Source organism: bacterium, assembly GCA_014360495.1.
Lineage (GTDB): Bacteria > Armatimonadota > JACIXR01 > JACIXR01 > JACIXR01 > JACIXR01.
On the sequence record JACIXR010000001.1, the window covers coordinates 57,672 to 115,342 of the forward strand.

Sequence of the window (57,671 nt, forward strand, 5' to 3'; positions counted from 1 at the left end):
CATCAAACCGTCGCTCGTTCCACCATCCCAACGGGCTCGGTTGATTTGCGCTTTTGAGAGATTGGCGCAGAGGGAAGTGGGGAGTATTTTTGAGGAGCTGGGATTCGTGATTTGCAGAGAAAGGAGATGCCGAAATCCCGAGCATCCCTTTGAATTCGTGAATTCAGCGGAGCTGACCCTTGAGCAAGTGAGGAGAGCTTCTCCCGACCGCTTTGAGCTTGATAGCGTCGTCTTTGATATCCTTGGGCTCACGGATGAGGAGCGATTGGAGGTTTATCGAGCGGTTGCCGACCTCGTCAAATCCCGCCTCACAAAAGCAAGGAGCGTGTGAAAGTAAAAATATGAAATATAGTTCAGACCCTCTGCGAAATGTGAATGAGAGAAGCGACAGCGGTTGCTTAGGGTGTTTGATAAGTTATTTCGGACTTTATTTAATCCTGTGCATTATAGCATGTATAGTAGCTTTGTTCAGCTGGTTGGTTGAGAATTTTGGGGTTGGAGGAGTCTTGATATTTGCAATATTTCTCATAGCCTTTGTTTGGCTTATCCTTTGGGCGCGAGAGACAGCCGAAGAGAGCAGGGCTCGCAAAACCGCTCATAAAATATACGAAGATATGAGAGCAAACGCGCGCTCCGCTTCTGCAATATCTACTTCTCCAGAAAAGCGTTATTATCAGATTCTTGGTCTTAGCCCTGGAGCTTCTCCAGAGGAAGTTAAAGAAGCCTTTAGAAAATTGGCGAAACACTACCACCCTGACCTCGCCCAAACACCCGAGGAAAGAACACAGAGGGAGGAACAGTTTAAAAAAATAAACGAAGCTTATGAATATTTAAAAAGAAGGCCTATTAGCGAAAGCGAGAGAAGTTTTCCGCAGGATGAACCCCTTTTAGAAATGATATTTATTATATGTTTGGGTAGCCGACTATCCGATGTGGTCTATATCCGGCGAATGAGTGTTAGAATTCTTTCCGAAATTTGGTTAATCCCCGAACTTGAAAGGAAAATGAACTCAAGGATTCAACCCTGGTGGTCTACTTATATTTATTCAGTAGATTGTCTAATATCGGCTTTAAGCGATAAGGATAAAAGTGTCAGGAAAGCGGCACTAAAGTCGCTAAAGAATTTGACAGGCTATAATTTCGGACAAAATCCATCACTTTGGAGAGTTTGGTACAACCAAAAATTAAGAGTTTAAAAAGATTTGGAGGTGTAAGGATTGTTTAGTTCATCGGATATGGATTGTCTTTTTAAGGAATATACAGATTTAAAGAACAGAGAAACAAAGCTCAAATTAGCTATAGGCTTATTATCCCTTCTACTTCTTGGCACTATTGGTGTATTTTCTTCATGTTTAGTAGTTGAAAGAAGAATAGTTCACCAGAAGGAAGCGGAAATAAGACGGCTTTCAGCCTTGGAGAGCAAAGTGGAGGAAATCCAAGGCGAAAAGGAAAAGGCAAGTTCAGAGGCAAGGGATTTGCTGACCGAGGGCAAAGAGGTAGTAGATGATTTAATCCGTTTTTCTAAAATGCAGGGAGATCTTATTCAAATGCAGGAAAATCTCGTTATTAAACTCTATAAGCTTTCCAATCCTTCATATTGGTTAAATACGGAGCCATCCCAGATCAATTCCGAAATAGACCAGATTAAATCGATAGAATCGCAAATCTATACTGAAAGAAAAAAGATAAACTCTGCAGTAAATAAGATAAATGAGAAACTCAAAAAATGGTATGGAGAATTAAAGAACTTTTAGCGACAAACAAGAAAAAAGGGATAGCTGCCCTTCTATAATTTCCCCACTTATGTCCCAGCTCAGCAGAAAGTTTGGCATCCTTTGAAGTCTCAATCATCGGGGGAGAGTGCTTTTCTTTGTTTCATCTTAACTAAATAAAATTTTTTGCTTGCCTTTCTCCCCTTACTTGCTATTATTTTTTGAGAAATTTTGTTTAAATTATCAATAAAGGAGGTTATTGTTATGGAGACGCTGTTGAAGAGTAAGAGACCGCCGGTTATCCCGCTTCTGGGAGCGCCCGGCGTCCAGCTCTCTCGCACTACTCTCAGGGAAAATCTCTCCAATCCGGAAGTCCAGTTCAAAACACTCGCCCTCCTCTTTGAGAGATTTCAGCCCGATGGCATGTTCCCTATGATGGACCTCACTGTGGAAGCGGAAGCACTCGGCTTGAAAATTGAATTCCCGGAAAATGCCAATCCCTCCGTGAGAGAACATCCTGTCAGAGATAAGGAATCGTTTGAAGCCCTCAAGAGAAAGTCCCAGCCGATGAGCGGACGAATGCCCGTCTTCGTTGAAGTCGTGAGAAAGATGAAGCAAAATTTCCCCATCTTGGTCGGTGGATATGTCATCGGTCCCTTCACGCTCGCTGGGGAGCTCGCCGGCGTTGAGAATTTCCTTGAAATGCTCATCATAGACCCTAGCTTCGCTAAGGAAATCCTCTCCTTCGCAACTGATTTCGTCACTCGCTACGCTGAGGAGCTCTTCTCCGCTGGGGCGGATGTCGTGGCAATTTTAGACCCAACCTCTGTTACTTTGTCTCCTAAGTACTTCAATGAATTCTCCGCTCCCTATGTGAGGGAGATGGTGGAGAGGTTGGGGAAACCGCTTATCCTGCATATTTGCGGGAACACGAATCATCTCTTGGAGGCTATGGTTGAGACTGGGGCGGTGGGGTTGAGTTTGGATAGTATGGTGGATTTAAGGGAGGCGGCGGAGAGGGTGCCGAAGAATGTCGTTTTGATTGGGAATTTGGACCCCGTCAATGTTTTCCTCAGGGCTACACCGGAGATTGTTGAGAGAAGGACGAGGGAGTTGGTGGAACGGATGATGGGGGTGGAGAATTTCATCTTGAGTTCGGGATGCGATATTCCGATAGAAGCTCCGCTGGAGAATATCTCCGCCTTTATGAGGGCGGGTAGGGAAATAGCGTGATGATGTTGCGAGGCTTCCCTTTGGGAAGCCTCGCAATGACATCCTCCCTTTGTCATTGCGAGCGGTAGCGAAGCAATCTCGCTTTTAGTTTTTCATGAGATTGCCATGGGCTCCCTTTGTGAGCCCTCGCAATGACAGGAGGGCGGAGATTGCCACGGGCTTATTTATGGGAGGCTTAGGATGAGATGGTTTTTTTATCTCTCGGGTTTTTCCGCGCCTATTCGTAGGATGGAGAGAAAGGCTTCTTGGGGAACCTCTACCCTCCCTATCTTCTTCAATCTCTTCTTCCCCTCCTTCTGCTTCTCCAAGAGTTTCTTCTTCCTCGTGACATCCCCTCCATAACACTTCGCCAAGACATCCTTCCTCAGCGGTTTTATGCTCTGAGAGGCTATAACTCTTGAACCTATCGCCGCCTGTATCCTTACCTCAAAAAGCTGGCGCGGTATCGTCTCCCTCAACTTATCAACTAAAAGCCTTGCCTTCCTATAAGCCTTCTCCCTATGGGCGATAAACGACAAGGCGTCAACGGGAACGCCGTTAAGGAGAATATCCACCTTCACCAAATCCTCTTCTTTGTATCCCTTGAGTTCGTAATCCAGCGAGGCGAACCCCCTTGAGCGGGATTTCAGCTGGTCAAAGAAATCAAATATCACTTCGCTTAGAGGCATATGGTAGCGAAGGACGACTCTATTGGGTAGGGGATAATCCATCTCCAAGAGCTCGCCTCTCCTATCCTGACAGAGCTCCATAACACCGCCGATGTAATCGGCGGGAACGATTATCGTCGTCTCAACGAAGGGCTCCTCTATAGCTTCTATCACTTGGGGTGGAGGGAATTTGGCGGGATTATCTATCTCCAAAATCTCGCCCTTAGTGGTTCTCACCCTGTATTTCACGGAGGGAGCGGTGGCGACTATATCCAAATTGAACTCCCGCTCGAGCCGCTCCTGTATTATCTGCATATGGAAGAGACCCAAAAATCCGCAGTGGAAACCCATTCCCAAGGCGGGGGAGCTTTCTTCCTCAAAGGTGAGGGCAGCGTCGTTGAGCCTCAGCTTTTCCAGAGCGTCTCGCAAATCGTCGTAATCCGTTCCCTCGCCGGGATAGATTCCGCAGAAGACCATTGGCTTGGCGGGACGGAAGCCGGGAACGGGCTCCTTAGCGGGACGCTCAGCCTCCGTGACCGTATCGCCTGTTTGGGCGCAGCGGACATTCCTTATACCCGCGGCGAAATAGCCCACCTCTCCAGCTGAGAGCTCTTCAACTTCCTTCATTCGGGGCGTGAAGACGCCAACCTGCATCACCTCAAAGACCTCGTCTTCCTCTCTTCCCATCATCTTTATCTTCATTCCCTTTCTCAATTTCCCATCAAATAGGCGGACATAGACGATGACTCCCAAGTAGGGGTCGAAGTGGGAATCAAATATGAGGGCGCGGAGGGGAGCGGATGGGTCGCCTTTGGGAGGAGGGATCCTCTCTATTATGGCGTTCAGGACTTCCTCAACACCCCATCCCTCCTTAGCGGAGCAGAGGATGGCGTCGGAGGTATCAATGGCGAGCATTTCCTCTATTTCTCCCTTAACTCTTTCGGGGTCGGCTTGAGCCAAATCCATCTTATTGAGGACAGGGATAATCACGAGGTTGTGGTTGAGGGCGACATTTGTGTGGGCTACGGTCTGCGCCTCCACTCCCTGAGTGGCGTCAACAACGAGGAGGGCGCCCTCGCAGGCGGCGAGGCTCCTTGAAACTTCGTAGGAGAAATCAACATGTCCGGGGGTGTCAATTAGGTTGAGGATGTAGCCTTTATAGTGGATGCGGACGGGAGTGAGTTTGATAGTGACGCCGTGTTCTTTTTCCAGTTCCATATCATCAAGGAACTGCTCCACCCTTGTGCCGGGCGGTATGACGCCTGTGAGCTCAAGGATTCTATCGGCGAGGGTGGATTTGCCGTGGTCAATATGGGCAATAATAGAGAAATTTCTGATTCTCTCAAGCATCAAGCATATATTTTAACAAAATTCACCCTTTTTGCAAAGAAGAGGATAATTCCTAAAATATTGACTTCTCTATTTTATTCTCTTAGAAACGAGATTGCCACGGCTCCCCTACGGGAAGCCCTCACAATGAGAAAGTAATTTTCTCCAAAAGGCAAATTTAAGTTTCTCCCCTTCAACCATTATAATTTCCTTTAGGATGAGCGAAGGAGCTATTGCGGTTTATATTCATATTCCTTTTTGCATCAGAAAATGTTTTTATTGTGATTTCTATTCTCTCAAGTATGAAGAGGGGAGGGTGAGGGCATTCGCCCTCGCCCTCCTCAAAGAAATCCAATCCTACAAAAATATAAAAGCGAAAACCCTCTACTTAGGAGGAGGAACGCCTACCACTCTCCCAATCCACCTACTCAAAGAGATAATCTCATCTGCAAAAGAGAATTTCTCCCTCTCGCCGGACGCCGAAATCAGTGTTGAAGCTAACCCTGAAACTATTGATGAGGAAAAGCTCAAAGCCTTAAGGGAATTGGGGGTTAATAGGATAAGCATCGGAGTCCAGTCCTTTGATGATGACCTCCTCCGCTTCCTCGGACGAGTTCACAACGCTGATAAAGCGAGAAAGGCGCTTGAAAAGGCGCGTGAAGCGGGATTTGAAAACATAAACATAGACCTCCTTTTCGCCATCCCCGGACAAACCCTCCAGAACTGGAAAGAGACCCTTGAAGAGGCTCTTTTTTTCAAGCCAACCCATATTTCCTGCTATTCCCTCACCATTGAGGAGGGGACGAAGCTATTCAAAGATTTAAAGAGAGGGAAAATCTCGTCCGTGGAGGACGAGATTTCCGCTAAGATGTTTGAGCTTGGGGACGAAATTCTCACCTCCAATGGATATATTCATTACGAGATTTCAAATTATTCCCTTCCCGGCTTTGAGTGTCAGCACAATCTCTCCTATTGGCGGGATGAACCATATTTGGGGCTCGGTCCCTCAGCTGTTTCCTTTCTCCCTCCCTATAGGCTGAGAAATCACTCCTTGAGTGGATATCTAAGAGGGAAAAAGCGGATTTTGGAGGAGATAGTGGAGGAAGAGGAGCGGGAGAAGGAGAGGATAATTTTGGGTCTTCGCTTGAAGGAGGGGGTTGAGAAGGAGAGATTGAAGAGAGGGGATAAGGTTGAGGAGATGATTAGGGAGGGATTTATGGAGGAGGAAAATGGGAGAATTCGGTTAACGCTCAAGGGAATGTTGGTTTATAATAGCATAGTGGCTGATTTGCTTTGAAAGGAGAAGAAATCGGTAATGAAGATAAGCCGATTAGAATTGTTTATGGCGCTCTTCGCGATAATGTCATCAGTGGTTGAAGCAGGGGCTATGGATAAGCCGTTGTTAACCATTGCCCACTGCAGCGACCCTCACATCGCTCCAGATAAAGAAGAATACCATAGACATTTCTCTGCGGTTATTGATTATATCAATAAATCAAAGGTGGACCTCGTAGTCATCACGGGCGATTTAGTTGAGAGCCCCAAGGAAGAGAGCTTCCTTCTCTTCAAAGAATATATCAAAAGATTTAAGCCGTTGGTTTTATATTTGCCGGGTAATCACGATATAGGGAACAAGCCGAGCTTGGAAGGGAAAGTTACAAGGGAATCGCTTTTCTTTTATAAAAAGGTTATGGGGGAGGACCATTGGCATTACAACAAGAACGGGGTTCATCTCATAGGGATAGATAGCGTGATATTAAATAGCGATTACCCGGAGGAGGAGACGCAGAGGACTTGGCTTGTGAAGACTCTGAGGGAGATACCTCCTGGCGAGAAGATACTTATCTTCGCACATTATCCCTTGTTTCGCGATGAGCCGGAGGAGGTTCCAGCAAAGGGAAATTATTGGACAATTGACCCACCGGCAAGGGATGTGATTCTCTATTTGTTGTTAAGATACAGGGTTGCGGGTTATTTTTGTGGTCATTTGCATATCCCTATGAGCAAGGAAGCGAAGGGAATTAAATTCACTATTGCGCCGGCGATTTCTTTCAGCATTTCCGAAAATAAGGAGGACATCGGATTCAATATAATTAAAGTATTTCCCGACGAAATCCTTGTTGAGACTATTAGAATCAAGGATATGATGGAAAAATGATTTTAGGAGGTGCCAGAATGACGATGTTTTATGAAAGCAAAGGTAAATCCTTTGCGAGGTCCAAGTTCATTCTCTTGTGCTTATTGCTTTTCGCTTTGACCGGTTTCTCCCTTGATTTGAAGGGTCCGATTGTGCAGAATGTCACGCCTTATTCAGCCACAATCTCTTGGTGGACAGATGAAGAAGATAGTGGGAGGATTATCTATTCGGATGGGAAGCAAACATTAGAGGCTCAATCTCGGCGTGGAACATTTCAGAAGGTCAGATTGACAAATCTAAAACCATCCACTCTCTATACATATCGTTTGGAGGGGAACGGCTATAGCGCAGGACCATTTTCCTTCCGCACCGCTCCTTTGGGATTCAAACGCTTCCGATTTGTTGTTTACGGCGATACGAGAACGCAGGACGATGTTCATAGGGTGGTTTTGAGAGCGATAGTGAAGCACAAACCCGAGCTAGCCCTAAACACCGGCGACCTCGTTGCGGATGGGAGGGTATTGGAGCTGTGGAAGAATTTCTACTCCATCTCCACAATCTTGGCTTCCTCGGTCCCGCTCTACACCGTTTTGGGAAATCACGAGAAGAATTCTCGCTTTTACTTCCGCTTCCTTTCCCTTCCGGGAAACGAGAGATACTATTCATTTAACTGGGGAGATTGCCATTTCGTAGCCCTTGATAGCAATGAGCCCTATCTAAGCGACAAAGCCCAGTTGAAATGGCTTGAAGAGGATTTGGAAAGAAATAAAAATGCCCGATTTATAATCGTATTCTTCCATCACCCCGCCCATACTCTTGTTAAAGATAGAACAAGTTTTGCGGAAAAAGTTAGACAGACTCTCTGCCCGATTCTGGAGAGATATAGGGTGAGCGTGGTATTCAATGGACATGACCACAACTATCAGCATTTCCTCATAAACGGAATTCATCATATAGTAACGGGAGGCGGAGGAGCGCCGCTTTACGATATATCCTCCCCCGATAAATACACGATAAAAGCGGAGAAAACCCATAACTATCTAATCTGCGATGTTGAGGAGGATAGAATAGTATTGCGGGCTTATAGACTTGATGGCTCCTTGCTGGATGAGACGGTTATCAAGCCGAGAATCAAGGTCGGTCCGCCTTTCATTGAGAAGTTTCCCCAAATACAATTTTGGAAAAGACCGAAGGTCGTCAGTAAGCCTAAATAGGTGAAGGGATTCACTTTTAAAAAAGCTTGTGAGTATTTGGACAATCTGTCCCGTCTGGGAATCAGGATGGGGTTGGAGAATATCGGGAGGTTGATGGAGCTCTTGGGTCATCCGGAGAGGGCTTTCAAGGCTATTCATATAGGTGGGACCGTAGGGAAAGGCTCAACTGCCCATCTCGTTGCCTCAATTTTGAAGGAGGCGGGTTTTAAAACGGGACTTTTCACCTCTCCTCATATCTACGATGTTCGGGAGAGATTCAGGATAAATGGCGAGATGATTGGGATGAGGGAGTTCACCTCCCTTATTTGGGAGATAAAAAATAATATTGAGGTTATTGGGGATTTCCATCCTACTCAATTTGAGGTGCATACCGCTTTGGCTTTCCTCTGGTTCGCCCAAAGGGGATGCGATTTCGGGGTGATTGAAGTGGGGTTAGGCGGGAGGCTGGATGCGACAAATGTGCTCTCGCCCGCTCTTACAATCATAACAGATATCGGGATTGACCACACAGACCTTCTTGGCTCAACGATTGAGGAGATAGCGAGGGAGAAGGGAGGGATAATAAAGGAGGGGGTTCCGCTTCTCACATCGGCTGAGGGGAAGGCGTTGGAGGTTTTGAGGGGGATTTGCGAGGAGAGGGGAGCGAGAATTTTCCCCTTGGGAGGGGAGATATTTTGGGAGGAGAAGGACGGGCTCACGGTTCGTTCTCCTTGGGGAGAAATAAGGCGGATAAGGAGCGGGTTGAAGGGTAGGCATCAGAAAAAAAACATAGCGCTTGCCGTTTCCGCTGGGCTTTATCTGGGTTGTCCCGAATGGGCGATTAGGGAAGGGGTGAGAAAGACGAGGATTAAAGGGAGATTTGAGATAGTGGGAAGGAATCCTAAGATAGTATTGGATGGTGCCCACAATCCTCCCTCTATGAAGGCGTTAAGGGAGGCGATAGATAAATATTTTCCCAAAAGGGAAATCGTATTGGTTATGGGGATGTTGAGAGATAAGCCGATTGAGGATACGATGAGGGAAATAGTTCCCTATGCTCGGATGGTTTTTATTACCCCTCCACCCTCTGAGCGTTCAGCTGATCTAAAGGATTTGGTGATGATAGCGAGGCAATTCAACGAGAATGTGGTAGGTGTTGAGGATAATGTTGAGGCTTTGAAAATGGCTATTGATAGGGCAAAGGAGGGGGATGTTGTGGTTGTCACGGGCTCATTTTACCTCCTTGGGGCGTTGGGGAATATAAGGAGATTATTGAAGAACTGAACGATTAGAGAGAATTTTTTAAAATGCGCGCCCGCCGAAGGTGGGCGCGGCAATTTCTCATTTGTGGGGTCAAAAAAGAGACGGCTTCGTCGCTTCGCTCCTCGCAATGACAGACAGGTTCAGGCTCCCAATAAGATGTGTCATTGCGATGGCTCCCGTAGGGAGCCCGTGGCAATCTCTATAGGTTTGCTTCCCTTTGTATTTTGAATAATCCAAAAGTTGATTAAAATATGGTATTTGGTTATTCTTAAATAAAAGGAGGTAATGCGAAATGCCATTCGTTGAGAAGGAGATAGAGATTCATGCTCCCTTTGAGAAGGTCTTCCAAATAGCGAAGAATGTGGAGGAGTATTCTCAATTTATGCCCAGCATAAAGTCCGTTCGTGTCTTGGAGGAGGAAGGAAACAGGAGGATAACGGAGTGGATAGGGAGGGTTGAAGAGCTTGGCAGAACTATCACTTGGAAAGAGGAGGATGTTTGGGATCAGGAGCGTGGTGAATGCCGATTCAGGAGCTTGGAGGGAGATTTCAACAAGTATGAGGGGATATGGCTTTTCCAAAAGAAGGGAGATACGACTCTTGTTTCCCTTAGAATAGAATACGAGATGCATATACCTTTAATCGGTGCTCTCTTACAGGGCTTGATAAGGCGGAAGGTTGAGGAGAGCGCTAGCGATATGCTGGAAGGTTTGAAGGAGAGGTGCGAGCTTGAGGAAGTATGATGTGATAATCGTTGGGGCGGGACCAGCGGGGATATTCTCCGCATTTGAGATAAGCAGGGGGAACAGCTTCAAGGTTCTTGTAATTGAGAAGGGGGAAGACATAAGCAAGCGTGTTTGCCCTGCCATAGAGAGAGGGGATTGCTTACGATGTAAGCCCTGCAATCTATTGAGCGGATGGGGAGGGGCGGGTGCTTTTTCTGATGGTAAGCTGACGCTATCGCCTGATGTCGGCGGTTGGCTGAGCGAGGTTATCGGTGAAAGGGAGCTCAGCGAGGTCATAAATTATGTTGATGATATATTCCTTCAATTTGGTGCTCCCAGTCAGGTTTATGGAGCGGATGAGGCGGTTTTGAGGGAGTGGCAGAGGAAAGCTAACCTTGCGGAGATGAAGCTTCTCCCCAACAAGATAAGGCATATAGGGACGGAAAAGGCGAGGGAAATCCTAAGGGATATGAGAGGGGCACTGAAATCAGTTGAGGTTGCGACGGGGGAAACAGTGAGGAGGTTAATTGTGGAGAATGGGGAAGTGAAGGGAGTGGAGACGGAGAAGGGAGAGGTTTTCTATGCTCCCTATGTGATAGTTGCGCCAGGGAGGGTTGGCGCTGAATGGCTTGTGGAGGAATGCAAGAGATTGGGTATTCCCTTGAAATCCAATCCGGTTGATGTTGGGGTGAGGGTTGAGGTGCCAGCGGTGGTGATGGAGCCTTTGACTTCAACTCTATATGAGCCGAAGCTAATCTTTTATTCAAAGAGGTTTGATGATAAGGTAAGGACATTCTGCGTCTGCCCCAATGGCGAGGTGGTGAGGGAGTATAATAATGGGGTTTCAATAGTCAATGGGCATTCCTACGCGGATAGACCCACGGAGAACACTAACTTTGCCATTTTGGTTTCCACTTCCTTCACCGAGCCCTTCAAGGACCCTATTGCCTATGGCAAGTATATAGCCTCTTTGGCGAATCTCCTTTCTGGAGGGATAATGGTGCAGAGGTTGGGCGATTTGGAGGCGGGGAGGCGTTCAACATTTAGGAGGCTTGAAAAGGGATTGGTGAGCCCAACTTTGAAGGATGCGGTTCCGGGAGACCTTTCATTCGTTCTGCCATATAGGTATATATCGGATATTATGGAGATGCTTTTCGCTTTGGATAGGTTGATTCCCGGGGTGGCGTCGCGCCATACGCTATTATATGGAGTGGAAGTGAAGTTTTACTCCTCAAGGATAGCGGTATCGTCTGTGATGGAGACGCCGATAAGGAATTTATTTGCTGTTGGTGATGGGGCGGGGATAACGAGGAGTTTGGTGCAAGCATCAGCTTCTGGTGTGATAGCGGGTAGGGAGGTATTGAGGAGGTTGAGGGCTGGGTCAGTTGTTGCAAGAGAAGGAGAGCCTTAAAGAGGATTAAGATTTTAAGGGGTTGCGAGGGCTCTACTTAGAGGGGCGCGTGGCAATCTCTATGAGAGATTGCTTCGTCGCTACGCTCCTCTATGACAAAATGGAGAAATTCTTGGAAATAAAAAATTTTTCTTGACGAACTTGAATTTTGGGTTATTATAATAATAATAGAAGGGACAAGGGCGTCCCGCGTCGCGGGACGCCCTTTTTCTTTTGATTTTCAAAAATTCCATCAAAGGAGGGATTTGCTTATGCCTTGGTATAACGAGAATTTCCACTCAACCACGGGCACTGCCCTGCGGGCAAGAGACCAAGCTCCCCTAAGCGGGATGTGCCCCATCTGCATCAAGGAGTGCCCTGTCCTCTGTGAGATCAGCAAGTCCGCCTTCCGAGGTAGGGAGGTCCTCTATCCCAGCCCTGAATACTTTGGGGATAGCACCGCCGCATCTAACAAGGATTATTACCTTGACTGGTCTCATCTCCAAATTATGGTAGATGTGAGAGGTGCGAAAGGGATAGAGCCTGACCCCGACAAAGCCATCTTCCCCAATGTGGATGTCTCAACGGTTGTCGGTGGCGTGCCTCATAAAGTGCCCGTCCTTATTGCAGCTCTTGGCTCAACTGCTGTCGCTAAGAGGAATTGGGACAGCCTCGCTATCGGAGCCGCTATCTCTGGCGTAATCCAGACCGTAGGAGAGAATGTTTGCGGTATGGACCCCGAGTCAAAGTATGAGAACGGCAAGGTTGTAGATTCCCCTGATATGAGGTACAGGGTGGAGACATATAGGAAGTTCTGGGATGGCAAGCACGGCGATATAGTAGTGCAGACGAATGTTGAGGATATTAGAGCGGGAGTTGACCTATATGTCATAAAGGAGCTCGGGGTGAACATAATTGAGAGGAAATGGGGGCAGGGTGCGAAGGCGATTGGAGGAGAGGTTAGGCTTTACAGCTTAGAGGATGCGCTTAGGTTGAAGAGGAGAGGCTATGTCGTCATTCCAGACCCCGAAGACAAGGGCGTGCAGGAAGCGTTTAAAATGGGCGTCTTCAAGACATTTGAACGCCACAGCAGAGTGGGAATGCCCGAAGAGCGCTCATTCGTTGAGGATATTGAATGGTTGCGCCAACAGGGAGCGAAGAAGGTATTTCTGAAGACGGGTGCCTACAATCCTGCCGTCGTTGCCTTCACTCTCAAGTGCGCCTCAATGGCTAAGATTGACCTCGTGACCTTTGATGGCGGTGGAGGCGGGACGGGAATGAGCCCAGTTCCAATGATGCAGGAATGCTCCACACCCACTCTCTATCTCATTGCTCAAGTGCTTGAGGGATTGCAAATCCTGAAGAAGAAGGGCAAATATGTTCCCGACATAGCCTTCGCTGGTGGATTCGTGAACGAGACGCAGATATTCAAGGCTATCGCTTTGAGCAATTTCGGAGATGGTCCCTTCATAAAGGCTATATCTATGGCTCGCGCACCCATTACCGCCGCTATGAAGGCGACCTACTTCGCTGAAGCATTGAAGGATGGCAAGGTGCCTACGAGCTTCATTCAGCAGTACGGTTCCTCGCCTGAGACTTGGTTCATCACCTATGAAGAGCTGAAGGAGAAGTATGGCGATGCTGTTGGGAAGGAGATACCTTGGGGAGCTGTAGGTGTATACACCTATTTCTCCGAGAGGTTGAAGGTAGGGCTTCAGCAGTTGCTTGCGGGATGCAGGAAGTTCAGGTTGGATTTGATAGACCGCAGTGACCTTGCATCCTTGACCGAGCGGGCGAGGGATGTGTTGGGCATACCGATGTGCCACGAATACGATAGGGAGGCATTTGAGGCTATATTAGATTTTTAGGGGAGGGGAAAATTTCGGTGGCTCTCCGACGGAGAGCCACCGCTTCTCAAATGCAAAAAATATTGCGAGCCCCCCTTACGGGGGGCTCGCATCTATGGGTCTAGGTTTTAAGTGCCAATTCCTTCCAAGGACATAAATTTTTATATGAGCCATTTTGCCCTTTTCGTTATTTTAAATCCACCCTTATACTATCATTTTATCTTCATTTTTTCAAAAACTTTACCCATGCCAGCAATCCCCATTTTTAAGAGTGAATTGTTTTCCAATTCTTTTTCTTAGAAACAGGATTCCACAGGCTCTCTGCCGAAGGCTTATTTCTGCTTTACCCTAGCCCGATAATTTATCTTAACCTCTCCATTTGCCGGAACCTTCACTTTGAACTCTATCGTCTGGAAATCCTTTTTCTCATAGGGATGACTTGACTTCAATATCTGCCAATCTCCCGTCAATTTCTCCACATCTATTATCTCCACATCCTCCTCTTTATGGTTTCTCAGGGAGATTTCCATCTCGTATTCAAAAACACCATCGGCGATTTGAATGTAATCCACTCGCTTTCTCTCCCCTTTCAAATCAAAGGCATCGCCAAGGTAGAGCCTAAATTTCTCATCCTTGGGGGTGTGGTCAATTTGGTCTTCGCCTACAAATTGCAATGAGCCGTCTTGGTCAGCTTTGTAAACCCTAACGATTCCCTTGGGAAGGGGAATCCCCAGATTGTTATCCTTTGTGTTCTCTATTTCAATCTTCACTTGAATCTTCTCCCGGCTGGCATATTCTGGTGATGGGGATATCCACCAAAATGCCTGATAGGATGGCATCTCAAACAGAAAAATCTTTTTCACTTTTATCTGCGGCGCCTCAATGAAGCTTATCTGTTTAGTCTCGTTTTCCTTCAATGTGGTGGGATAGCGCAGAGTATAGAGATGATATTCAAACAATGGTTTCTCCGTGAAGCCTATTCCTCTTGCTGATAACCCCGCCATTTTGGGAGCCTCTTCTCTATAAAGAGGGGAAGGAGTTATCCTTCTCACATCACCAGCTATGAGCTTGAGCTTTGCGTTTTCGTATGTAGTCCCGCTTGTGTTAGTCACGGTCACCCAGCCATTGAAATCCGCTCTATCGTCAGTTTGATTGATTACCGCGACATAGTCCGCCCTCCAACTCAAGCCCTCTGTGATATAGGAAAGCTCAACTGTATGTTTTCCCTCTTTCTCGCAGATTATGTCCCAGACGAGCTCGGGCTTGGAGATGAGCCCTTCGGGAAGGGAGGGGAGCTCAACTTGTCCGGAGGGATTGAGGACGATTCCATCCTTCGTTTGGATGACCGTTCCTCCAGTAGTTGATAGCAGTGTCCCCTCAATGAGCTTTTCCTTTCCATCATGGAATTGACGCACTCTTATTTGCTTCCCGATATACTTGGATAGGAGCTTTTGGGGATTTATGAGGTCGTATTCATAGTTCTGCTCTTTGATGACTACAGCTTCTGGAGCGGTGAGGGATTTGAAATGGACTGTTGCTGGGTCTATGAGTGCGGGTATATCGCTAACCTTGACGATGCTTTCCCCCTTCTTCAACTCCATAACCCTCACATCCTTCACCAAGCCGAAGTTTTGATTGTAAACCGTCAACTCCAACTCCCTTGTAAAAGCGAGGATAGTGAGAAGGGGCAAAAGGAAAACAAAAAATCTTCTCATAAAACATCTCCTCCTTTTTATCTTAGATTTTTTGGTGAGGGGAAAAGTTTCTCTCCGTAGATATGAGGATTTTTATTTTCTTCTAAAAAGAACCTCCAGCTCTCCATTGAGATGGAGGGCAAGGGGGTTGGGATGATGATTGCAGATTATAACGGTTTGTTTCGGGTCATTTCCTCTTGGTTTGGTATATTGGTAGCTTATCTTATCAGGAGGGGAGGGGTCGTTCGGGCAATGGAGAAGGGTAGGGGTTTTCAGATAGAGCGGAAGGAGCTGGGATAGATTATCGGGGTAATCACCGGTGCCCTCTTTGTATCTTTCCAACGCTTTTCCCAATTCCTTGAGGTTTGCTTTGCATTTCTGGAGTTTAACTGCCTGCTCCAACTTCCTTTGGAAACGCTTGTCACCTGCCATCTTCAGGACGAACATAGTGTAAAGGAGGGCTATGAAGAGGATGAGGATAGCTGCTACCGAGCAGGAGAAGTTAATCAACCGCCAGGTAGGGCGCCTATCCCTTTTGAAGGACATTGAAAAAGACCTTAATTAGTGAAGCTTGTAACGGGAGCTTGAATTCTCCCCTTTCTCCTGACGAAAGCATCCGAGCGGAAAGAGCTGACGGGAATAATGGGTGCTTTTCCGAGGAGCCCACCGAAATCCACCCATTCCCCAGCCTTCTTTCCTATTACGGGGATTATCCTCACTCCCACGGTTTTGTTATTCATCATTCCGATAGCCATTTCATCGGCGATTATGCCGGCGATTGTCTCAACCGGTGTATCGCCGGGAATGGCTACCATATCCAAGCCAACGGAGCAAACGGCTGTCATAGCTTGCAATTTCTCTAAACTCAAGCTTCCCCTCTCTGCTGCCCTCGCCATTCCCGCGTCCTCAGACAATGGAATGAAGGTGCCCGACATCCCTCCAACGGAGGAGGAGGCGAAGAGCCCTCCCTTCTTCACTGCATCGGTGAGGAGGGCGATGGCGGCAAGGGAGCCAGGGGCTCCGCATTCCTCCAAGCCCATTGCTTGGAGGATATCCGCTATGCTATCCCCTTCCTCGGGTGTAGGGGCGAGGGAGAGGTCAACTATCCCGAAGGGAACGCCCAATTTGGCGGATATCTCCCTTCCCACCAGCTCTCCCACTCTCGTTATCTTGAAAGCGGTTCTCTTGATTTCCTCCGTGAGCTCGTTGAAGCTGGCGTCCTTCAATCTGGAGAGGGCGGACCTAACCGTTCCCGGTCCAGATATAGCGACATTTATCGCCGATTCTCCCTCCCCAACTCCGTGGAATCCACCAGCCATAAAGGGATTGTCCTCGGGGGCATTGCAGTAGATTACGAGCTTGGCACAGGCGACAGAATCTCGCTCGGCGGATAGCTCGGCGGTTTCCTTAAGCTTCTCCGCCATCAGAAGGATAGCCTCCATATTCAAACCGCTTTTCGTGGAGGCTACATTCACGGAGGAGCAGACCCTTTCCAATTTGGCGAGAGCCTTTGGGATGCTGTTCATCAAAGCGATGTCGCAGGGCGTGCATCCCTTATGCACGAGGGCGCCGAAGCCGCCTATGTAATCAATCCCCAAATCCTTGCCTGCTCTATCAAGAGCTTCAGCTATGGGGAAAAGGTCATCTTCCTCATTAGCTCGAGCTATGAGGGCGATTGGCGTGACAGTTATCCGTGTATTGGCGATGGGGATATCGTATTTGCTTGACACTTCCTCTACAGTGGCTTTCAAATTTTTCGCTTTTCCCGTTATTTTCTTGTAGATATTCTCCGCGAGCGCCTCAATGGAATCCCCCTTTACATCCAAAAGACTTATCCCCATCGTTACTGTGCGGATATCCAGATGTTCCATCCGAATCATTCGGATGGTTTCCAATATTTCCTGTGGTGAAATGGGCATCCTTTGTCTCTCCTATCTAAATTCTATGCATATAATTGAAGATGTTCTCGTGTTGAACGATGGCTTGAAGCCCCATCTCCTTCGCTTTAGCTTCAATCTCCCCCCTCAGGGTTGAGAGGTCTACATCGGCTTGGGAGATATCCACCAGCATTATCATCGCAAATAGGTCCTGCATAATCGTTTGGCTGATATCAAGGATGTTGACATTATGCTTAGCGAGGATTGAGGAGATATTTGCGACGATTCCGACCCTGTCCTTACCTATTACCGTTACGACCGCTCTTTCCATTGTTATAGGTCCTTTAAATGGAGGGGATTGCCGAATTTATCAAGGGAGAAGACCTCGTGGAAGGGCTTCCTCGGTCTTTGAGCTGGCTTCTCCGCTGGTACCCCAAGGGGTGTTAGGGCGATGACCTTCAGATTAGCGGGAATTTCCAGAACCTCTTTTACCGCGTCTTCATCAAATGCGCCTATCCAACAAGTCCCATAACCAAGAGCTGTTGCGGCGAGGACGAGATTCTGCATAGCAATGGCTACATCAACCATATACCACTTTTCGCTCACCTCGGGGAGACCGATTCCGCAGATGATACAATCCGCATCAGCCATCCAGGTCTGCCCGTGGCAGGCACGGCTCAAAGCAAGCTTCCTATCAGGCTCCCTTACAACTACGAAGTGCCAAGGCTGCCGATTCGCTGCCGAGGGAGCCGACCTTGCCGCTTCCAATATCTTTGCCAAGTCCTCCCAAGGTATCTCTTTTTTCTCGTACTTCCTTATGCTCCTTCTCTGGAAGAAGATGTCAAGACTGTTGCTCACTTTGCTCTCCTCCTTCTTTTAGAGTTTGTTGAACGAAATTCATTTGGAGATTCGCCAGCAGTTCCTTGAAGCTCTTTATCTCCTCCCAACCCAACTTTCCCTCCAGCTTCTGCACTAAAATATCAATGCAGTCTATCGCTACCCTCGCTTGTTCCATATCCTTTTCGGGCTTGTTTGTTATAGGGTTAACTACTAAACCCATCCAGCGCCAAGCGTTTTCGGAGAGCGTTATAATAAAAGCTTTCAAAATCTCCCAAATGTTGGGAAGCTGGACTTCTTTTTCCTCTGCCATATCATCTGCACCTCTTGAATAGATTTTCTGCATTGTAAAGTGAGCATTCCTTTATATATTCTAATGGAAGATTGAGAAGAGAGGCAAGTTTCTCAGCGATATGTATAAGAAAAGCAGGCTCGTTCGTTTTCCCTCTATGAGGTTGAGGGGCGAGGTAGGGGGAATCGGTCTCCAAAAGTAACCTATCCACGGGGAGATATTTCAGCGTATCCAGCATTGAGGAGCGAGGATAGGTGATATTTCCCGCTACCCCGATATAATAACCCCTATCAATAGCTTCTATAAGCTCTCCTTTCGTTCCCTCAAAGCAGTGAAGGACGACTTTCAAATCGGGAAATTCCTTCAAGATGGAGAGCACTTCCTTAACTGCTCCACGGGAGTGGACAATGACTGGTAGGGATTTGCGTTTTGCGAGGTCAAGGTGAAAGATAAAGGATTCCACCTGTTTATTGCGAGGGGAGAGGAAGCGATAGAAATCCAAGCCGGTTTCCCCGATGGCGCGGACCTCTTCAGATTCGCTAAGGGATTCAATTCTTTTAAAATCTATTTCCCTGAGGTGAGCGGTATCGTGGGGATGGATTCCCACTGCTACGGGGAAGCGGTAGTGATTCATTTGGAGGGCTTTTTGGCTTGAGGGGATATCATAGCCGACGATGACGAGCCAGCGCACGCCGGCATCAAATGCTCTTTTAATGACCTCCTGTTCTATTCCTTTAAAGTCGGGATGTGAGAGGTGGCAGTGCGTATCAACCATCAGGATTAAGTATGAAGTAAGGAAATTTAAATGTCAATTAGAATTATGTGATGCAATGAAAAGATTAGGCAAAGAGATGTCGCGGTTTGGAGAGAAGGCTTTCGTCATAAGCGACCCATGTGGAAAGAGGAGAAAAGGACAATAAAAGAACCCAAAATCCATTAAGGTCCCTTAATTTGATTTGAAGTATCCGCAGACTACCCCTATCTTCATAATCTTACTTGCTCTTTCTCTTTCGGCGCCGATATTGGGTTTTGACTCCCTCATTGGGTTATCAAGGAAGGAAAATGTGGGAAGAAGGCATAGGATTGGAATGACGGTATTTTTACCGAAATATGTTATTGACAAATAGCGGTATTGCATATAATATATAATTTTGAAGAGGGCGAATAGCTCAGAGGGAGAGCGCTTGCTTCACAAGCAAGAGGTCGTAGGTTCAAGTCCTACTTCGCCCACCATTAAGCGGGCGTAGCTCAGTGGTAGAGCGTCAGCTCCCCGGGCTGAAGGTCGCGGGTCCGAATCCCGTCGCCCGCTCCAAGATGGCGGCGTAGCCAAGAGGTAAGGCAGCGGTCTGCAAAACCGCTAAGCCCCGGTTCGATTCCGGGCGCCGCCTCCAAAAGGGCGGGTGGTGGAACAGGTAGACACCGCGGACTTAAAATCCGCTGCCTCCCCGAGGCGTGTGGGTTCGAGTCCCACCCCGCCCACCAATCAAGAAATTCCCCCCTGTTTTAAAAAGTGAACTTGATGCTCAAGGATAATTAACCTCCCTATCTCTTTCTCTTCAGCCAATCCTTGACGGTTTTATAGTAGTAATAGTTAAGAAGAAAAGACACGGGTAAGCGACGGGAAAAGGAAATGGTGCGTCTGAGGAGGGGCAAGAAATTGCACATCTCCTTATAAGCCCACTCCAAACCTGCCTCCAATTCCTCCGGCGTCATATTCTTTGGGTAAAACACGCAGTGGTTTCCCGTGTATTTTGACCAATCCTTAGAAAATATCCTTCCCTCTTTTTCCATCCTCTCGTATAGAGCTGTTCCTGGCAATGGGGTTAGGATGGAAAATTGGGGAAGGTCTATTTTTTCGCGGTAGACGAAATCCACAGTCCGCTTGAATACATCTTTATCGTCGCTATCAAAACCGAAGATGAAGGCGCCAATTATCGCTATTCCCGCATCGTGTAATCTCCTTATAGCGCTTCTATATTCCTCAACGATATTGTGCTTCTTCCCCGCTTCCCTTAAAGCATCTTCAGAGATGCTCTCAAATCCGATGAACAATCCCCTGCATCCAGAACGAACAGCTAAACGCAGAAGCTCCTCATCCTTGGTCATATTTATTGAGCCTTGGGAGAGCCAGATTTTCCTTAAGGGAATGAGAGCTTTGAAGAGCTCCTTTGCATAATTTGGGTTTCCGAGGATATTATCATCAACGAATATAATGATTTTCCCTTCTAATTGTTCCACTTCCTTTACCACTTCTTCAACTGGACGTGTGCGATAAGTTCTTCCGAAAAAGCGAGTAACGGAGCAAAATTCGCAGTTATAGGGGCAACCTCGTGTGGTTTGGACAGTATAAAACACCGCGTATTTTTTGGGGTCTAAGAGGTCTCTTCGTGGAAAAGGGATACCCTGAAGGGAAGGGAATCCCTCACAACGATAGAACTTTTGGAGGTTTCCTTTTTTGGCATCTTCCAATAGCCTCGTCCAATAGCATTCCGCCTCGCCTATGCAAACAGCATCTGCATATTGGGCGCATTCCTCCGGCATCATTGAAGGATGTGCTCCTCCCATCACAACTTTAACACCCCTCTTTTTGAATTCCTTCGCTATTTCAAAGGCTCTTATAGCGGAGGCTGTATTGAAGCTTATCCCCACTAAGTCGGCGGGATATTCAAAATCTATATCCTCAATGGCTTCGTCAGTAAGCTTTATATCAATATCAGGCGGGGTCAATCCTGCTACCTGCAAAAGACCCAGGGGAGGAAAGAGGGATTTCCTTTCCTTTAATTCTTTCCTCTCATAATAATTTGGGTCAGGATGAACGAGGTAAAGCCTCATATTAAAAATTATACCACTTTAGGCAATGGTTTTTCTATTTTTGTATAATTCCATGGATTATTGGGTCTTGTTGAGAATTGGGCTTCCTGAAATGCCAAAAGCTTTGTTTGCCGCTTCTACTCCGAGAAGAGTTTGCCACGGCTTCCCTTCGGGAAGCCTCGCAATGACGAAGACAACGCTTAATCATTCATAAAAGTCAACTATCCGTAGCTTCTCACCGCAGAAGGCGCATCTGTTTCCCTTAAGATGTTTTTCCCTTACCCCCATCCCAAATCTAATTATCACCGCTTTTTTACAATTCGGGCAGAAAGTCGTTTCTCCCTCCTCATATAGGACATTCCCAGTGTAAACATAATCAAGCTTCTCCATAGCCAACTCCCTTGCGTGGATGAGGGTTGAAATTGGGGTAGGAGGGAGGGTCATACGAAAAGCAGGGAAATAGCGAGTAAAGTGGAGAGGAATTGACTTATCAATGCTGTAGAGCCAATCAATGAGGGCATTGAAATCCTCATCCTTATCGTTCAGGGTAGGAATGATGAGATTGGTAACTTCCACATGAACGCCGTTTTTCACAGCCATTTCTACTGTGCGGAGGACGGGAGCAAGCTTCCCCTTGGGTATTTTCCTATAAAATTCCTCGTTCATCGCCTTCACATCCACATTCATTGCATCTATATAGGGAAGAAGCTCAAGAAGAGGTTCCTCATTTATATAGCCGTTTGTAACGAGGACATTTTTTAAGCCTTCTTCTTTCGCTAAAATTGCGCAATCTCTAACGAATTCATACCAAATTAGAGGTTCATTGTAAGTATAGGCGATGCCGATATTCCTCTGTTCACTTTTAGCTATGGAGACGATTTCCTCTGGTGAGAAATACCGGGTGGGCGCTCTTTGTTGGGAAATCTGCCAGTTTTGGCAATTATCGCAGGAGAAATTACAGCCGAAGGTTCCAAGCGAGAGAATGTATGTGCCGGGGTAGAAATGGTAAAGGGGCTTTTTCTCTATTGGGTCAAGGGCGATGGAGGTCACTTCCCCATATACGAGGGAATAAAGTTTGCCGTCAATGTTTTGACGAGCTTTGCAGATTCCTATCTTGCCCTTATCCAAAAGGCAATTATGAGGGCAGAGGTGGCATTGGATTTTGCCCTCTCCCTTTTCTTCCCAAAATAGCGCTTCTTTCATTGGGGTTTCACCCGCTTTCCAATTTTGTGTTCCTCTCCTTGCAAGAGCCTTTCAACATTTGGTTTATGCCTGACGATTACAAGGATGGAGATGGCTATTGAAAGGAGGAAGAAGGGGAGAGGGGATTTATATATAGCCATTATTATGGGGAATAGGAAGGCAGCTGTGAGGGAGGCAAGGGAGACATAGCGGGTTAGGAGAACGACTATGAGCCAGGTTAAGAAAAGAATAAAAGCGACGGTTGGGGCGATACCGATGACTACTCCAAGTCCTGTTGCTACACCTCTTCCTCCGCGCAAGCCAACGAAGGGGGAGAAGATGTGTCCGAGGATTGATAGTATGCCAGCGAGAACTATAAAGATAGGAGGGAAATGGAGATTCCTCGCGATGAGGACGGGAATCAATCCCTTGGAGGCATCAAGGAAAAGAACCAAGATTCCCCAAGATGGTCCAGCCACTCTGATAACATTCGTTGTTCCTATGTTTCCGCTTCCCAACTTCCTGATATCTATGCCCAAGCGATATTTGCAGATGAGAAACCCAAAGGGAATGGAACCGAAAAGAAAGGAGAATAGGCAAAGGAAAAATTCTTTCATCTCATTTTCTCCTTTAATTTCATGGGAACCTTCTTCTTTTTTCGCAAGAGCAACTTTATAGGCGAACCCACAAGCGGGAATCTTACTCGCAAGCAATTTTCCAGATAGCGGAGATAGGATGCATCAGCTATGTCGGGAACGTTAACATAAAGACTCAAAGTTGGCGGTTTAACGCCGGCGTTCTCCACTTGATAAAGCTTGAGATACTTTCTACCTTCCGTAGCAGGGTGTTTCTCTACGGCTTCCTTCAGGATAGAAGCGACTTCCTCAATGGGAAGCTGGGTTGTGAAGTTTTGGTAAACCTCAAGGGACTTATTGAGCAAATCGTAGATACCTTCTTCTTTCAAGGCGGAGGTGAATACGACGGGGGCGTAATCCAAAAAAGGCATTTCCGTTCGCACCAATTTTATGAACTCCCTCTGTACCTTTTTATTGTGTCCTTCTCTTATTAAATCCCATTTATTGGCAACGATTATGCAGGCTTTATAAGCGTCCTGAATGTAGCCCGCAACCCTTTTATCCGCCCTCCTTACCCCGTAGGAGGCGTCCAAAACGAGGAAGGCGAGGTCCGTCCTTTGAATTGCCTTAAGGGAGCGAACGAGGGCGAAGTACTCCACCAAACTTTGGAGTTTGCTTTTCCTCTTTATTCCCGCTGTGTCTATGAGAAGGAAATCCCTTTCCATCCATTGGAAAGGGGTATCAATGGTATCCCTGGTAGTTCCCGGTGTCTTGTCAACTATCACTCTTTCCTCTTGTAAGATGGCATTTAAAAGGCTGGATTTTCCCACATTTGGGGCTCCCACTATCGCTATTTTTATCTGGTCTTCTCTGGGTAAGGGAGGGGTTTCCTCGGGAAGATAGGAGATTATCTTATCCAGGAGCTCACCTATTCCTTCCCCCTTCAAGGCGGAGATGTAGACTATATCCTGTCCCCCTAAGCTGTTCAAGTCCGCTTCCGTTATTTTCCAGCGCTTTCTTTTGACATCGCATTTATTCGCGACGATTATAACTGGTTTATTTTGCTTCCTCAATTTCTCAGCTATTTCCTCTTCGGAGACCGTGAGACCATCAACGACATCAACGACGAAGAGGATTACATCCGCTTCCTTTATCGCTTGTTCAACCTGTTTCATCACCTGCTCGGTCACGGAGTCAAGGAAAGGAGGAAACATACCGCCGGTATCTATGAGGGAGAAGAGGTTTCCCTGCCATTCACAAAGGGCATAAACTCTATCGCGTGTGACTCCTGGCTCACCCTCCACTATCGCCATTCTCCTGCCCACCAATCTATTGAAGAGGGTGGACTTTCCGACATTTACTCTTCCAACGATAGCAACAACACCATATTTCATCATTATAAAGGATAACGACGACGAGTAAAGAAGTCAATCTTGAGGGTTATCGGTGGGGGACTCTTCTCTGGCGGAGTAGCCTTCTCTTTTCAATATCCAATCCACTGCGTCTAAAAGGTCAAGGGCGAGTTTGTCATATTGGTAGGGGGAATTGAGGAAAAGGTGTAATTGTTCCTTGCCTCTACCCGTCAATACGAAGATGGAAAAGCAACCGGCTCTCTTCCCCGCCTCTATGTCGGATAGGGCATCGCCTATCATATATGATTTCCTCAAATCTATATCCCATTCCTCGGATGCCTTGAGGAGTAGACCCGGATTAGGTTTTCTGCAGGGGCAACCATCATTCGGCTTATGAGGGCAATAATAGATAGCATCTATTCTCCCGCCTTCCTTCTCTATTTCCTCCTTCATTCTTTGATTAATGTCGTCCACCGTTTCCTTCTTTACTATTCCCCTCCCCACCGAGGATTGGTTGGAGACAATGATTATGAGAAAATTGCTTTTTGCGAGCTTTGATAGAGCGAGCTTTGCAAAAGGATAAAAGATGAATTCATCCCAACTTTTCACATAATCGGGGCGATTGAGATTTATCACTCCATCCCTGTCAAGGAAGACCGCCCTCTTAGGCATTTCTTAGTTTTTTGTAAAATTCTATCGTTTCCTTTAAACCAGAATCGAAATCGTATTGAGGGCGCCAGCCGAGTTCCTTTTCCGCAAGGGAGCAATCCAAGGCTATATGCTTCACTTCTCCTTTTCTCTCCTCCGCGTAAATGGGTTCAATCTCTTCATCCAGAGCATCCTTTATCTTCCTGAAGACTTCGTTAACTGAAGTCCTCTGACCCGTTCCGATATTGAAGACCCCAACTGTCTCCGTCTTAAGGGCTATTATGTTCGCTGAGACAACATCCTTTATATAGACGAAATCCCTTGTCTGCTTGCCATCGCCGAAGATGATTGGTCTTTCCCCCTTCACCATCTTATCTGTGAAGATGGCGACGACTCCCGCCTCTCCCAGTGGATTTTGTCTTGGACCGTAAACATTGGCATAGCGGAGGGAAATATAGGGGAGGGAGAAATTTTGATGGAATACATAGAGATAATGTTCAATTGAGAGCTTGGCGGCGCCATAGGGGGATAGGGGAAGGGCGGGATGCTTTTCATCGGCGGGTATATAAAGGGGTTCGCCGTAGATGGCTCCACCCGTTGAGGCGAAGATGAACTTCTTGACTCCGTAATCAAGGGAGAGCTTTAGAAGGTTCAAGCTGCCCATGATATTGACATCTGCATCAAAGATGAAATCCTTGAGGGATTTGCGGACATCTATTTGGGCGGCGTGGTGATTGACGATTTCGGGCTTTTCTTTCTCAAAGATTTCCCTCAAGCCCTCCAAATCTCTTATATCCAGCTTGTAGAATTTAGCTTTTGGGTTGATGTTCTCCTCAAATCCTGTGGAGAGGTCATCCACGATTATTACGGAATGACCGAGTTCAATATAAGCATCGGCTATATGAGAAGCAATAAAACCTGCTCCGCCTGTTATAAGGATTTTCATAGAAAGAAATAATAAAGTGAAAGGGGGTTAAAGGCAAGAATTTTTTGCGGGGAGCGGCTTAAAGCCGCTCCCCGCAAACCGTCATAAGTTGTTTTCGTAAGCGGTTAGGACGAGGTCTCCACCTGCGGTTTTGGCGCGAATCTTTCTAATCGGCAGCCATTTCGCGTGTCCATCGGCGAAGAGGATGTTCGCTCCGCCAGTGTGGCGTGCCATGGCATCCTCGTCCTTCCCAAGGGCTCTAAGCGCGTCGTCTAAGGAAGCAAAGTTGTGTCCGCAGGGACCGTAGGGGCAGAGGTTGCCAGGATTTTGAGCGAAGACGATGGGAGCAACTGTGCCATCGCCAAGCGTTGCCGCGTGCCCGGGGGGTCCGCCACCGAAAATGCCTCTTGTGGAATCAGCTACCAATACGGTGTTGGGGACATCGCGCATAGCGGTCAGCTTTCCCGCCAAGCCATTGCAGGCGTACATAGTGCCTCCTCCAGCACATCTTATGCTTCCAAGAATGCCAATTGCAGCGCCATAGCTGATGAAGTTGCCCTGAGCAGGCATTCCGGGAAGGAGCTCTGTGCAGGAAGGACCGCCTCCACACTGCCCTCCTGGGTTAGTGAACCATGTCCAGGGGTTTGCAGCGGAGGGGCAGTGGAGGATAGAAGCGTTCTTGGTGTAGGGATAAATCGCAGCCCACCATTGTTTAGCGCCTGGGAGTATACAGCCTGGCATCGCAAGGGGGAGCGTCTCATCCCAGTCTTGGGCGTACATCAACATAGCTGTGCCCATCTGCTTCAAGTTAGAGAGACAGTTGGACTTACGAGCTTGTTCTCTAGCGCGACTGAAGACGGGGAATAGAATTGCCGCCAGGATCGCTATGATAGCGATCACGACGAGCAATTCTATCAAGGTGAAACCACGGCGCTTTACCATCTTTTTCACCTCCTTTCCTATTAAATTAGTTTAATCAATAATAACTATAACTTGCAAGCCGATTTTTTGTCAATAGTTTTTTAAAAACTTTTAATAAATTATTTTAAGAATTGCATTTTTTGACGCACGAAGGCTGGGAAGTTAAAATTTTTATTGCTATGAACGCCTTCTCGCTTATAGCGAAATCCCTTATCCTCATGGGAGGTTTCCTCCTCCTATCGGGCGTTATCATCCTCCTTCTCTCCACAACTGGCTGGAAATGGAAGCTCCTCCCGGGCGACATCTTTATTCAAAAGGATAACTTTACCTTTTTCTTCCCTATCACCACTTGCATTCTCCTCAGCGTTTTCCTAACTGCTCTCTTTTTCCTACTATCATTTCTCTTCAGGAGATGAATGAAAGTATCGGAGTTTATCTATGAATTGCCGCCCCATCTCATTGCCCAAGAAGGCATTGAACCGAGGGATTCCTCCCGCCTCCTTGTTTTAAATAGAAAAACAGGAGAGATAATCCATTTACCCGCTTTCAGGGAAATCGTCAATCTATTAAATCCCGGGGATTTGCTCGTCTTAAACGATACAGAGGTCATTCCAGCTAAGTTAAAGGGACGGAAAGACACGGGTGGAAAAGTAGAGGTCTTGATTTTAGAGGAAGACGAAAATAACATGTTTTCCGTTCTCCTTCGTCCAAGCAGGAGAATAGGTGTTGGCAGGAGAATAATTTTCTCTACTCCAAAAGGAGAGGAAATCTTCTGCGAGGTTGTTGGAAGGGAAAGGGGAATTTGGAAGCTTAAATTTCCCGAGGGCGTTTCTCCCTTCTCTCTTGGCGAGCTTCCCTTGCCACCCTATATTAAGAAACCATTGGAAGACCCTTCACGCTATCAAACCGTTTACGCAAAAAGAAAAGGTTCCCTTGCTGCTCCCACAGCTGGTCTCCATTTCACGCCTTCTCTCTTGGATGCTTTGAAGGAAAAGGGGGTGGAGATAGTTTACATAACTCTCAAGGTAGGTTTGGGGACCTTCAAACCCATTCGCACGGAGAATGTGGAGGAACATAAGATGGAGGAGGAGGAATTTGAGATAAGCGTAGAGTCAGCGGAGAAAATTAATAAAGCGAAAGAGGAAGGGCGGAGGGTAATAGCTGTAGGAACCACCGTTGTGCGGACTTTGGAAAGCGCCGAGGAAAATGGAAAGGTGATAGCGGGAAGACAGACCACTTCCCTTTTCATTTATCCAGGATATAAGTTCAAGATAATAGATGCTTTAATAACGAATTTTCATCTTCCTGCTTCAACGCCTCTTCTTCTGACCTGTGCCTTCGCTGGCAAGGAGCTAATTTTCAAGGCGTATGAGGAGGCTAAGAGGCTGGGATATAGATTTTTGAGTTTGGGCGATGCGATGTTCATAATTTAGGGCTTATTATGTTGACGAGAAGGTAAAATGAGTATAATTTTTAATTAAAAACTTATAAAAAGGTGATACCAAATGCGTAGTTTGAAGGATTGGTTTGATTATGTGGAGAAGCAAGCGAAGGAATTGGAGAAAAAGATAAAGAAGGAGGCGGAAGGCAAGGATACTTCTCAGCCTTCCCATCCGGAGAAGAAGGAAGGAAAGGGGATTGTATTTGACGAGATTTATATAGGTGGAAAAGAGGGTCCAAAGGGTGGAGGGGTGAGTTTCACATTGCCTGAGAAAGTGGAGCTAAAGGGGGTAGGGGAGGAAAAGGTGATTAAAGGTTATAAAAGGGCGAGGAAGGAAAGCAGAGAAGAGTTTCTTCAAAGGCTGCTTGACCCCGTTTTAACCTTGCGGGATGTTGCGCGCCTGCTCAATGTCTGTCCTATGACGGTTCGGAGGTACACGAATAAGGGACTATTGCCTTCTTTTAGAACTGCGGGAAATCAGAGAAGATTTCGTCTGTCGGATGTTCTGCGATTTATGGAAGAGAGAGGACTGCTGAAAGGAGGGGAGGAAAAATAAGGGGAATCTTCGCGAGAATTAGAGAAATCTTAAGAGGTGGAAGACCGAATGCTAAGCTTTTGAGCGAGGTTGAAGAGCTTTTATTGACCGCTGATGTAGGTGTTAAGATGACGGAGCAACTGCTTCCCTTGGTGCAGAATGGGGATTTTAGCGCTTTGAAGAGCAAAATAATAGAGATTCTCTCCCCTGCTTCTCCCTTGAGGGTTTTCCCCGAACCACCTACTGTTTATCTCTTCCTCGGAGTCAATGGGACGGGGAAAACGACCACGATTGCCAAGCTTGCCTATAGGTTAAAGAAGGAAGGGAAGGAATCTTTATTAGTAGCGGGGGATACTTTTAGAGCGGCGGCAGCAGAGCAGTTGGAGGAATGGGGAAGAAGGATTGGGGTGGATGTGATAAAGCAAAAGGAGGGCGCGGACCCCGCTGCGGTAGTTTTTGATGCGATTTCCGCTGGAAAGGCAAGGGGGATTCCCTTCATCTTAATAGATACAGCGGGACGCCTTCACACGAAGAACCATCTACTTGAGGAAATGAAGAAAATAAACAGGGTGATAGAGAGACAACTGGGGAGAAAGCCCGATGAGAGTTTATTAGTTCTTGATGCCACAATTGGACAGAACGCGATTCAGCAGGCAAGGGCTTTCTTGGAAGCCTGTGATGTGACGGGAATAGTTCTCTGTAAATATGATGGAACGGCGAAGGGGGGAGCGATTATACCCATTAAGCAAGAATTGGGAATTCCGATAAAACTTCTCGGAGTGGGAGAGAAGTTGGAGGATTTGGTGGATTTCGACCCCGTCGCCTTCACAGAAGCCTTATTCAGTTAGGGAAAAAGGGATAGTTTCCCTAACAGCTTTCAAAACATCCTCAACTTCTATTTTCTTCATACAGGTCAATTCGGGACAGGAGGTTCTTCTCCTATCCCATAAGCAGGGGCGGCAATCCAAATTGGCAAAAACGGGACGAAATCTCTCATCTTTGGGAAGCACTTCCTCCTCGTCGGAGGGACCAAACAAGGCGACGAGGGGTTTTCCACGAGCAACCGCTAAATGCATCGCGGATGAATCAAGGCAAATGAGGAGTGAACTCCTTTCTATCAATGCGGCGAGCTTGAAGATGTCGGGGGGAAAGGCAAAATGGATTCCGGGCATCTTCATCTCTTCCTCCATCTCTCTATCGTCAGGTCCAAGGGAAACAAGGATTTCGTAGCCTTCTTCCTTCAAAATTCTCATTAATTCCTTCCATTTGTTATTTTCCCACCTTCTATCAATTCCCCTTTTGATGCTCATCTTCCCGATTCCTGGGTGAATCAGAATAAACCCATTTTTAAAGCCTGCTTCAGAGAGAAACTTGTCCGCCCATTCCTTCGCTTCCTCCGGGATTTCAAGGCTGGGCAAGGAGGGCGACTCCTCTATCCCCAAAGCCTTCGCCAATCTGAAATGAACGAAAGCCATGTAATCGTTCCTCGTTCCATCGGCATTTTTCGTGTTGAGGAAGGACAACTTGCTTTGTTTATAGCCAATCCTCTCGCTTGCCCCGCTTAAAAAGAGCATGAGGGGAATAAAAGGTGATGTCCCTGATGCCAGAGCGATATCGGGCTTCAAATATCTTATATAGGATAAGAAACGAAGAAGCTCGCTCCAACTTAATCTCCCCTTAACATCCAAGGGGATTATTTCGTCCGCTTCTCCTTTTAAAACGGAGATGCTTCGTGGTTCTCCCACAACTGCTAAATAGGCATAGGGAAATCTCTTCCTCAAAGCCCTCAAGGTGGGAAGGAAGAGGATTTCATCGCCTATCCCTCCAAAATTCATAGCTAAAACACTTCTCACTTCTCTTGGCTTCCCAACGATTAAGGAAGCGGCGAGCCAGAATAGCATTTGTGGTTGAGGGCGATACCAAATCGTGTCAACTAAGCCGTGAAATAATGGGGCTATGCAAGCGGAGATGGCGCCTATGAGCAAAATCGCTGTGCTTGTATCTTCTCCTGAGATGCGTTTAATCCCCCGGGAGAAAAGGACATAAAGCATAGCGAGAAAGACAATTAATCCCAGGATTCCATTCTCTATCGCAACTTGCAGGAAGATGTTATAGGAGGCAAGGGAATTGAAGCGGGGACGCATATAGAAGGCATAGACTCTCCGGAATGTATCGTTTCCCGGACCAATGCCTATCAGCCAATTATCCTTGAACATCTGCAGGGATGACTGCCAAATCGTGAACCTCGTAACATTTGAGGTATGCCCCCAGATTGAGAAAATCGTTTTTATCCTTCCCTTGAGGGTTGGGGAAGCTATGACGATGAGGGAGGAAAACATGACAAATAAGACGAGAAGGAGAGCGATGGCGAGGCGCGCTTTTGTCTTTCCCTTTTGCCAAGCGAGACGAAGAAAGAGAAGGAAGAATACGAGGATGGAAGCGAAAAAGCCGATGTAGGCGCCCCTTGAATATGTCCAGAGCAACGCTAGAAGAGAGGAGACAAAGGATAGGGCGAGAAGTGGTCTTCTCCAGTCGCGCCTAATTATGAGAAGGCTTAGACAAAGAGGAATCACGCCTATCAAGTATCCGCCCAAAAGATTGGGATTCCTCAATGTGGAATAAACCCTCACGACATTACCCCCCATTGCCTCTACATCTTCCCAAAGGGCGAGGGGAGCAACCCCGATAATCTCTTGCCATACTCCGTAGAGGGAGACGATTAAGGCTGAGAGGGAGACGATGAAAACAGCCCTTTCCTTTCTCCCTCTTGTGTCGAAATTTGAAAGAAAGAGGAAATAGGCGGTGAGATAGACGAGGAGCTTAGCGAATCCCTTTAGGGAGGGTGTGAAGAATGGAGATAGACCTGTGGAAAGGAGGGAGATGCCAAGCCAGAGGAGAAAGAGGAAGGAGAAGAGGTCCATTTTGGGGGTCCATTCCTCTCTTTTGGTGAGTCCTTTAGCTATCCATAGGATGAGGGAGAGGAAGGTAAGGAGGGCGATTTTGCCCGAGGAGATGAAGGGCATGAGGAAGAGGAGGAGAAGGAGGGAAAGCTGGAGGAGAGGGTCAATCCATCCCGCTACAAAAGATGTTCTGGCGTAGGGCTGAAGATATTTCCTCAGTAAGCCGCCAGATTTTTTTAGGGCATTGTAGATGAAACTCTTCTCCCAAAGGGAGAGGCTTTCCATTTAAAGCACCCTAATTCCCGCTACTTGCCCTTTAACATCTATCATTCTTCCTTCTAAATCTATGGGGGTTCCCACTTTCAATTTTGTTCCCACTATAATGCCATCGCTCCTCACATATCCCTGTGCTTGGAGGACGAAGAGGATATCCACGGTATAAGGCTCGGATGGGCTGGGAATGAGCTTGTATCCACCGTTTCCCGTTGGGACGACGGCTTGGCGGGGAGTGAATTTCACATCCTTCACAACGACCCAATCAAAAGGTTGATTTTTAACTTTTATAAAGAGCTTTTCCCCTGGCTTCACGCAGTTCAAATCCGTCAAGGGGAAAGCTTTCACTATTGCATCTATCTCTATCTTCCTCAATTGCCCCTCGGCAGATACAAGGGGATGCTTTCCCGCTTTCTGCAAAAAGACGAAAACGAGGAAAGCGACGATTAAAATCAACGCCAAAAGGTCTATTGGATTGATGAATTTTCTTCTCATCTTTTGACCTCCTTTTGAAAATCAATTATAAGATTTTTTGGAAAATAGTCCAAATCGGTGGTTCAATTTTAGAACATTTGAGACTCCTAAGGAGAATTTTCCATATTGCTTTACTATAAACTCCAAAGGGGAATCGTTCTTTGCCGCTTCCACTCCTATTAATTCCGATATCTTTTTAAATTCATCTTCACATAATCATTTAGAAGAGTTAAAATAGAGAAAAATCTTCAAGGGGGTATATGAATGAGAAGATTGTTTCCGCTTTTGTTCTTTCTTGCTGTGGCTTTCTCACAGCCGAAATATTCCGCCTGGCTGATGGAAAAGCCAGCCACGATAGATGGGGATTTGTCGGAATATCTGGATAAGCCCTTTATCTTCCTTGTCCAAGGTTCAATCCCCAATTACCTGTGGAGGGGTCCTCAAGATGCGGGAGCCAAGATTTGGCTTTCTTGGGACAAGGATTTCCTTTATGTTTCCGGGGAGGTCTTGGATGATATACTTGCTCAAAACGCCGAACCTTGGCAGGAAAGCCTGCAAATTTATCTCGCTCCCTCTCTTGAGCTCACCTATTCCGCTATTGAGAAGAAGCTTTACACATTTAAAGACCGAACTTTTCTCCCCGAGAGCCCACCCTTCGCTGTCAAATCCCTCAACGGTTCCTATCAGTTTGAAATCTCCATTCCCTGGAGCCTATTGGAGCTGACGCCAGCTGAGGGGCTTTCCTTCAAGTTCAATGCAGTGCTCAATGATACTGACATCTCTGGATATAGAGGGTATATCGCCTGGTCTGAGGGGTGGAAGGAGGGAATGGGAATAGCAAGGGAAGGGGCTCAGTTTGGTGATGTAATCCTGGCAGCTCAGCCTGCTCCGCCCTACCAAACCGCTATCATTTTCGCGCCCACACCCATCTTCATAGGCGATGAAGAGATGGACATCCCCCTTTGGTTGCTTAGCAGTTCGGATGTTAGAGGGAGGTTAGAATTCGTCTTTAAGAAGGATAGCGAGATACTGCTTGAAAAAGACCAGGATATAGAAGTTAAGGCGGGTTTCAATCCTCTGTTCGTCCATTGGGATGGGAGAGGGAAGCCGGAGGGGACATACATAGCAACCGCTAAGCTGGAGACTGCAGAAGGGGTGATGGAGGTTAGCACACAGGTAAATAAGTATGATTTAGAGAAGGAAATCTCTACTTTGGAAAAGGAAGTTGATAGGATGGGGAAGGCTTTGGAGGAGGCGAGGAAGGTAAGAAGTTGGCAGGACGCTGTTATGGTTTTGCAGGGTTCAGCATGGCAATCTCATGCTTTGGATTTTATTTCTGTTTTGAAGAGGAAAGTGGAGGAAACGAAGAATCCCGACCCGGATGCGGTTATATTAGCGAGAATTTTCCTTTGGGAAAGCAGGGATTACATCCCTACATTTGAGGCAAGTTCTGCTTTAATAAGGCGGGATTATGCATCCCCAGCCATGCTTAAGTTTCCAACCCTTCGCCTTCCTTCTTCCCAGGAACTCTCTTATCTATGGGAATTTGAGAAATGGCAGACAGGTGGCTCTTTTGAAAGATTGACTTTAGTTTACGCTAATTTGCCGATAGCTTCCATATCCCTTTGGACTCATCCAGATTCCTCTCTGCTGGGAGGGCGAAGGGACGAGATTTTAGCGAGATGGAGGGAGAATTTACAGATACCGGAGGAAATTTCAGGGAATGGCTGGCAGGGCTGGGCGACTGCTTCGGGAGAGGTTTTGGCTCAGGCAGGAAACAACCTATGGCTAGCACAAGCGCTGAGCAAGGATGTCGCCATTTACCTCATAAATTCCGCAATTGCTTCCCAGCAAATCGGGAGAATAGAGGACCTTATGCCTCCTCTGCAACCCAATATACTCGTTGAGGACATATCCAAAGCCATAGGCTTCAATTTTCCAGAAGCAGGCTTCTATGCAAGCAAGGACGATAAGGAATCCCTTGCCCTTGCTCAATCCCTCGTTCAGAAGTTGGGAGGGAAATTGATAAGATTAGAGGAGGTTAATCGTTATAAGGATGTAGTGATCGTCGGGCTGCCCGCTCTACGGCAATTGATAGGGAACTTCAAGATGCCGGCTCCGGATAAGGAAGCTTATATCCTCTCACGCTACATCTGGGGCAAGAATGTGCTCATATTGGTGGGGAAGGAGAAGGGAAGCACGACGCCCGCGGTTGAAGTTTTGCAGGATATGGTTGATTATCTAAGGGACAAGAAGATGTTGGTTGGGGATGTCCAAGCTTTCACGAATCTCTCTACAGGAAAGCTTTCTCCCCAGCAAATCGTCCTTACCGCTATGGGTTCCCTTAGCGATTTCATCGCCATCTCCGATAAAGGGACAAGGGTGGGAGCGAAGCAAGCAATTTGGGATGTTAGCGAGAGGGGATGGAAGATAACGGTAATCCCTGGGGAGACATTTTCTATTTCCTCTGGAGAAATTGTGAGTTTAGGAGCGATTGAGAGCATAAAGGCAAGCGAGGATGTGAGGGAGCTCGTTTTGGCTATACATGAGGCGGGTGGAATGGCAATTGGTGGTAATGTTGAGGGAGTGGAATTTGATGCTTATTTAATGGGCAAGGCAAAGATGGGGAAGCCTATTGTTGCGGGAACCTATGGGGAGTATTCCTCTCCTCTGAGGACGATTGTGTTCAGCGATTGCGAGGGGATTTACGATATTTTAACGTCAATAAAGAGGGGAGATTGTATTGCTTTTTCTCCAACGGAGAAATTCGGAGAGGAGAGATTGAAGAGATTAATAGATATTCTGTTAGATGAGAGGAGATTTTTAGTGGGTAGGTTTAGCGAAAGGGCAAGGAGCAAAGCCCTTGCCCTTTCGCCCTGAAATTGAGGCTATAAAACAGACTTTATAGCCTCTATTGCCTGCTCCGTCGTCATATTGCGGATGTCAACACCAACATGCTTGTTCTTGTCGAAGTTAGTTGCTTCAAAGGCCTCCCTGAACAACTTCCTCTGCATATCGGGGTCGCAACCCGCGACGACGAGCTTCTCAACATCGTCCATACCCTTCAGGAAAACTTCCCAGAAGACATCGCCGTCGGAGGCGCAAAGCTGAGGATGAAGAGCAACGAAATCCACCAGCTTCTGACGCCTTAATGTATTGAGAACCTCAAAGATGTTCATTTGCTGGAACGAAGGGCAGGTGCCTTGACAAACGCAGAGGATAACGCCTTTCTTTGCCATTTAAATCACCTCCTTTCTATTTTTCCGTATCGCCGTAGTAGGAGATAGCCTCTTGCGGGCATATCTTCTGGCATCCTCGGCAGAACTCCACGCAGGCGAGGGGATTCACAACTTCTGGCTTATCCCCATCGGTGCTGAAAACTCCGTGAGGGCAGAAGTTGGCACAGGCGAAACAACCTATGCACTTCTCGTAGTCAATCACGGGAAACCAAGTTTGCGCCATTTAGCTATTCACCTCCTATCAGTGAAGATATTTCCTTCAATCGTTGAGAGACGATTTCCTCGGCTAAATTCAAAAGGTGTGGAATCTTTTCGCTGCTGAGAGAATAGGAGATTCTATTTCCGACTCGTTTTGATTTTACAAGACCTTGAGCTCTGAGGACGGAGAGATGTTGAGAGATAAGAGCTTGGGGAAGATTGAGGGCTCTTACGATTTCACAAACGCAGAGTTCGCTTTTTAAGAGAAGATAAAGGAGCTTTAGTCTAATTGGGTGGGAGAAAGCTGATAGCATATCCGCCATTGAGGGCAAGAGCTTTTCCGCCGGTATTCCTTTACTCGTGGCTCTCAGCAAAGCCCATCACCTCCTCTCTTGGGAAATATTTGTCCTTTAATTTAAGGGCGATGTTCACGAGATTTATTAAAACGGGAACCTCTATAAGTGGTCCGATAACGGTGGCGAAGGCGGTTGGAGATTGTATGCCGAATAGTGCTACCGCTACGGCGATTGCCAATTCAAAGTCGTTGCTGGCAGCACTGAAAGATACAGCGGTTGTTAGGTCATAGGGATTGCCTAATTTCCTAGCAATGAAGAAAGTTACAAAAAACATAAGAACAAAGTAAAGGGAAAAGGGAATGGCAACTCTCAAAACATCAAGTGGGAGTTCCACGATTTTTTCTCCCTTTAGGGAAAACATAACAAATATAGTGAACAGCAAAGCTATGGGTGTAATTGGGGAGATTTTAGGAATGAAAAACGTGTGATACCATTCTTTTGATTTAATCTTCATCAATATCAAGCGGGTAAGGAAACCCGCGACCAGGGGGATACCCAGATATATGAGGACGGTCTTGGCAACTTCAACAAGGGAGATGTTGACGAGGGTACCTTTAAAGCCGAAGAGAGGTGGAAACTTTGTGAGGAATAAATATGCATATACTGAATAGAAGAGGCTTTGGAATAGGGCGTTGAAAGCGACTAAGCCTGCGGCTAATTCTGGATTCCCTCCTGCTAAATCATTCCAAACAAGCACCATCGCGATGCAACGAGCAAGTCCTACCAAAATCACTCCTAACATCATTTCGGGCTTATCAGGGAGCAAGAGAATCGCCAAGAAGAACATCAAAAAAGGTCCAACAACCCAGTTTTGGATGAGGGAAAGGGCAAGGAGTTTATAGTTTTTGAAAATCTTTGGCAATTCCTCATATTTCACTTTTGCTAAGGGTGGATACATCATCAATATTAAGCCGATAGCTATTGGGATGTTTGTGGTTCCAATTTGGAATCTGCCCCAGAAATCGGCAATGCTGGGGAGAAAATAGCCAATTGCAACGCCTACGAACATAAGAGCGAATATCCAAAAAGTTAAATACCTATCCAAGAGTCCTAATTTTCTTACATCTGCCTTCATAATTCTTATTATCCTCCCTTCAGAATATTCAATTATTCTAATAATAACATATATTTTCCTATTCGGCAACTTTTTAAAAAGAGGAATTGCCATTAACAAGCAATTAGTGGTATAATGGATTTAGAATTCCCATCTTCTCATAAAGGGGTGATTTATTTATGCCTACTAAATTCGTCTTCGTTACAGGAGGGGTCGTCTCCTCCATCGGAAAAGGAATCACCTGCGCCTCCTTGGGCAGGCTCCTGAAAGCGAGGGGCTTCAAGGTAGCCCTCCTCAAGATAGACCCCTACATAAATGTAGATGCAGGAACGATGAATCCTTTCCAGCATGGAGAGGTCTTCGTGACGAAGGACGGCGCGGAAACCGATTTGGACCTCGGGCATTACGAACGTTTCACGGGAATTGATATGACACGCTCCTCAAATCTCACCACGGGTGGAATCTATGAGGCGGTTATAAGAAAGGAGAGAAGGGGAGATTATTTGGGGGCTTGCGTGCAGGTTATACCTCATATAACGGATGAGATAAAATCAAGAATTTGGGGAGTTGCCAGGGAAACGGGAGCGGATATCGTTATCGTGGAGATAGGTGGGACGGTGGGAGATATAGAGGGTCAGCATTTCCTTGAAGCGATAAGACAGATGCGTCATGATGCGGGACCGGAGAATGTCGTCTACATCCATGTTACGCTGATAGCTTATGTGGGACCTTGGGGTGAGGTTAAAACAAAACCGACCCAACACAGCGTTATTAGATTGAGAGAGATGGGAATCCAACCGGATATACTGGTTTGTCGTTCAAAGTTACCCCTTACACCAGAGATGAAAAAGAAGCTTTCCCTTTACTGTAGCGTGGATGAGGAGGCGGTGATTACGGGGTTGGATACAACTACCATTTATGAAATCCCTCTGAGATTGGAGAAAGAGGGATTGGCGAGGGAGGTGTTGAAGAGGCTTCATCTACCAGAGGTTGAGCCAGATTTAAAGGAATGGGAGGAGGTAGTGGAGAAGCTCTTATCCCCTGAAAGGGAAGTTAAGATAGCTCTTGTAGGCAAATACACGCATCTCAAAGATGCATATATCAGTATAGTTGAGGCTTTGGTGCACGGGGGAGCGGCGAACAAGGCAAGGGTGAAAATAGAGTGGGTTGAATCATCGGTTTTGGAGGAGGAAGACCCCCAGCATTATCTATTTGATGTTGGAGGGATATTAGTTGCGGGAGGATTCGGAGTGCGTGGAGTAGAGGGGAAGATAAGGGCTATTCAATATGCAAGGGAGAGGAAGGTTCCATTTCTTGGACTTTGCCTCGGGATGCAATGCGCTGTGATAGAGTTTGCGAGGAATGTCTGTGGTTTGAAGGAGGCGAATTCGTCAGAGTTCAATCCCGATACACCCTATCCCGTGATTGACCTCCTTCCCGAGCAAAGAGGGGTATCGGAGAAAGGTGGAACGATGCGTCTGGGTGCCTATCCCTGCAAGCTTGTTAAAGGAACCCTCGCCCAAAGGTGTTATGGGCAGGACCTAATCTGGGAGAGACATCGTCATAGATACGAGCTGAACAACGAGTATAGGGAAATCCTTCAGGAAAAAGGGATGGTCATCTCCGGACTCTCCCCTGATGACAATCTTGTGGAGATAATAGAGCTTCCCCAGGAAGTTCATCCCTTCTTTATCGCCACCCAATTCCATCCCGAATTTCAATCTCGTCCTACCGCTCCCCATCCTTTATTTGTTGCCTTCGTGAGAGAGGCAATTGCAAAGAACAGCACGCCACTTATCGGGATGAAGGAGAAAGTGGGAGAGGGTTAATGAGTTGTTGCTACGAGATAATCCTCTCCATCTTCCTGATGGCGGGAGTGGGGTATCTTTTGAAAGCTATCCGCTTTTGGGGACCAGCGGAGGGCATGGTTTTCAGCAAGACCGTTCTTTATGTTACCCTTCCCTGTTTCATCCTCCTTGCCTTAGCAGGGGCGAAGTTGACAAAGGAGGCTTTTATCGTCCCTATTATCTTCATTTTCTCCTCCCTGCTCCTTGGAGCAGTAGGGTACATTATCGCTCGCCTGCTCTCACTTCCTTCTTCTTCAACAGGCACATTTATCCTTGCTGTATCCTTCGCTAACACCGGTTTTCTCGGCTATCCCGTTATTCAGGGAGTTTTTGGTAACAAAGGTTTAGCTTGGGCGGCGATTATAGACCAGTTTGGGATGGCGCTTCCCCTAAATACATTGGGGATAGCCATTGCTACCTATTATGGGAAAACGGAGAGCGAGCAAAACAGATTCCTCACCCTATTGAAGAGCCCACCTTTCATAGCTTCTATTGTTGCTCTTCCCCTGATAGGAAAATCCATTCCTTCTTATCTCAATCCTCTTTGGCGTTCAATGGAGTTTCTTCGTAATGCCACGGTTCCCCTCATAATGCTTTTTATAGGCATCTCCCTTCGCCCCTCCAATTTCAAAAACAATTGGCTACCTATAACAATTGCCACACTCCTAAAGCTTTTCCTTCATCCCCTTCTCGTATATTCTCTTTCTTTACCGGTAGGTCTATCCTCACTTCCTCTTCAGGTCTTAATTATGCAAGCCTGTATGCCAACCGCTCTTATGACTGTTGTTTTCTCGGAGCAGTTCAAGCTCGACCACGAATTTGCCTCGGGAATAGTTTTCTTGACGACTCTATCATCAATCTTTACAATTCCATTTATGAGCCAGGTGTTATCTTCACGATGACGGAAGCGGAAGAAATTCTGAAGGATTTGAATCCAGAGCAAAGAGAAGCGGTCCTCTTCAATGAAGCTCCCTTGGTGATATTTGCGGGGGCTGGTTCAGGGAAGACGAAGGTGCTTACATATAAGGTAGCATATCTCATCGCTCAGGGAGTATCGCCACGCAACATACTTGCTGTTACTTTCACCAATAAAGCGGCGGAGGAGATGCGTTCTCGCATAATCAGCTTGGTGGGGGAGGTAGGGGAGGAGATATGGATGGGGACCTTTCACTCAATATGTGCTCGCATCCTGAGAATAGATGGCGAGGCAATTGGGCTTCCCTCAAATTTCGTCATATTGGACGAAGATGACCAGCTAACTCTAATAAAGGAGATTATATCCCAGCTCACCCTTGACAGCGAGTATTATCAGCCGAAGATGGTGTTGAATTTGATATCAAGGGCTAAGGAGAATCTTATGGGGGTTTGGGAGTTCATACAGAATGCAATTGGCTTTTTGGAGAAGAAAGTTGCAACTATTTACAAGCTTTACGAGGACAAGAAGAAGCTGAGCAAGGCTTTGGATTTTGACGATTTAATACTATATTGTGTCAAGCTTTTGAGGGAGAGGGAGGATATAAGGGAGAAATGGCAGGACAAGTTTCATTATATATTGGTTGATGAGTTTCAGGATGTTAATTATGCCCAGTATGAGCTGATAAAGATTTTGGGAGATAAACATAGGAAAATCTCTATTGTAGGGGATGACGACCAATCAATTTATGGGTGGAGAGGTGCGGATTTTCGCCTTCTCCTCCAATTTGAGGATGATTTTCCCGAGGCGAAGGTGATAAAGCTGGAGAGAAACTATCGTTCTCCCCAAACCATCCTTGACGCTGCTTGGTCAGTTATAAAGAACAACAAGATGAGGAAGGCGAAGAGGCTTTGGACGGATAGGGAGGGAGGGGATAAGATACGCTTTTACGAAGCGGAGAGCCCGCAGGCGGAGGCGAAATTCGTTGCTCAAACGATACGGGAGATGGTGGAGAAGGAGAAGAGAAAATATGGAGATTTCGCCGTCCTCTATCGGGTCAACGCTCAATCAAGGTCTTTTGAGGAGATGTTTATGTCCTTTGGGATACCCTACAAGATAGTTGGAGGCTTGCGGTTCTTCGAAAGGAAGGAAATCAAGGAAGTTGTAGCATATCTGAAGGTAATCACGAATCCCGATGATAGCTTCTCCCTCAAGAGAATCATAGATGTTCCTCCCCGTAAAATAGGTCCTGTTACCCTGGGCAAAGCTGAAGCTTTTGCCCTTGAAGAGGAAGTATCCTTATATAAGGCTATCCAGATGTTAGTCGAAAGTCAGACTCTTCCCACCGTTACTTTAAGAAGTCTAAGGAACTTCATTGATATCATTGAAGGGTTGAGGGAATTATCCTTTTCCCTTCCTCCTTCTCATCTAATCCGTGAGGTGCTTGAGAGGACGGGTTATTTGAAATATATTGACAACGGAACCCTTGAAGGAACAACGAGAAAGGAAAATCTACAGGAGTTCATATCATTTGCCAGGGAATTTGAGGATAAGAATCCCTCTGCTGACATCCTTGCCCTTCTGGAGAGAGTAGCCCTTTTGACAGATGTTGATACCTATGAGCAGACGCCTGATGCGGTTACTTTAATGACGCTTCATTCCGCAAAGGGTTTGGAGTTTCCGATAGTTTTCATCGTTGGGCTTGAGGAGGGCTTGCTTCCCCATTCCCGCTCTCTAATGAGCGAGATGGAGATAGAGGAGGAGAGGAGGCTTCTATATGTGGGGATGACGCGCACTAAAGAGAAGCTCTTCCTCTCTCGTTCCTGGAATAGGTCTGCTTACGGAGGCGGTAAGCCATCGCGTTTTTTGCAGGAGATACCGAAGGAGTTGCTTGAGGAGGTTGCTCCCACTTCCTCCCATTATCCTTCTATCCATCCCCAGGCTGAGAGCATAATAGAGAAAGCCTCACCGAGGGAGAGCGTCAAATTGAAATTGAAAGTTGGGGATAAGGTGAAGCATATGGAGTTTGGTGAGGGAGTAGTACTTCAAATCGAACCAGCGGAAGATGATGCTATAGTGACGGTTTTCTTCTCCGGCTTAGGTAGTAAAAGGCTTCTTTTGAGCTTTGCCAACTTGCAAAAAATTTGAGGGAAAATATAAAAAATATTAATAAGGAGGCGATGGCTTATGACAGAGGAGGAAGCCAAAAAGAGGATTGAAGAATTGAGAAGACTCATAGAGTATCATAACTATCGCTACTATGTGCTGGACTCACCCGAGATATCCGATGCGGAATATGATGCCCTTATGCGGGAACTAATGGAACTTGAGGAGAAATTCCCCCAATTTGTCACTCCCGATTCCCCCACTCAAAGAGTTGGAGCACCTCCTTTGGAGGTCTTCCCCACATATAGACACCGGGTTCCCATGCTATCCCTACAGAATGCCTTCAACGAGGAGGATTTGATAGCCTTTGATAGGAGGATAAAGCGCTTTCTGGGTATGAACGAGGATGAGAAGATAGAATATTGCGCCGAGCTGAAGATGGACGGGTTGGCTGTTTCCCTCACCTATGAGAACGGGATTCTCACTCACGGAGCGACGAGAGGAGATGGTTTTGAAGGGGAAGATGTGACTCCAAATTTAAAGACAATCCGTGCTATTCCCTTAAGGATAAACATCCCCAATCCGCCTCCCATAATTGAGGTGAGAGGCGAGGTTATAATGCACAAGAAGGATTTTGAGGAGCTGAACAGGCAGAGGGCGGAGTCAGGGGAGCCGCTTTTCGCCAATCCCCGCAACGCAGCTGCAGGTTCTGTAAGGCAGCTGGACTCGTCCATTACCGCCAAAAGGAAGCTTGATATATTCATCTACGGCATCGGATACTGCGAGGGATACGAATTCAAGACCCAATATGAGATACTGACGACCCTTAGGGATTGGGGCTTTAAGGTCAATCCCCACTTCCGTCTTTGCAATGGTATAGAGGAAGCGATTGAGTATTGCAGGGAGTGGACGGAGAAGCACCATAGCCTACCATATGAGACAGATGGAACAGTTATAAAGGTCAATTCCCTCTTGCTTCAAACTGAACTTGGGACGCTTGCCCGCAGCCCTCGCTGGGCGATAGCCTTCAAGTTCCCCGCGGAGCAAGGAGTGACGCAGGTAGAGGATATAATAGTTCAAGTGGGAAGAACCGGCACCCTAACGCCAGTGGCTGTGCTGAAGCCAGTGGAGGTGGGAGGAGTGACAATCTCTCGCGCTACACTTCATAATGAGGATGAAATAAAGCGCTTAGGCGTTAAGATAAAGGATTGGGTGGTTGTGCAGAGGGCAGGGGAAGTTATCCCGGAAATTGTCGCTGTGGTTACTTCAAGGCGAACTGGTGAGGAGATAGAGTTTCAGATGCCTAAGACCTGTCCAGTTTGTGGCTCCGAGGTCGTCAGGTTCCCCGATGAGGTTGCTTACAGGTGCATTAACTATGCCTGCCCTGCTCAGGTAAAGGAGAGGATATATCATTTCGCCTCTAGAGACGCTATGAACATAGAAGGGCTTGGAAAGGAGTGGGTGGATAAGTTGGTAGATGAGGGTTTGATTAAGGACGCCGCTGACCTTTACTACCTCAAGCTATGGGACCTTCTGAAGCTTGAGAGGATGGGAGAAAAGCTGGCGCGGAAGCTGCTTAGCAACATTGAGAAATCAAAGAAGACGGAGCTTCATCGCCTGATTTATGCCTTAGGGATAAGGCATGTGGGAGAAAGCACCGCCCGCCTCTTAGCTCAACACTTCGGTTCCCTTGAGCGTCTAATGAACGCTACCCTTGAGGAAATATCAAGCATTCCGGGCATAGGTCCAGTGGTAGCGGAGAGCATATATAGGTTCTTCCGTGAGCCTCACAATAGAGAGTTGATAGAGAAATTGAAGAAGGCAGGAGTTAGGGTGGAAGAGGAGGAAGCGCCAGAGGAGAAGCCCCTTGCGGGTCAGAGGATAGTGTTCACGGGAGCTCTCCGCTCAATGGAGAGAAGCAGGGCTGAGGAGATAGTAGCTAAATTGGGTGGTATTCCTTCTTCTTCCGTCAGTAGAAACACCACCCTTGTAGTTGTGGGAGAAAACCCGGGTTCTAAATACCAAAGGGCGCTGGAGCTAGGGATAAAGACGATAAACGAGGAAGAGTTCTTGGAGATGATAAGACCATATGTGGAGGTGTGATGGGAATTGCCTATTTATGAATATCTCTGTTTGAATTGCCGAAGAAAGTTTGCTTATTTAGTTGGCGTCGTCGCCGACCCGGGTCCGCTTAAATGTCCGACTTGCGGGGAGGAGAAGAGGCTCAAGAAGGTCATATCCAGGGTTTCCCGCCTGAGAGATGAGGACGAGATAATTGAATCCATCGCGGATGAGAGTATTCTCTCGGGTGTTGATGAAAATGACCCTAAGAGCGTCGCTTCCTTTATGAGGAGGATAAGCAAGGAGATGGGCGAGGGAGGGGAGGAGGTGGAGGAATTGATTGAAGCGGTTGAGAGGGGAGAGGATTTAGAGGGAGGAGATTTGGAGGAAGGAGAGGAGCTACCAACCGAAGCTTAATCTCTCTGCGAGGATAAGAGGCAGACCAGCGGAGATAATCCTCCTCTGTGCCTCTTCTATTGGATATTCATATCTTTTTATCTCCACCTCTAATTTTGATGTATCAAAGATGCCCACACTTGCCAGAGGGATGTTATCCCTCGGCTGACCGACGGAGCCGGGATTTATTAAGTAGCGGAAACCTTCTTTTATCTCTATCTTCGCTCCATTGGAAAGGATGATTGCCGAGACCGAGAGTTGTCCTTCCCTTTGAAGGAAAAGAGTTGGGATGTGAGTATGCCCGAAGAAGAGGATTGGGGTCGTTAAGAGAGAGAAAGTGTCCCTTGCCTGGGGAGTGGAGAGGAGGTATTCCTCAATTGGCTCTCTTAGGGAGCCGTGAACGATGGTGAAGAGGGACTCTATGTGGGTTTTAGGAAGGGAGTAAAGAAAATCTCTATTCTCGCTTTTAAGGTTATTCTTCGTCCAAAGAATGGCTTCTTCAGCGTAAGGATTGAAGTGATGTAAAGGGATTTTCTCCACTGCTCCCCAGTCGTGATTTCCCGCCACGGCGATTGGCTTGAGTTCTTTTATTACCTCACAGCACTCGTTCGGCTGAGCACCATAGCCAACTATATCGCCCAGGCATAGGAAAGCATCCACTTCCTTCTTGAGATTTGAGAGGACAACCTCTAAGGCAGGCAAATTGCTGTGGATATCGGAGATTATGCCGTATCGCATAAGATAATTTTGAATGCTGATTTAGCTTGTGGCAACAAAACGATGTATTGACAACCCTGATTTAAGTGGCAAAATAAAAGCAATTAGCCTTGTTTGGTGTTTTGAAAGGATTTCTTCTTCCAAGTCTAATAATTCTTATATCCTTGCCAGAGGAGGCGAATGCCGTTTTGGGCTATTCTTATACTCTTAAATTAAATGGAATTTGGAAGTTATTTCCCGACCCCCAAAATAAAGGAAGGGAGGAAGGTTGGTATAAATCCATAAAAACTGAGGCGAAAGATGCTCCTGTGCCAGGAATAATTCAGCAGGTTTTCCCCGATTATCATGGTGTTGTTTGGTATTGGCGAAGCTTCAAGCCCCAGTTCAGAATGGGGAAGGGTATAAGATGTTTCCTACGGTTCTGGGCGGTGGATTATCTCGCCGATGTATGGTTTAATGGGGTTTATGTCGGCGGACATGAAGGAGGGGAAACGCCATTCCTTGTTGATGTTACCTCCTTCGTTCGCCCTAATGAGGATAATTTATTGGCTGTCCGTGTTCTAAATCCGACATCCGAGCCGATTGATGAAATCGTTCTCTCCCAAGTTCCTCATCGCAATAAGCTTCCTTCAGGGCTCATCCCCGGCTCATCTTACAATTATGGAGGAATAGTTCAAAAAGTTGAATTCCTCGCCCTTCCCGCTATCAGGATAATAGATGTATTCCCTCAACCAAACATTTATAGCGGAGAGATGAAGCTAAGCATCACGGTCCGCAATGATTTGGAATCAAAGGCGAAAGGAGAGCTTTTAGTGGATATTGCCCCTGATAAAAGCGGGGAAATTGAAGCCCTGAAATCGCTTCAGGCGGATTTCCCACCCGGTGAAAGCCATTTTGAGGTTTCCCTCCTCGTTCGGAACCCTCATCTATGGTCTTTGGAAGACCCATTTCTATATAGGATAAATGTAAAGTTGAAAGCGACTTGCGAAGGCATGGATTTTGAGCATAGAAGCTCTGTGAGAAGCGGGTTTAGAGAGTTTAGGGTGGAAAGGGGATATTTCCGTCTAAATGGCAAGCGAATATTCATCCGTTCCACTCATACGGGAAACCAATTCCCCATAGGTCATCCCGTTCCTCCCACTCCCGATTTAATGAAGATAGACCTCGTCTATGCCAAGGCGCTCGGCTTCAATATGGTGCGTTTCATCTCCGGCTTGGCGCTTCCGGAGCAGCTAGACTTCTGCGATGAGATAGGGCTTTTGGTCTATGAGGAGAGTATGGCGAGTTGGTGCCTGGAGGATTCTCCCAAAATGAAGGAGAGATATGATAGCTCAATAAAGGAGATGATTTTAAGGGATAGACATCATACAAGCGTTGTTATTTGGGGGTTGTTGAACGAGACGCCTGATGGAGCGGTTTTCCGCAACGCAGTGGAGGCGCTTTCCCTTGTTCGCTCTCTGGATAAAACTCGCTTAGTTCTTCTTAACAGTGGACGCTGGGACAGGCAATTGAGTATAGGCTCTCTCAGCAATCCGGGAAGTGAAGAATGGGAGCATCAATGGGGAGAGGAATCGCCTGAGGCTAAGGAAGCTCCACCCCTTTCATATCCCTTGGGAGGTTATATTCAGGGGGCGGGAGATGCCCATATTTATCCACCAGTTCCTCAAACGAAGGAAATCAACGATTTCTTCCGAAAATTGGGCTCGGATACAAAGCCTGTATTCCTATCGGAATATGGGATTGGTAGCTTGTTCAACGCCATTAGGGAGTTCCGTTTATTTGAGCAGGCAGGGGCGAGATTGGACATCCCAGATGCGAGTTTGATTCGCTCTATGGCGGAGAGATATGAGGAGGATTGGAGGAGATGGGGGTTTGATGGAGTCTATCCCTTTCCCGAGGATATGTTGAGGGAGAGCCAGCGTATTCACTGCAAGCATAGGAGATTGGGCTTCAATTTGATACGCTCTAACCCAAAGATTTGCGGATACAATATGACGGGTATGCTAGACCATGGGATTATAGGGGAAGGGCTTTGGACTTTATGGAGGGAGCTCAAGCCGGGCATCGCCGATACATTGCTTGATGGCTTCGCACCTCTGCGCTGGAGTCTATTCGTTGAGCCTACACATCAGTATGCGGGGCGTCCCATTAAATTGGAATGCGTTCTCGCGAATGAGGATGTCCTTCCTCCCGGCGATTATCCCGTGACGATGAGAATCTTCAGTCCTCAAGGGATTGTATGGGAGAAGGAAGAGACATTGCATATTCCCCGAGCCGAACCAAATTCAGACCCTCCCTTAGCTCTTCCTGTTTTCTCAGGAGAAGTAACAATAGATGGACCATCAGGGGAATATATCTTCGCTGTTAATTTGGATAAAGGCGGTGCTCCCGCTGGTGGGAGGCTTGAATTCTATCTCACGGATGAAAGGTCTTTACCTAGAATGGATCGTTCGGTTGAAGTGCTCGGCATAGATGAAAGGGTCGTCAATTGGCTCAACTCAAAAGGGGTGAAGATTGCTCGTTTTGATGAAGCGAAATCGGAGAGAGGGGAGGTTCTAATAGTGGGAGATACAGTGGGGGATGAAAATCTTTGGAAGGAGATTTATAGCAGAATGGAAAGGGGCGCAACCGTTATTTTCCTCTCCCATTCCGTTTTCCGCAAGGGTGACGACCCGCTCTTTTGGCTTCCCCTTAATAAAAAGGGGAGAGTATACGCTTTCCACGATTGGCTTTATCATAAGGAAGTAGTTGCCAAACCTCATCCTGTATTTGATGGACTTCCCACGGGTATAATGGACTGGTACTTCTACGGACCCTTAATCTCTCCTATCCTCTTTGAAGGACAGGATGAACCAGACGAGGTGATAGCGGCTGCTTTTGCCGTTTCCTATCCCGTTCCTGGGGGCTATGCTTCCGGGCTTATGCTCGCTTTTTACAAGTTCGGTAAAGGAGGATTTTACATAAATTCCTTCCCTATTTTAGAGAACATAGGTCGGCATCCAACCGCCGACCGTTTGCTTTTGAATTTAATAAATAGGAGGGGATGAAGATGTTCTTTCTTCCCTTTTTAGCCTTCCATCTGCCAAGCGGAGGAGTGGAAGCTTGGCTGGATGCGAACTTTTCAAGAAATGTTCTTCCTCCTTTCTCCTTTGTCTACGGTGGTAGACATTCAAGCGAATTTTTGAGGAATTGGAAATTCTCAAAGGAAAAGGTCAAAGAATACGGAGCAAGAAAGGAGTGGGTTTTCTCTTACTCCTCACCAGAGAAGGGATTGGTCGTTCGCTGCGAGGTTGTTGCCTTCAAAGATTTTCCAGCGATTGAATGGGTGCTCAAGTTCAGGAACAATGGGGAAGCCGATACGCCGATAATTGAGAACATAAAGGCTCTTGATTATTTATTTAGAGGAAAGGGGGAATTCCTTCTTCATAGGGCTTTGGGAAGCAATGCCCAAAGGGACGATTTCGCTCCTATTGAGGAACCATTAAAGCAGGGAAGCGAGTTAAGAATCACTCCCATAGGTGGTCGTTCTTCCAACACGACCTCTCTTCCCTTCTTCAATATCGAGAATAAGGGGAAGGGCGGGGTTATTATGGGCATAGGCTGGTCGGGGCAATGGCTGGCGGAGTTTGAGAGAAAAGAGGAGGGAGTGAGGGTATCGGCGGGAATGGAGCTCGTTCATCTCAAGCTTCATCCTGGCGAGGAGATAAGAACTCCTCGCATATTGCTTCTTTTCTGGGAAGGGGATGATTATTTAAGTTCCCAGAATCTCTTTCGCAAATTTCTCATAGCGCATCACATCCCCAAAATAAAAGGGAAACCGGTTACATTACCTTTCTCCTGTAGTTCCTCTGGACCGCCTGATGAAGCCAATAGGGCAAGCGTAGAGAATCAGCTTGAATTCGTTTCTCCCTTTGTCAAGGATTACGGAGTTGAATATCTTTGGATAGATGCGGGTTGGTTTGTGGGGGGATGGCCGAATGGGGTTGGCAATTGGTTCCCTCGTCCAGATGGATTTCCCAAGGGATTTCGTCCTCTCGTGCAAGAGATAAAAAGAATGGGGATGAAGGGATTGATTTTGTGGTTTGAACCGGAAAGGGTTTTTCAGGGGACCTGGATAGATAGAGAACATCACGATTGGGTTATCTGGTTGCCGGGAAATCCAAACGGACTATTGAATTTAGGGAACGAGGAAGCACTTAAATGGCTAACCGAGCATCTTTCAAAGATGATAGAGGAGGAGGGGATAAGCGTTTATAGGCAGGATTTCAATATGGACCCGCTTCCCTATTGGCGTTCCGCTGACCCACCGGACAGGCAGGGGATAACGGAGATAAGGCACATAGAGGGATTGTATAAGCTTTGGGATGAGCTTTTGAGTAGGCATCCCAGCTTGATTATAGACAACTGCGCCTCTGGAGGGAGAAGGATAGACCTGGAGACAGTTTCCCGTAGCGTTATGCTTTGGAGAACTGATTATCATTACTTTGAACCGAATGGTCAGCAGTGCCACACTTATGGTGTAAGCTTCTATCTCCCCACGACAGCCACAAGCTGTGGATATCCTAATGCCTATCTTTTCAGAAGCGCTATGGGGAATGGGATGGGAATCTGGGTTCCCTGGAATCCTAAAGCTCCTTATGAGATATATCGCCAATTCCTTCCACCAATAGTGGATTGGGAGCCTACGAAGCCGTTTCCCTTGGAGTTGGCTAAGGGTCTTGTTGAGGAATTCAAGGAGGCAAGGGAATTCTTCTATGGAGATTATTATCCTTTATCTCCCTACAGCACAAGCGATGACACTTGGATTGCCTATCAATTTCACAGGGAAGATTTGAGGGGAGGAGTAGCTTTGATTTTCAGGAGGCAGAATTGTCCCCAAAGCGATTTCGTTATAAGTTTCAAAGGTTTAAATCCCTCAGCCCGATACGAGCTTATCATCAGCGATGATAGATTAGAGAAGAGGAGGAGAGTTTTAAGTGGAAAGTTATTGATGGAAGGGATAACCCTCACGATAGAGCAGGCTCCCGGTTCTCTTTTAATCTTTTATAAGGAGAGATAAGAGAATTTCAAGGGGAATAATAGTTCCAAACAGCCTTGCTTCTTCTATACCATTGCTTATTCCAGAGGCGCTCATTATTGGGGTTTGGATTAGGAGCAGTATTCTGGTATATGTGAAGCTCGTTGCCGGAGACAACGATTAATTCCTCCCTCCAATCTCCTGCAACATCGGCGACATATAAACGGTCGGCTTTATCTTTAAAGCGGGCTATGAACTTGCCGGTTAAGGGGTCAATTACCGCCACATCTCCTGATTTATGTCTTTCTTTTGCCGCTATTAGCTGGCGATTGCTTCCATCCCACCATATGGAGTAAATCACCTCCACCCCCTTATTAGTCCAATCAGACGGTGCAACTTTGCTCAATTCATAAGAGGCGATTATATTTCCCTGTGCATCGTATACCCAGGGCTTTTGCTCCACATCGTATCTGCTCCTACACCAGATTTCCAAACCTGGACGTTGGAGGTCAAACTCGCCGACAGCCGCGTTTTGTGGTTCCTGCCTTTTATAATCTTTCACCCAGATTAACCCCTTAGTATTAAAAAGAAAGGTGCGATTTGCTCCCTCTTCAAGCGCTACTACCTCCAAACCAGGAATATCGGGGCGGACATCGGCGATGAAAACACTGTCCAAATGCCCCTTAACATCCACCCTGAAAAGCTCCTTCCCTTCGGGTGAGAGGATTGACCCGCTAATTATTTCATCCCTTCCATCACCGTTCAAATCGGCTACTCTCAAACCATTGTGGGCGCAGGCAAGGAAGTTGTCAGTCTTCCAAAGGGGTGTTGTTTTACCATTTCGCAAATCGTCTAAGGAAAAACCCGCTACATATCTTCCCATTCTATATCCCTTTTCATTAGTTGCCTGCAAGACGACGTCTCTATCGCCTTTTCCTCTCAAGTTGGCAATAGCTAAATGCTCCCATCTTTGTGCACCCTTGGGAACAGGTGGTTTGACCGACCATTTCTCCTTGCCTGATACTCCATCAACTATATGGAGAACGCTGTCATTTGTAAGGAAGAGAACCTCTGTTTTTCCATCTCCATCTACATCGCCAGCCTGCACGCCCGCTCCGTGGTGCCCTGGCAAGCCTTCTCTTTCTGCTGACCCGCCAACCCTCAAATCCACCTGCAAAACCCATAGCTTCTTCCCGTCCCAACGATATGCTGAAACATATCCCCTGCGAGTGACAAGATAATCCATTTTTCCATCCTTATCCAAGTCAGCAACGATGATGCTCCCAGCACTATCTTCGCTTTCAATTGGTGGGATATCAAGTTTTATTACGAAAGGATTTTGGGGATAAGGAGGAATGGTGGGTGCTTTCACCTTTCCCGCTGATAAGGAGATGAAAGGTGGCAAAAAGAAAAGCAAAATCACAAATCTCAAGAGAAACACCTCCTTTGTCTATTAATTTAGATAGGAAATGAAAGGAAAAGTTACACGAATTTTGAATACCACAGTCGAGACAATATCTATTGTTTGCAAAATTGGGCATTTAGGATAAAATATTTAAAATGCGAGAGAGAACGGAAGAGCCTCTATCCTATAAAATAACCAAGGATTACGGAGGCTACATTGTTTTGGAAGCAAAGCACTCCTTACCAGTGCGCCTCCTTTCCGGGTTTCCCTTTATCATCTCCGGCATCCCTCTTTTGGTCTTCGCTCTTTACTTCATTTTTTATAAGGGGAAATTCTCCCAATCCCTTCTTATCCCTCTTATTGCTGGTGCATTTCTTTTGCTTTTGGGCTTAGCTATTATGGGCTCTTGGAAATCCATAATCATTGACAGGGTTATGGGAACTTTCACATTCTGCAATTATTTTCTCTGGCGTCCCTCCTGCAAGGTTCTTCCCTTCTCGGAAATAGAAGGAGTGGAGATAGCTAAAAGCAAGCGAGTCATTCCCGACTTCTTCTCCTATTCCCAAAGAGGGGAGGAAACCTCCTACTCTTGGTATGAAATCAATCTCCTCCATCAAGGCAGGAAAATCTACATTGACGGTGGTAGCAACGAGAGAGAGGTAGAGAGCTTGGCGGAGAGGATAGCAGAGGTATTGGGAAGGGAGGTGAAGAGGAGTTGAGGGTTGGCGCTTGCCTCCCCTGGAATCTTTCCCATCTGTTGGAGGAAGCGGGAGGGGATTTCATAGAGCTTCCCCTCCGCGAGGTTGCAAGGCTTGATGAGGAGGAATTCAACGACCTGTTCTCTTCTCTATCTCTTCCAGCGGAGGCATTCAACATCTTTTTGCCTTCCTATATAAAAATAGTGGGCGAGAATGTGGATTGGGAGGCTATTGAGGGTTATTTGGATTTGTCTTTAAGAAGGGCGAAGTTATTGGGTGGTGAGGTGATTGTCTTCGGCTCCGGCGGGCAAAGGAGAAGGGAACAGGATTTTCCACAAGAGAAGGCTATGGAGCAAATATCTTATTTCCTCCTTAAAGCCTGCGAGGTCGCAGAGAGATTTGGGCTGAAAATAGCGATAGAGCATTTAAATCGGGAAGAGACGAACACAATAAATAGGGTAAGCGATGCTTTGCAATTGGTTGAGAAGGTAGGTAAGCAAAATCTGGGGGTAATAGTTGATATTTATCATCTTATGAAGGAAAGGGAAGGATGGGATGTAATGGAAAGGGCGGGTAGGAAGCTTTTTCACATCCATATCTCGGACCCTCAGAGAAACCCACCCCTTTGTAAGGAAGGCATATTGGCGGATTTTTTGACCTTCTTGAAAAAGATTGGCTATGAAAATAGAATATCTATTGAAAGCAGATGGCAAAATATAGAAGAGGAGCTCCCAAAAGCGATAGAGAATTTAAAATCCCTTATAGAGGAGTGATGAGCGATGAACCTCACGCCTGAAGAGGTATGGAATGCCGTTGTCAAGGAGGTTAAGGAGAGGAAGTTCTTTCCTCCTCTCTGGCAGGCTTTGGATTCCGCTGTTCCCCTCGCCTTAGAGGAGGACTGCATAGTTTTAGGATTTAAGGTTGGAACATTCCATTTAAGAACCCATATTGAAACGGGCAGTAATCGTGTTTTAATAGAAGAGGTTCTGGGAAAGATAATGAATAAACCGTATACGATTAAGGTTGTGGAGGCGTCAACGCCTGAGGAATGGCAAGCCATCAGGGAAAGGGAGGAAATGGTTGAGGAAGTGGAGGTAGAGGAGTTCGCTCGCAGGCGTGGGACGACGAGCCTCTTGCGGGAATGGATGGAGTTTTCCCTGGAATTACACAGGCTTTTTTCCTCCCTCCAGCAGAGGAGCTTGCCGCAAGTGAAGGCAAGTTTTCTTTACCAAGTTTTGCCTCTCATAGTGAAAAAGAAGAGGGAGCTTCACAGGGAAGATGAGGCTTCAAAAGAGACCAACGAAAAGGCTCTCGCCCGTCTTTTGGACAGGTTGTCCTCCTGGACGGGTATTCCTAACACCATCATAGCTTACGAGTTGATAAAGTGGGAGAAAGAGGGTAGAGCTTAGATTTATCGTTCCTTCTTTTGCAGGAGGTAGGCGAAGAAGGGGGCTCCTAATAGGGCGGTGATTGCCCCCACGGGGAGCTCTGCGGGAGCGATCAATGTTTTTGCTAAGGTGTCGGAGAGCAGGAGAATGCTTGCCCCCACGAAATAGGATGCGGGAAGGAGGATTTTGTGGTTATAACCGACCAATCTTCTTGCTATGTGGGGAGAGATTAGACCGATGAAGCCTATTATCCCACAAGTTGAAACAGCTCCCGCAACGGCGAGAGACGAGAAAATCACGATTAAAATTTTCGCCCTATTAGTTTCCACACCTAAATATCCCGCTACCTCCTCCCCCAAGCTGAAAACATCCAATTCCCGCCAAAGAAAGAGGAGGGCGATGCATCCTATAATGATAGGGAAGATGGCTAATTTCACGCTCGCCCATTCGGCATTGGAGAGGCTCCCCATAAGCCAGAGCAAAATCCTATAGGCGTCTTCCCCTGAGAAGGAGAGAAGAAGAGTTACCAAAGACCATAGAAAGGCACCCACTATAACGCCTGCAAGGATGACTCTTTCCACTGGCATTTCTCCCTTTTTCCTGGCAATGGACAAGACCAAAAGAAGGGAGAAGAAAGCACCCGCACAGGCAAGTATTGGCACTCCCATTCCTTTTGAGAATTTCTCCAAATTTAAGATGAACGCCAAGACGGCTCCGAGCGCTGCGCCTCCTGACATACCCAAGATATATGGGTCGGCGAGGGGATTCATAAGAAGCCCCTGCAGTGAGGCACCAGCTATTCCCAATGAGGAACCGCAAAGATAGGCTAAAACGGAGCGAGGCAATCTAATCTGCCAGATAATGAGGGATTCCTTTGATGAGGGAAGACCAGTGGGACCAATTAAAAGGGAAAGGAGGAAGAAGAGGCAAGAGATGAGGAATAAGGAAAGCAGGAACAAGCGTTTCATCTATTTTTAAATTTGAGGGAATTATTTCCCTTTCTTTCCTCCCAAAGCTTCAAGAGAATTAGGAGGAAAAGAGCCATAAGGGCTGTTTTAAGGCTAAAGGAAGAGAGTATTTTTGAGAATGTGGGTGATACATCTTCCCCTGCCAATATGTCCGTATGACCCCATATTTTCCCGTTCACCTTCACTACGAGAGTTCCCACCTTTTCACCAGCTTTAAGAGGTGGATGTTTTTTAAATATTTCCTGCTCAACTTCAATATGTGGTTTTTTATTTTTCGGATAGAAGACGACGATATCCGATAGGGGCATAAGAGGAATTTCCTGGGGATTGCCGTTCGTTTTCAGACGACCAATTGGGACGCCGATTCTCGCTACGAAGTAGGGCTGGAAATTGTTGAAAGCGTATTCAAAAAGGTTCTGGGCATCTTTCCAAACATCTTGGCTGTTGAGAAGCACGGCAATAAGCTGCCAGCCGCTTTTCTTAGCCGAGGCGGCTAAACATCTCCCCGCTTCTTTCGTATAGCCGGTTTTTATTCCGTTTGCGTATGGGTAGATGGAAAGGAACTTATTCGTGCTCTCCATAATTAACTTTCTCTCTTCTTTATTCCAAATCCTTATCTCCGCTTTTTTCAGAGCCACAATTGAGGCAAATATCGGGTTGCTCAAGGCATATCTTGACAATATGGCGATGTCATAGGCAGTTGAGTAATGGTTAGGTGCGGGAAGTCCATGGCAGTTGATGAAATGAGTATTTATAGCGCCCAGCTCCTTCGCTTTTTCGTTCATTTGGGAAACGAAATCCTTTTCAGAACCCGAGATATACTCTGCCGCCGCTATTGCGGCGTCATTTGCTGAGCGAACGAGGATTGCTGTAAGCAAATCCCTAAGGGTTATCTTGTCTCCTTCCTTTAATCCCAATGCGGTAGGTTCTACCTTGGAGGGATTGCTTCCTGCTGTTACGACATCGTCAAGATTTCCTTTCTCCAAAATCAAAATGGCGGTGAGTATTTTGGTCAGACTTGCGGGAGGGAGCTTCTCCAGCTCATTTTTCGCCCATATCACTCTACCGGAGGTATAATCCATCAATATGGCGCTTCTCGCCGTTACATTGGGGAGAGGAAGTGGTAGGGAAAGGAAGAGAAGGAGCCAGCTTACCAAGCTCCAATCGCCTCTCTCACTTCCTCCATCGTTGCGCTTGCGACCTCCCTCGCTTTCCTCGCTCCTTCTTGTAGGATATCAATGAGCAAGGAGGGTGAAGCCTCCAGCCTGCTTCTTCTCTCCCTTATAGGCTCAAGGCTTTTCACGAGCGCCTCAGCACATAATCTTTTGCAATCAACACAGCCTATTTGGGCTGTGTTGCAATCAACTTTTATCTGGGGTGCGTTCTCCGAATTGTAAATGAGGTGGAAGTGAAAGACGGGGCATTCGTCTGGATGCCCTGGGTCTGAGCGATAAATCCTTCTCGGGTCAGTGAACATATTGGCTACTTTTCTTCTTATCTCGTCTGGGGAGTCGGATAGGAAAATGCAGTTATCGTAGGATTTGGACATCTTCCTTCCATCAATTCCTAAAATTAAGGGATATTCTCCTATTAGAGGTTGGGGTTCAGGGAAAATGGGTTTATAGAGATAGTTGAATCTTCGGGCTATCTCCCTTGTTATCTCAAGGTGGGAGAGTTGGTCTTTCCCCACGGGGACGAAACTGGCTTTATAAATCAAGATATCCGCGGCTTGAAGGACGGGATAGCCGAGCAAGCCATAGTTTATCTTTACCATCTCCTCATCCTCACCGTTTATCAATCCCATATCCCTTGCTTGCTCCTTGACGGTGGGATTGCGGATGAGCCAAGGGGTGGGGGTAATCATTGAAAAGAGGAGGTGGAGCTCGGCATGTTCTTTGACATCGGATTGGCGGAAGATTGCGCTTTTCTCGGGGTCAAGCCCTGCGCTGAGGAAGTCCATTGCTACTTCAAGGACATTTTCCTTAATCTCGCTCGCTTTCTCGTAACCGGTTGTGAGGGCGTGCCAATCCGCTATCATCCAGAAGCATCTATATTTATCCTGAAGGGATACCCATTGTTTAAGGGCACCCTCAAGGTTGCCGAGATGCAGCTTTCCCGTGGGACGCATTCCGCTGAGAATTGTTTCCTTCAATTTCTACCTCCTTGGAAAAAGGGTTTGCTCTTTATATGTGAATTTTTACATACATCCCTTTTATAGTCAACTCAAGTTAACTCATTCTCCATAAATCCATTTTATGAGGGAAGCAAATAGAGGGGCAAAGAGGGCGCTGGAGAGGCTTTTGATGAATAGGGAGCGCCACCAGAGGTGGGTGAGAGGGTGGGGGAAGGAAAGCAGGAAGAGGAAATCATTTAAAATGCTGGCGAAAAAAGCAGAGACGAATAAAGCCCAGGGATTTTCCTTTACTATAAATCCCCTGAGCATACCGCTTCCCCAACCCGTTAATGTGCGCGTTATGAGATATGTTGCAAGCAGGTAGCCTGAGAAAGTGCCTTCAATTAATCCAGCGAGAAAACCATATGCCAATCCACCAGTGGGTCCCAGCCATAATCCAATGACTAAAATCATAGGGACGGATAGGTCTAAATATCCATAAAAGAGGCGGAGAGAGGGGGCTTGTTGAAGCAAAAGAATGAAAAGGAAAAGAAAAAATAAATATAATTTCCTCGCTTTATAAGTCGTAGGGTAAACCATTAGAGAGATTCTCTTCCTTTCCTCATCACTTCATCACCAAGACTTCTTCTATCCTGTTGAAATTAACCGATGGTTCAACCTCAGCCCATAAAGAGGAGGTAGATTCCTCTTTCAGAACCCTAATCACTGTTCCTATCGGTATTCCTTTAGGGTAAATACCTCCCATTCCCGATGTCAATATTTGGTCTCCCAGCTTAAGATTGGCGTTTGAGGGAAGGAAGGATAGAATAAGGATGTTATCACCTCTTCCCTGAATTATCCCAGCTTCTCTACTCGCTTGGACTATCGCTCCAACACCGCTTTTCGGATGAGTTATCGTCATAACTATCGCAACATTCCCCTCGCTTTTTATCACTTGACCCACCAATCCACTCGGTGTAATC

At 46.7% G+C, this 57,671-nt stretch carries 55 protein-coding genes and 4 tRNA genes (2 of these 59 cut by a window edge); 30 read left to right on the plus strand and 29 right to left on the minus strand.

From position 1 onward, the window contains the following. The 4 genes from H5T88_00210 to H5T88_00225 form a co-directional block, all read left to right on the plus strand. Positions 1–331 carry the 3' end of an Eco57I restriction-modification methylase domain-containing protein gene (locus H5T88_00210; GenBank protein MBC7328762.1) on the plus strand. Its footprint begins 3,503 nt before the window's first position, so the window shows 331 of its 3,834 coding nt (coding positions 3,504–3,834); the start codon falls outside the window, past its left edge; the stop codon is at positions 329–331. A gap of 283 nt (positions 332–614) precedes the next feature. Continuing rightward, positions 615–1,196, plus strand: coding sequence for a DnaJ domain-containing protein (locus H5T88_00215; protein MBC7328763.1), 582 nt, complete (start codon positions 615–617; stop codon positions 1,194–1,196). Positions 1,197–1,217: 21 nt separating this feature from the next. Then, positions 1,218–1,754, plus strand: a complete 537-nt coding sequence (locus H5T88_00220) for a hypothetical protein (GenBank protein ID MBC7328764.1) — start codon at positions 1,218–1,220, stop codon at positions 1,752–1,754. Between the two features lie 222 nt (positions 1,755–1,976). Next, positions 1,977–2,945 carry a uroporphyrinogen decarboxylase family protein gene (locus H5T88_00225; GenBank protein MBC7328765.1) on the plus strand — a complete coding sequence of 323 codons (969 nt, stop codon included), beginning with the start codon at positions 1,977–1,979 and terminating at the stop codon, positions 2,943–2,945. A 194-nt stretch (positions 2,946–3,139) separates the two neighbouring features. Here H5T88_00225 and lepA read toward each other — a convergent pair whose 3' ends face one another. Next, positions 3,140–4,942, minus strand: a complete 1,803-nt coding sequence (gene lepA / locus H5T88_00230; GenBank protein MBC7328766.1) for an elongation factor 4 — start codon at positions 4,940–4,942, stop codon at positions 3,140–3,142. Between the two features lie 196 nt (positions 4,943–5,138). On the opposite strand from lepA, the gene hemW reads away from it, so the two are divergent. From hemW to H5T88_00265, 7 genes are all read left to right on the plus strand, one after another. After that, a complete protein-coding gene (gene hemW, locus H5T88_00235; protein ID MBC7328767.1) occupies positions 5,139–6,218 on the plus strand; it encodes a radical SAM family heme chaperone HemW in 1,080 nt (359 codons plus the stop codon). A gap of 18 nt (positions 6,219–6,236) precedes the next feature. After that, complete coding sequence (locus tag H5T88_00240; GenBank protein ID MBC7328768.1) at positions 6,237–7,079, plus strand: metallophosphoesterase; 843 nt, start codon at positions 6,237–6,239, stop codon at positions 7,077–7,079. A gap of 17 nt (positions 7,080–7,096) precedes the next feature. Beyond that, positions 7,097–8,272, plus strand: a complete 1,176-nt coding sequence (locus H5T88_00245; protein ID MBC7328769.1) for a metallophosphoesterase family protein — start codon at positions 7,097–7,099, stop codon at positions 8,270–8,272. Continuing rightward, the gene (locus H5T88_00250; protein MBC7328770.1) at positions 8,273–9,535 is read left to right on the plus strand and encodes a bifunctional folylpolyglutamate synthase/dihydrofolate synthase; all 1,263 of its coding nucleotides are present in this window, start codon (positions 8,273–8,275) and stop codon (positions 9,533–9,535) included. It begins immediately after the preceding gene. Between the two features lie 271 nt (positions 9,536–9,806). Further along, positions 9,807–10,256: an SRPBCC family protein gene (locus H5T88_00255; protein MBC7328771.1), complete on the plus strand. Its 450-nt coding sequence runs from the start codon at positions 9,807–9,809 to the stop codon at positions 10,254–10,256. Continuing rightward, positions 10,243–11,649: an NAD(P)/FAD-dependent oxidoreductase gene (locus tag H5T88_00260; protein MBC7328772.1), complete on the plus strand. Its 1,407-nt coding sequence runs from the start codon at positions 10,243–10,245 to the stop codon at positions 11,647–11,649. The genes H5T88_00255 and H5T88_00260 overlap by 14 nt, the downstream gene beginning before the upstream one ends. 251 nt (positions 11,650–11,900) lie before the next feature. Next, positions 11,901–13,496, plus strand: coding sequence for an FMN-binding glutamate synthase family protein (locus H5T88_00265; GenBank protein ID MBC7328773.1), 1,596 nt, complete (start codon positions 11,901–11,903; stop codon positions 13,494–13,496). A gap of 311 nt (positions 13,497–13,807) precedes the next feature. Here the strand turns inward: H5T88_00265 and H5T88_00270 are convergent, their stop codons facing one another. From H5T88_00270 to H5T88_00305, 8 genes are all read right to left on the minus strand, one after another. Further along, positions 13,808–15,190 carry a hypothetical protein gene (locus H5T88_00270; GenBank protein ID MBC7328774.1) on the minus strand — a complete coding sequence of 461 codons (1,383 nt, stop codon included), beginning with the start codon at positions 15,188–15,190 and terminating at the stop codon, positions 13,808–13,810. A gap of 72 nt (positions 15,191–15,262) precedes the next feature. Further along, entirely contained in the window at positions 15,263–15,715 is a 453-nt protein-coding gene (locus H5T88_00275; protein ID MBC7328775.1) for a hypothetical protein, read from the minus strand. 11 nt (positions 15,716–15,726) lie between these two features. Continuing rightward, entirely contained in the window at positions 15,727–17,088 is a 1,362-nt protein-coding gene (locus H5T88_00280) for a PFL family protein (protein ID MBC7328776.1), read from the minus strand. A gap of 16 nt (positions 17,089–17,104) precedes the next feature. Next, positions 17,105–17,377, minus strand: coding sequence for an ACT domain-containing protein (locus tag H5T88_00285; protein MBC7328777.1), 273 nt, complete (start codon positions 17,375–17,377; stop codon positions 17,105–17,107). A 2-nt stretch (positions 17,378–17,379) separates the two neighbouring features. Beyond that, entirely contained in the window at positions 17,380–17,886 is a 507-nt protein-coding gene (locus H5T88_00290; GenBank protein ID MBC7328778.1) for a nitroreductase family protein, read from the minus strand. Between the two features lies 1 nt (position 17,887). Beyond that, positions 17,888–18,196 (minus strand): DUF1844 domain-containing protein, encoded by a 309-nt coding sequence (locus H5T88_00295; GenBank protein MBC7328779.1) that lies wholly within the window; start codon positions 18,194–18,196, stop codon positions 17,888–17,890. A 1-nt stretch (position 18,197) separates the two neighbouring features. Further along, complete coding sequence (locus H5T88_00300; protein ID MBC7328780.1) at positions 18,198–18,950, minus strand: TatD family hydrolase; 753 nt, start codon at positions 18,948–18,950, stop codon at positions 18,198–18,200. Positions 18,951–19,121: 171 nt separating this feature from the next. Further along, positions 19,122–19,313 (minus strand): hypothetical protein, encoded by a 192-nt coding sequence (locus tag H5T88_00305; GenBank protein ID MBC7328781.1) that lies wholly within the window; start codon positions 19,311–19,313, stop codon positions 19,122–19,124. 20 nt (positions 19,314–19,333) lie between these two features. On the opposite strand from H5T88_00305, the gene H5T88_00310 reads away from it, so the two are divergent. The 4 genes from H5T88_00310 (at position 19,334) to H5T88_00325 (ending at position 19,657) form a co-directional block, all read left to right on the plus strand. Further along, positions 19,334–19,408: transfer RNA gene (locus H5T88_00310), tRNA-Val, on the plus strand. Positions 19,409–19,412: 4 nt separating this feature from the next. Further along, positions 19,413–19,487 (plus strand) — tRNA-Gly (locus tag H5T88_00315). Positions 19,488–19,491: 4 nt separating this feature from the next. Next, positions 19,492–19,566 (plus strand) — tRNA-Cys (locus H5T88_00320). Positions 19,567–19,569: 3 nt separating this feature from the next. Beyond that, positions 19,570–19,657: transfer RNA gene (locus H5T88_00325), tRNA-Leu, on the plus strand. A gap of 60 nt (positions 19,658–19,717) precedes the next feature. Here the strand turns inward: H5T88_00325 and H5T88_00330 are convergent. The 7 genes from H5T88_00330 to H5T88_00360 form a co-directional block, all read right to left on the minus strand. Continuing rightward, positions 19,718–21,007, minus strand: a complete 1,290-nt coding sequence (locus H5T88_00330; GenBank protein MBC7328782.1) for a B12-binding domain-containing radical SAM protein — start codon at positions 21,005–21,007, stop codon at positions 19,718–19,720. A 183-nt stretch (positions 21,008–21,190) separates the two neighbouring features. After that, entirely contained in the window at positions 21,191–22,189 is a 999-nt protein-coding gene (gene amrS / locus H5T88_00335; protein MBC7328783.1) for an AmmeMemoRadiSam system radical SAM enzyme, read from the minus strand. Further along, positions 22,186–22,785 (minus strand): glycerol-3-phosphate 1-O-acyltransferase PlsY, encoded by a 600-nt coding sequence (plsY, locus tag H5T88_00340; GenBank protein MBC7328784.1) that lies wholly within the window; start codon positions 22,783–22,785, stop codon positions 22,186–22,188. The genes amrS and plsY overlap by 4 nt, the downstream gene beginning before the upstream one ends. Beyond that, positions 22,782–24,137 carry a ribosome biogenesis GTPase Der gene (der, locus tag H5T88_00345; GenBank protein ID MBC7328785.1) on the minus strand — a complete coding sequence of 452 codons (1,356 nt, stop codon included), beginning with the start codon at positions 24,135–24,137 and terminating at the stop codon, positions 22,782–22,784. The genes plsY and der overlap by 4 nt, the downstream gene beginning before the upstream one ends. A gap of 33 nt (positions 24,138–24,170) precedes the next feature. Next, a complete protein-coding gene (gene gmhB, locus H5T88_00350; protein MBC7328786.1) occupies positions 24,171–24,767 on the minus strand; it encodes a D-glycero-beta-D-manno-heptose 1,7-bisphosphate 7-phosphatase in 597 nt (198 codons plus the stop codon). After that, entirely contained in the window at positions 24,760–25,689 is a 930-nt protein-coding gene (locus H5T88_00355) for an SDR family oxidoreductase (protein ID MBC7328787.1), read from the minus strand. The genes gmhB and H5T88_00355 overlap by 8 nt, the downstream gene beginning before the upstream one ends. Positions 25,690–25,770: 81 nt before the next feature. Further along, positions 25,771–26,610 (minus strand): DUF1559 domain-containing protein, encoded by an 840-nt coding sequence (locus H5T88_00360; GenBank protein ID MBC7328788.1) that lies wholly within the window; start codon positions 26,608–26,610, stop codon positions 25,771–25,773. A gap of 158 nt (positions 26,611–26,768) precedes the next feature. On the opposite strand from H5T88_00360, the gene H5T88_00365 reads away from it, so the two are divergent. From H5T88_00365 to ftsY, 4 genes are all read left to right on the plus strand, one after another. Beyond that, positions 26,769–27,005, plus strand: a complete 237-nt coding sequence (locus H5T88_00365; GenBank protein ID MBC7328789.1) for a DUF2905 domain-containing protein — start codon at positions 26,769–26,771, stop codon at positions 27,003–27,005. Beyond that, on the plus strand, positions 27,006–28,022 hold the full coding sequence (queA, locus tag H5T88_00370; protein MBC7328790.1) for a tRNA preQ1(34) S-adenosylmethionine ribosyltransferase-isomerase QueA: 1,017 nt from the start codon (positions 27,006–27,008) through the stop codon (positions 28,020–28,022). A gap of 72 nt (positions 28,023–28,094) precedes the next feature. Beyond that, positions 28,095–28,586: a helix-turn-helix domain-containing protein gene (locus tag H5T88_00375; GenBank protein ID MBC7328791.1), complete on the plus strand. Its 492-nt coding sequence runs from the start codon at positions 28,095–28,097 to the stop codon at positions 28,584–28,586. After that, the gene (gene ftsY, locus H5T88_00380) at positions 28,541–29,413 is read left to right on the plus strand and encodes a signal recognition particle-docking protein FtsY (GenBank protein ID MBC7328792.1); all 873 of its coding nucleotides are present in this window, start codon (positions 28,541–28,543) and stop codon (positions 29,411–29,413) included. The genes H5T88_00375 and ftsY overlap by 46 nt, the downstream gene beginning before the upstream one ends. Here the strand turns inward: ftsY and H5T88_00385 are convergent. Together H5T88_00385 and H5T88_00390 are read right to left on the minus strand one after the other, a co-directional pair. Further along, on the minus strand, positions 29,402–31,750 hold the full coding sequence (locus H5T88_00385) for an O-antigen ligase family protein (GenBank protein ID MBC7328793.1): 2,349 nt from the start codon (positions 31,748–31,750) through the stop codon (positions 29,402–29,404). The two genes, ftsY and H5T88_00385, sit on opposite strands and share 12 nt — an antisense overlap. Then, entirely contained in the window at positions 31,751–32,233 is a 483-nt protein-coding gene (locus tag H5T88_00390) for a DUF4330 domain-containing protein (protein ID MBC7328794.1), read from the minus strand. 243 nt (positions 32,234–32,476) lie between these two features. Between H5T88_00390 and H5T88_00395 the strand changes: the two genes are divergently transcribed. Next, entirely contained in the window at positions 32,477–35,092 is a 2,616-nt protein-coding gene (locus H5T88_00395; protein ID MBC7328795.1) for a hypothetical protein, read from the plus strand. Positions 35,093–35,100: 8 nt separating this feature from the next. On the opposite strand, the gene H5T88_00400 is transcribed toward H5T88_00395, so the two are convergent. Genes H5T88_00400 through arsB form a run of 4 tightly spaced genes read right to left on the minus strand, consistent with a single transcriptional unit; the run spans position 35,101 to position 37,080 of the window. Then, complete coding sequence (locus H5T88_00400) at positions 35,101–35,451, minus strand: heterodisulfide reductase subunit A-like protein (GenBank protein ID MBC7328796.1); 351 nt, start codon at positions 35,449–35,451, stop codon at positions 35,101–35,103. Positions 35,452–35,467: 16 nt separating this feature from the next. Beyond that, complete coding sequence (locus tag H5T88_00405) at positions 35,468–35,674, minus strand: 4Fe-4S binding protein (GenBank protein MBC7328797.1); 207 nt, start codon at positions 35,672–35,674, stop codon at positions 35,468–35,470. A gap of 4 nt (positions 35,675–35,678) precedes the next feature. Continuing rightward, on the minus strand, positions 35,679–36,023 hold the full coding sequence (locus H5T88_00410; protein ID MBC7328798.1) for a helix-turn-helix transcriptional regulator: 345 nt from the start codon (positions 36,021–36,023) through the stop codon (positions 35,679–35,681). After that, the gene (gene arsB / locus H5T88_00415; protein ID MBC7328799.1) at positions 36,004–37,080 is read right to left on the minus strand and encodes an ACR3 family arsenite efflux transporter; all 1,077 of its coding nucleotides are present in this window, start codon (positions 37,078–37,080) and stop codon (positions 36,004–36,006) included. Before arsB ends, H5T88_00410 begins: the two co-directional genes overlap by 20 nt. A gap of 158 nt (positions 37,081–37,238) precedes the next feature. On the opposite strand from arsB, the gene H5T88_00420 reads away from it, so the two are divergent. The 5 genes from H5T88_00420 to H5T88_00440 are packed head-to-tail and all read left to right on the plus strand — an operon-like array spanning position 37,239 to position 44,403. Further along, a complete protein-coding gene (locus H5T88_00420; GenBank protein MBC7328800.1) occupies positions 37,239–38,888 on the plus strand; it encodes a CTP synthase in 1,650 nt (549 codons plus the stop codon). Further along, a complete protein-coding gene (locus tag H5T88_00425; GenBank protein ID MBC7328801.1) occupies positions 38,888–39,808 on the plus strand; it encodes an AEC family transporter in 921 nt (306 codons plus the stop codon). Before H5T88_00420 ends, H5T88_00425 begins: the two co-directional genes overlap by 1 nt. Beyond that, positions 39,805–41,967 (plus strand): UvrD-helicase domain-containing protein, encoded by a 2,163-nt coding sequence (locus H5T88_00430; GenBank protein MBC7328802.1) that lies wholly within the window; start codon positions 39,805–39,807, stop codon positions 41,965–41,967. The genes H5T88_00425 and H5T88_00430 overlap by 4 nt, the downstream gene beginning before the upstream one ends. 39 nt (positions 41,968–42,006) lie before the next feature. Beyond that, positions 42,007–44,028 (plus strand): NAD-dependent DNA ligase LigA, encoded by a 2,022-nt coding sequence (ligA, locus tag H5T88_00435; protein ID MBC7328803.1) that lies wholly within the window; start codon positions 42,007–42,009, stop codon positions 44,026–44,028. A 6-nt stretch (positions 44,029–44,034) separates the two neighbouring features. Then, positions 44,035–44,403 (plus strand): zinc ribbon domain-containing protein, encoded by a 369-nt coding sequence (locus H5T88_00440; protein MBC7328804.1) that lies wholly within the window; start codon positions 44,035–44,037, stop codon positions 44,401–44,403. Here the strand turns inward: H5T88_00440 and H5T88_00445 are convergent. Beyond that, entirely contained in the window at positions 44,386–45,120 is a 735-nt protein-coding gene (locus tag H5T88_00445; protein MBC7328805.1) for a metallophosphoesterase family protein, read from the minus strand. The two genes, H5T88_00440 and H5T88_00445, sit on opposite strands and share 18 nt — an antisense overlap. 167 nt (positions 45,121–45,287) lie before the next feature. On the opposite strand from H5T88_00445, the gene H5T88_00450 reads away from it, so the two are divergent. Then, the gene (locus tag H5T88_00450) at positions 45,288–48,146 is read left to right on the plus strand and encodes a hypothetical protein (protein ID MBC7328806.1); all 2,859 of its coding nucleotides are present in this window, start codon (positions 45,288–45,290) and stop codon (positions 48,144–48,146) included. Then, on the plus strand, positions 48,143–50,158 hold the full coding sequence (locus H5T88_00455) for an alpha-galactosidase (GenBank protein MBC7328807.1): 2,016 nt from the start codon (positions 48,143–48,145) through the stop codon (positions 50,156–50,158). The genes H5T88_00450 and H5T88_00455 overlap by 4 nt, the downstream gene beginning before the upstream one ends. Before the next feature lie 7 nt (positions 50,159–50,165). On the opposite strand, the gene H5T88_00460 is transcribed toward H5T88_00455, so the two are convergent. Next, on the minus strand, positions 50,166–51,548 hold the full coding sequence (locus H5T88_00460) for a VCBS repeat-containing protein (GenBank protein MBC7328808.1): 1,383 nt from the start codon (positions 51,546–51,548) through the stop codon (positions 50,166–50,168). 128 nt (positions 51,549–51,676) lie between these two features. Here H5T88_00460 and H5T88_00465 point away from each other — a divergent pair, with 128 nt between their 5' ends. The 3 genes from H5T88_00465 to H5T88_00475 are packed head-to-tail and all read left to right on the plus strand — an operon-like array spanning position 51,677 to position 53,628. Further along, positions 51,677–52,240: a hypothetical protein gene (locus H5T88_00465; protein MBC7328809.1), complete on the plus strand. Its 564-nt coding sequence runs from the start codon at positions 51,677–51,679 to the stop codon at positions 52,238–52,240. Next, positions 52,237–52,992: a sugar phosphate isomerase/epimerase gene (locus H5T88_00470; protein MBC7328810.1), complete on the plus strand. Its 756-nt coding sequence runs from the start codon at positions 52,237–52,239 to the stop codon at positions 52,990–52,992. Before H5T88_00465 ends, H5T88_00470 begins: the two co-directional genes overlap by 4 nt. Positions 52,993–52,998: 6 nt before the next feature. After that, positions 52,999–53,628, plus strand: coding sequence for a hypothetical protein (locus H5T88_00475; GenBank protein MBC7328811.1), 630 nt, complete (start codon positions 52,999–53,001; stop codon positions 53,626–53,628). Between the two features lie 2 nt (positions 53,629–53,630). Here the strand turns inward: H5T88_00475 and H5T88_00480 are convergent, their stop codons facing one another. The 5 genes from H5T88_00480 to mreC all read right to left on the minus strand — a co-directional run. Beyond that, a complete protein-coding gene (locus H5T88_00480; GenBank protein MBC7328812.1) occupies positions 53,631–54,575 on the minus strand; it encodes an iron ABC transporter permease in 945 nt (314 codons plus the stop codon). Further along, a complete protein-coding gene (locus H5T88_00485; GenBank protein MBC7328813.1) occupies positions 54,572–55,732 on the minus strand; it encodes a D-alanyl-D-alanine carboxypeptidase in 1,161 nt (386 codons plus the stop codon). Before H5T88_00485 ends, H5T88_00480 begins: the two co-directional genes overlap by 4 nt. Continuing rightward, complete coding sequence (trpS, locus tag H5T88_00490) at positions 55,726–56,727, minus strand: tryptophan--tRNA ligase (protein MBC7328814.1); 1,002 nt, start codon at positions 56,725–56,727, stop codon at positions 55,726–55,728. The genes H5T88_00485 and trpS overlap by 7 nt, the downstream gene beginning before the upstream one ends. Before the next feature lie 81 nt (positions 56,728–56,808). After that, positions 56,809–57,288, minus strand: a complete 480-nt coding sequence (locus tag H5T88_00495) for a hypothetical protein (GenBank protein MBC7328815.1) — start codon at positions 57,286–57,288, stop codon at positions 56,809–56,811. Positions 57,289–57,313: 25 nt separating this feature from the next. Then, positions 57,314–57,671: the 3' end of a rod shape-determining protein MreC gene (gene mreC, locus H5T88_00500; protein MBC7328816.1), read on the minus strand. Its footprint extends 428 nt past the window's final position; only the last 358 of its 786 coding nucleotides appear in the window; the start codon falls outside the window, past its right edge; it ends in the stop codon at positions 57,314–57,316.

Excerpts from the sequence above, each read along its gene's own strand:
- H5T88_00215 (MBC7328763.1), top strand. The coding sequence starts at position 615 with ATGAGAGCAAACGCGCGCTCCGCTTCTGCAATATCTACTTCTCCAGAA.
- H5T88_00225 (MBC7328765.1), top strand. The coding sequence starts at position 1,977 with ATGGAGACGCTGTTGAAGAGTAAGAGACCGCCGGTTATCCCGCTTCTG.
- lepA (MBC7328766.1), bottom strand. The coding sequence starts at position 4,942 with ATGCTTGAGAGAATCAGAAATTTCTCTATTATTGCCCATATTGACCAC.
- hemW (MBC7328767.1), top strand. The coding sequence starts at position 5,139 with ATGAGCGAAGGAGCTATTGCGGTTTATATTCATATTCCTTTTTGCATC.
- H5T88_00240 (MBC7328768.1), top strand. The coding sequence starts at position 6,237 with ATGAAGATAAGCCGATTAGAATTGTTTATGGCGCTCTTCGCGATAATG.
- H5T88_00245 (MBC7328769.1), top strand. The coding sequence starts at position 7,097 with ATGACGATGTTTTATGAAAGCAAAGGTAAATCCTTTGCGAGGTCCAAG.
- H5T88_00255 (MBC7328771.1), top strand. The coding sequence starts at position 9,807 with ATGCCATTCGTTGAGAAGGAGATAGAGATTCATGCTCCCTTTGAGAAG.
- H5T88_00265 (MBC7328773.1), top strand. The coding sequence starts at position 11,901 with ATGCCTTGGTATAACGAGAATTTCCACTCAACCACGGGCACTGCCCTG.
- H5T88_00270 (MBC7328774.1), bottom strand. The coding sequence starts at position 15,190 with ATGAGAAGATTTTTTGTTTTCCTTTTGCCCCTTCTCACTATCCTCGCT.
- H5T88_00275 (MBC7328775.1), bottom strand. The coding sequence starts at position 15,715 with ATGTCCTTCAAAAGGGATAGGCGCCCTACCTGGCGGTTGATTAACTTC.
- H5T88_00280 (MBC7328776.1), bottom strand. The coding sequence starts at position 17,088 with ATGCCCATTTCACCACAGGAAATATTGGAAACCATCCGAATGATTCGG.
- H5T88_00285 (MBC7328777.1), bottom strand. The coding sequence starts at position 17,377 with ATGGAAAGAGCGGTCGTAACGGTAATAGGTAAGGACAGGGTCGGAATC.
- H5T88_00295 (MBC7328779.1), bottom strand. The coding sequence starts at position 18,196 with ATGGCAGAGGAAAAAGAAGTCCAGCTTCCCAACATTTGGGAGATTTTG.
- H5T88_00300 (MBC7328780.1), bottom strand. The coding sequence starts at position 18,950 with ATGGTTGATACGCACTGCCACCTCTCACATCCCGACTTTAAAGGAATA.
- H5T88_00305 (MBC7328781.1), bottom strand. The coding sequence starts at position 19,313 with ATGCAATACCGCTATTTGTCAATAACATATTTCGGTAAAAATACCGTC.
- H5T88_00330 (MBC7328782.1), bottom strand. The coding sequence starts at position 21,007 with ATGAGGCTTTACCTCGTTCATCCTGACCCAAATTATTATGAGAGGAAA.
- amrS (MBC7328783.1), bottom strand. The coding sequence starts at position 22,189 with ATGAAAGAAGCGCTATTTTGGGAAGAAAAGGGAGAGGGCAAAATCCAA.
- plsY (MBC7328784.1), bottom strand. The coding sequence starts at position 22,785 with ATGAAAGAATTTTTCCTTTGCCTATTCTCCTTTCTTTTCGGTTCCATT.
- der (MBC7328785.1), bottom strand. The coding sequence starts at position 24,137 with ATGAAATATGGTGTTGTTGCTATCGTTGGAAGAGTAAATGTCGGAAAG.
- gmhB (MBC7328786.1), bottom strand. The coding sequence starts at position 24,767 with ATGCCTAAGAGGGCGGTCTTCCTTGACAGGGATGGAGTGATAAATCTC.
- H5T88_00355 (MBC7328787.1), bottom strand. The coding sequence starts at position 25,689 with ATGAAAATCCTTATAACAGGCGGAGCAGGTTTTATTGCTTCTCATATA.
- H5T88_00360 (MBC7328788.1), bottom strand. The coding sequence starts at position 26,610 with ATGGTAAAGCGCCGTGGTTTCACCTTGATAGAATTGCTCGTCGTGATC.
- H5T88_00365 (MBC7328789.1), top strand. The coding sequence starts at position 26,769 with ATGAACGCCTTCTCGCTTATAGCGAAATCCCTTATCCTCATGGGAGGT.
- queA (MBC7328790.1), top strand. The coding sequence starts at position 27,006 with ATGAAAGTATCGGAGTTTATCTATGAATTGCCGCCCCATCTCATTGCC.
- H5T88_00375 (MBC7328791.1), top strand. The coding sequence starts at position 28,095 with ATGCGTAGTTTGAAGGATTGGTTTGATTATGTGGAGAAGCAAGCGAAG.
- H5T88_00385 (MBC7328793.1), bottom strand. The coding sequence starts at position 31,750 with ATGGAAAGCCTCTCCCTTTGGGAGAAGAGTTTCATCTACAATGCCCTA.
- H5T88_00390 (MBC7328794.1), bottom strand. The coding sequence starts at position 32,233 with ATGAGAAGAAAATTCATCAATCCAATAGACCTTTTGGCGTTGATTTTA.
- H5T88_00395 (MBC7328795.1), top strand. The coding sequence starts at position 32,477 with ATGAGAAGATTGTTTCCGCTTTTGTTCTTTCTTGCTGTGGCTTTCTCA.
- H5T88_00400 (MBC7328796.1), bottom strand. The coding sequence starts at position 35,451 with ATGGCAAAGAAAGGCGTTATCCTCTGCGTTTGTCAAGGCACCTGCCCT.
- H5T88_00405 (MBC7328797.1), bottom strand. The coding sequence starts at position 35,674 with ATGGCGCAAACTTGGTTTCCCGTGATTGACTACGAGAAGTGCATAGGT.
- arsB (MBC7328799.1), bottom strand. The coding sequence starts at position 37,080 with ATGAAGGCAGATGTAAGAAAATTAGGACTCTTGGATAGGTATTTAACT.
- H5T88_00420 (MBC7328800.1), top strand. The coding sequence starts at position 37,239 with ATGCCTACTAAATTCGTCTTCGTTACAGGAGGGGTCGTCTCCTCCATC.
- H5T88_00425 (MBC7328801.1), top strand. The coding sequence starts at position 38,888 with ATGAGTTGTTGCTACGAGATAATCCTCTCCATCTTCCTGATGGCGGGA.
- H5T88_00430 (MBC7328802.1), top strand. The coding sequence starts at position 39,805 with ATGACGGAAGCGGAAGAAATTCTGAAGGATTTGAATCCAGAGCAAAGA.
- ligA (MBC7328803.1), top strand. The coding sequence starts at position 42,007 with ATGACAGAGGAGGAAGCCAAAAAGAGGATTGAAGAATTGAGAAGACTC.
- H5T88_00445 (MBC7328805.1), bottom strand. The coding sequence starts at position 45,120 with ATGCGATACGGCATAATCTCCGATATCCACAGCAATTTGCCTGCCTTA.
- H5T88_00455 (MBC7328807.1), top strand. The coding sequence starts at position 48,143 with ATGAAGATGTTCTTTCTTCCCTTTTTAGCCTTCCATCTGCCAAGCGGA.
- H5T88_00465 (MBC7328809.1), top strand. The coding sequence starts at position 51,677 with ATGCGAGAGAGAACGGAAGAGCCTCTATCCTATAAAATAACCAAGGAT.
- H5T88_00475 (MBC7328811.1), top strand. The coding sequence starts at position 52,999 with ATGAACCTCACGCCTGAAGAGGTATGGAATGCCGTTGTCAAGGAGGTT.
- H5T88_00480 (MBC7328812.1), bottom strand. The coding sequence starts at position 54,575 with ATGAAACGCTTGTTCCTGCTTTCCTTATTCCTCATCTCTTGCCTCTTC.
- H5T88_00495 (MBC7328815.1), bottom strand. The coding sequence starts at position 57,288 with ATGGTTTACCCTACGACTTATAAAGCGAGGAAATTATATTTATTTTTT.